We start from the raw sequence: 57,671 nt of genomic DNA, 5'->3' as shown, positions 1-57,671 counted from the left end.
CGCCTACGAGGCCGCGCGCGAATTCGCCGGCATACTCGCCGAGCATCCCGTCGACGGCATCCGGTTCGTCGCCACGTCCGCCACGCGCGACGCGGAGAACCGCGAGGAGTTCGAGGACGGCATCGAACGCATCCTCGGCGTCCGGCCCGAAGTCATCCCCGGCACCGAGGAGGCCGACCTGAGCTTCCTCGGCGCCACCAGCGTGGTGGACCGCGGCAGCCTGCCCGCCCCCTACCTCGTGGTGGACCTCGGCGGCGGCTCCACCGAACTCGTGCTCGGCGGCGACGGCGTGGACACGCCCGCCACCAAGGTGACGGCCGCATACTCCATGAACATCGGCTCCGTGCGTATGACCGAACGCCACCTCAGGCACGACCCGCCCACCGAGGAGGAGATCGCCGAGGCCGTCGCGGACATCGACGCGCACATCGACGAGGCGTTCCGCACCGTGCCCGCCGGCAGGACGCGCACCATCATCGGCGTGTCCGGCACCGTCACCACCATGACCGCCCTCGCCCTCGGCCTGACCGAATACGACCACACCGTCGTCGACGGCCACCGGCTGTCCATCGCCGAGGCCGTCGCCGTCGACGACCGGTTCCTCCGGATGACCCGCGAGGAGCGCCGCGCCTACAAGACCATCCATCCGGGCCGCATCGACGTGGTCGGCGGCGGCGCGCTCGTCTGGAACCGTGTGCTCGCCAAGGTGAGCGAAGCGGCGAAATGCACCCACGGCGGCGTCATCGACTCGTACGTGGCCAGCGAGCACGGTCTGCTCGACGGCATCGTCCTCGACTACGGCCGGCGCCTGCTCGCTGCGCGGGCCGGCGCGGAGTCCCGCGCATAGTACAATGGGACGGCCGGGCGACCGGCAGGCCCCCGTGGCGGAATCGGTAGACGCAGTCGACTTAAAATCGATCGCCAAGGCGTGCGGGTTCGAGTCCCGCCGGGGGCACTTCATCACCCGGCTTCACGAAATATCGTGGGCCGGGTTTTGTATTTTCGACGATAGGCGATGTTGCGATTGCGTTGGAATCATGCGGCTGTTGGGTGGCGGCCCGGGAGCGGCACGGGACGCGGCGCAGGAAGCGAAGACGGAGCGCATGGCTCGGGGCCGCGTTCCCACGCCGATGAAGGAGAGTATGTCGAACAGCCCCGCCTGGAGCATTCTCTCCTGAAGCGGGGTGGCGTGTTAGTGGAGTAGCCGGTGCAGTACCGCCGCGAGGCCGTTGTTGTCGACGTTTGGCGCGGTCATGTCGGCGACTGATTTGACGGCCTCGGTGCCGTTGCCCATCGCCACGCCGATGTCGGCGGTCTGGATCATCTCAAGGTCATTGTCACTGTCGCCGATGGCGATCGTGTCGGACAGTGGAACTCCGAGCCGTTGAGAGACTTTCATGAGCGCCGTGCCCTTGTCTACTCCGGGGATGAGGATCTCGCCGTTGTCGTCGCTGGAAGCGTTGATTGATCCGTGGATAATGGTCGCGTAGTCAGCGAGCTCGCGACGCACGTCTTCCACGGTAAGACTGCCGTTCTCGGGGACGTAGAACGTTCCTTTGCGGACTGGAGGTAGAGTGGCAGAATGGTCGGTGATGGTGTGCCAGGAGTCGCGCATCTGCGGATGTCGCAGCAGTTTGCGCCAGATGCCAAGCCGGTGCAGGTAGCGTTCGGTGGCGTGCATGCCGTCGGGGCAGTGCCAGGCATACGGCATGGAGTGCGCGATGAAGAACGAGGTCGCCGCGCGGACGGATTCAGCGGGCATGCGCTCGTCGATGATGGTCTCACCGTTGAGTTCGGCACATGCTCCGCCGTCGGATACGATGCCGTCGAACCCAAGTGCGAGCACCGGCGGATCGATGTCCAGCGCCGCACGGCCCGAACAGATGAACAGCCGGTGCCCGGCCTGTTGCGCTCGGCGGCACTCCTCTCGTGCGGAATCGGGAATGCGGTGGCTGCTGTCCAGCAGTGTGCCGTCGATATCTATGAACACTAGCGTGGGATTTCTCATGCGCGTACTCTCCTATGGAATGTCGACATCAGCGTCTGAACTGTAGTTGGTGTTCCTAAGAATAATTCATTCGAATGAATCATGCAATTGTGGGTGATGGATGTGTCTGTAATTCGAATGAATATGAGTCATGCGATAATATGGATTATATGTGCTGCGGCGATGTGGCGCGGCTGAATGATGCGATTTCGGAGGGCATGTCATATGAAGTACCGTGAACTGGCGAAGATTCTCAAGGTGGAGATCGACAAGGGCAAATACCGCGACACGGGAAAGCTGCCCACCGAGCCCGAGCTCATGGAGCGGTTCGGCGCGACCCGGTACTGCGTGCGTAACGCCATTGCCATGTTGGTCGAGCTTGGTGATGTGTATCCGGTGCAGGGCAGCGGCATGTTCGTCCGGGAGAACAGGCGTGAGGGCTGCCTCAATATCAACGGCACGAGAGGCATGACTTCGGAGTTTCCCGGCCATTCCGTGTCCTCCAAGCTGATCAAGCTGGAGCAGCGCGAGGCGGGCGCGGATTCCGCGCGCCTCAAGTGCGCCGTCGACGCCAAAGTCTATAGCGTCTCGCGCCTGCGTCTGTTGGATGACGAACCGTTCGCCATCGAGTACGCCCTGTATCTCAAGGAGTTCGTGCCGTATCTCAGCGAGGAGATCGCCAGTGGCTCCATTTACGCGTACATTCGCGAGGATCTGGGGCTGAGTACGGGATTTGCAGACAAGCTGATATACGCGCGAGAGCTGGATCATGGTCGGGCCGACCTTCTTGGCCTGTCGGCGGGGGATCCCGCCCTGGTGGTCGAGGACGACGCCTATCTGGCCAGCGGCCGCATGTTCAACGCCGGCACGGTCTACTACCACTATAAGAAGGCCACGTTTTTTAATTTCGCCGACCTGAAGTAGTCCCTTATATGCGTGAGGCGGCGTCGCCGGTGGTGGGAGGCGCCGCTTCACGGTATTCCCTCGGGGAGGCGACACGCCGTATCCAAAAATCATTCGAATGAATTTGACACAGACGAATGAAACTCGTATATTGTAGTCAAGTCATTCGGATTATGCCTATTCATTCGAATGACTTGATACTGAACAAGAGAAATCGGGCCGGCAACAAGGATGCCGGCCGGGGACATCAACCAGTCCAAAGGAGGACGAGAATGAAGGAGTTCGGCAACAAACTGCTCAACGGCTTCATGAAATTCGCGACGACCAAAGCGGTCACCGCTCTGAAGGACGGCTTCGTGCTCACGATGCCGGCCACCCTGGTGGGATCGCTGTTCCTGCTGCTCGCGAACCTGCCGTTCGAGGGCTACACGGACTTCATGAACAACCTGCTCACCGACAAATGGAACATCGGCCTGAACCAGGTGTCCGCCGGAACATTCAATATCCTGGCCGTCATCATCGCGGTCGGCATCGGCTACGCATACGCGCGCAACGAGAAGGAAGACGGCATCTCCTCCGGTCTGCTGGCCTTGGTCGCCTTCTTCATCCTCTCGCCGTCCTCGGTGAGCATCGACCACAGCACCGTCGACGCGATCAAGGAGGGCACCACCGCCTCCGTGTCCGGCGCGATCTCCACCTCATGGACCGGCGGCAACGGCGTGATCACCGCCATCATCGTCGGCCTGCTGTCCGGCCTGGTGTTCGTCAAGTGCATGAAGCACAACCTCAAGATCAAACTGCCCGACTCCGTGCCCGAAGGCGTGTCCAACGCGTTCTCCGCCATGATCCCCGGCTTCTTCGTGGTGCTCGGCTCCGCCGTCATCTACCACCTGTGCCAGCTGTTCGGCGGCGTGAGCTTCACCGAACTCATCTTCAAGATCCTGCAGACCCCGATGCAGAACCTCACCGACAACTGGGCCGGCGCGATCATCATCACCCTGCTCATCTCAATCCTCTTCTGGTGCGGCATCCACGGCCCGAACGTCGTCATGGGCATCATGGCCCCGCTGCTGACCGCCAACTCCGTGGCCAACCAGGCCCTCATGGATGCCGGCAAGGCCGTGACCACCGCCGACGGCGGCCACATCCTCACCCCGCAGATCGTCGACTGCTTCGTCAAGTTCGGCGGCACCGGCATCACCCTCGGCCTGCTCATCGCCGGCCTGATCGTGGCCAAGTCCAGCCAGATGAAGGAAATGTCGAAGCTGTCCGTCGTGCCCGGCCTGTTCAACATCAACGAGCCGGTTATCTTCGGCCTGCCGATCGTGTTCAACCCGTTCTTCCTGATCCCGTTCATCGTCGTCCCGCTGATCGCCATGATCATCACCTACGGCGCGATGTACATCGGCTTCCTGCCCCCGTTCGGCGCCGTCCAGGTGCCGTGGACCACCCCGGTGATCATCTCCGGCTTCCTGCTGGGCGGCTGGAAGGCCGCGCTCATCCAGCTCATCATCCTCGTGATCTCCGTGGTCGTCTACCTGCCGTTCGTCAAGAAGCAGGACCAGGCGTGGGTCGCCGAACAGGCCGCCAACGACGCCGACATCGAGACTGCCGCCGCCGCGGCCAAGGCCTGAGCCGCCGCACCGAACGGCCCGACTCTTCCGATCGGCAATGATCGGATGACATGGGAGCCCGGTACGAGCAACCACCCTTGCCGGGCTCCCTCCTTATCAACACTTAAATAACACCCATAACAACCAACCGCCCCACGATCGGTATGGGGCCCACTGAAAGGAAAACACCATGAAGATCGTACTGTGCTGCAACGCCGGAATGTCCACCAGCATGCTGGTCAAGAAGATGCGCGCCGCCGCCGAGGCCAAGGGCATCGAGGCCGAGATCGACGCCTACCCGATCTCCGAGGTCGAGGAGAAGGCCGCGAACGCCGACGCCGTGCTGCTCGGCCCGCAGGTACGCTACGAGCTCGACCACGTCAAGAAGCTACTGCCCGGCAAGCCGGTCGAGGCCATCAACCCGCAGGACTACGGCATGGTGCGCGGCGACAAGGTGCTCGACCACGCCATTGCCATCGCCTCCAAGTAACCGACACCAAACAGACAGACAACACAACCAAACGAACGAACCAAGGGTGGTAACAATGGCAGAAGACAACAAGGACTTCGACTGGGAGACCCTCTGCTTCCAGATGATCACGGCCGCGGGAAGCGCCAAATCCGACTACATCGAAGCATTGCAGGCGGCCAAGGCCGGCAAATACGACAAGGCCGATGAGCTCATCAAGAGCGGCGACCAGAGCTTCGCGACCGGCCACGACCTGCACACCAACCTCGTGCAGCGCGAGGCATCCGGCGAGAAGATCGAGGTCAGCCTGCTCATGACGCACGTCGAGGACCAGATGATGGCCGCGGAGACCGTCAAACTGCTGGTCAACGAGCTCATCGCGCTGTACAAGAAGATCAACTGACCCATACGACTATCAGGAAAAGGAACACAACATGGGTTTCCCAAGCAACTTTCTGTGGGGCGGCGCAGTGGCCGCCCACCAGCTCGAAGGTGCATGGAACGAAGACGGCAAGGGCGTGTCCATCGCCGACGTGATGACCGCGGGCGCGCACGGCGTGCCCCGACAAATCACCGATAGCGTCGAGACCGGCAAGATCTACCCGAACCACTGGGGCAACGACTACTACCACCGCTTCCGCGGCGACGACTCGTTGTTCCAGGAGATGGGCTTCAAATGCTTCCGCACCTCCATCGCCTGGTCGCGCATCTTCCCTAACGGCGAGGAGGACGAGCCCAACGAGGCCGGACTGAAGTTCTACGACGACCTGTTCGACGACCTCAAGGCCAAGGGCATGGAGCCAGTAGTGACGCTCTCCCACTTCGAGATGCCGTTGAACCTGAGCCTTAAATACGGCGGGTTCACTGATCGCAGGCTCATCGACCTGTTCGTCAAGTTCGCGCTCACCGTCATGGAACGGTACAAGAACAAGGTGAAGTACTGGCTGACCTTCAACGAGGTCAACAACCAGATGAACCTCGACAACCCGATTTTCGCCTACACCGACTCCGGTATCCGGTTCTCCGAGACGGACACAATCCATGACCGCAAACGCAAGGTCTGGCAGGCCGTGCACAACGAGTTCGTCGCCAGCGCCTTGGTCGTCAAGCGCGGCCACGAGATCAACCCCGACTTCCGGATCGGATGCATGCTGGCCATCGTGCCGATCTACCCGGCCACCTGCAACCCCGATGACGTGATGCGCGCCGAAGTCGCCATGCGCGACCGGCTCGTGTTCGGCGACGTGTACGTCAACGGCGAATACCCGAACTACGCAAGGAACATGTGGGCCCGCGAGGACATCACCCCTCACATGGAGCCGGGAGACGAGAAGGCCATCGCCGAAGGCACGGTCGACTTCATCTCCATCAGCTATTACATGTCGATGGCCTTGTCCGCCGACGACTCCACCCCCGGCGACTTCGACTCCGGCATCGCCGGCGTGGTGCGCAACACGTACATCCCCGCCACCAAATGGGGCTGGCAGATCGACCCCGTCGGCCTGCGCTACGCGCTGAGCGTCCTGTATGAACGCTACCGCAAGCCGATCTTCATCGTGGAGAACGGCTACGGCGCATACGACACCGTCAACCCGGATGGCACCATCGACGACGACGACCGCATCGACTACCTGCGCGCCCACATCGAACAGGTCGGCAAGGCCATCGACCTCGACGGCGTGGAGGTCATGGGCTACACCGTGTGGGGCTGCATCGACGTGGTCAGCTTCGGCACCGGCGAATTCAAGAAACGCTACGGATTGATCTACGTCGACGCCGACGACGAAGGCCATGGCACCTTCGAACGCCGCCGCAAGAAATCCTTCGGCTGGTACCAGAAGGTCATCGCCACCAACGGCGAACAACTATAAAACGCATAAGGAGCAATATCATGTCTCAGGAATTCACGTTTACCGTATCCGACCCCGAGGGCATGCACGCCCGCCCCGCAGGCTTGCTGGTCGCCAAGGCCCAGGAATACCAGTCGAGCATCATCGTCGCCCGTAACGGCAAGTCCGTGGACGCCAAGCGCATCTTCGGCGTCATGGGACTCGGCGTCAAGCAGGGCGACGAGGTCACCGTCAAGGTGCAGGGCAACGACGAGGTCAAGGCCGCCGCCGAATTCGAGCGGTTCCTCAAGGCGAACCTGTGATGAGAACGATACAAGGCACCGGCGTCTCCTCCGGCATCGCCATCGGCGCGATCCGCGTGCTCGACACCGTCGACCACACCGTGGAACGCCGCGTGGTCGACGACCCGAAGGTCGAAGTGGAACGCTTCCGTGCGGCCCGCGACACGGCCGTCAACCAGCTCAAGCAGCTGCGCAACAGGACCGCCGCCGAATTCGGCGAAGGCAAGGCCGAACTGTTCGACACCCACCAGCTCATGCTCCAGGACCCGGACTACGTGGAAAGCATCGAGGACCTGATCACATCAAGCAAGGTGAACGCCGAGTTCGCGGTCAACAGCACCGCCGAACAGTTCGCCGCCATGTTCGCCGCGATGGACAACTCCTACATGCAGGCGCGCGCTGCCGACGTCAAGGATGTTTCCCGCCGCGTGATCAACGTGCTCGAAGGACGTCGCGGCGGCACCGCGGCAGACACAGACGGCGATAGCCACATCATCATCGCCGAGGACCTGGCCCCCAGCGAGACCGTGCAGCTCGACCGTGCCAAGGTTTTGGGCTTCGTGACCGCCAAGGGCTCAGCGAACTCGCACACCGCGATTCTGGCCCGCACGATGGGTCTGCCCGCCATCATCGGCATCGGCGACGCCTTCGACCCGGACGACGACGGCCACACCGCCGTGATTGACGGTACCAGCGGCCTGGTGTTCATCGACCCGGACGAAGCCACGCTGACCGAATACCGAGACAAGAAAGCCAAGTACGAGGAACACCTGCGCCTCCTGCAGGAACTCAAGGGCAAGCCCACCGAAACCAAGTCCGGCCAGCGGGTTCGCCTGTACGCCAACATCGGCCGCCCCTCGGATGTGACCGCCGTATTGGCCAACGACGCCGAGGGCATCGGCCTGTTCCGCAGCGAGTTCCTGTATCTGGAGAGCGAGGACTACCCGACCGAGGAGTTCCAGTTCGAGGCGTACCGGGAAGTCGCGCAGAAGATGGGCGACCGGCTCGTCGTCATCCGCACGCTCGACATCGGCGCGGACAAGCAGGTCGGCTATTTCAACCTGGAGCACGAGGACAACCCGGCCCTCGGCTACCGCGCCATCCGCATCTGCCTGACCCGTCCGGAGATCTTCAAGGTCCAGCTGCGCGCCCTGCTGCGAGCCTCGGTGTACGGCAACATCGCCATCATGCTGCCCATGATCACCTCGGTCCAAGAAGTGCGCGACGCCAAGAAGATTCTCGCCGAGGTCAAGAGCGAGCTGCGCGGCGAGCACGTCGACTTCAACGAGCACATTCAGGTCGGCATCATGATCGAGACGCCTGCCTCGGTCATCATGGCCGACGAACTGGCCGCCGAGGTCGACTTCTTCTCCATCGGCACCAATGACCTGACCCAGTACACGCTGGCCTGCGACCGGCAGAACCCGAACCTCGGACGGTTCGCCGACCCGCACTCGCCCGCCGTGCTGCGCATGATCCGCATGGCCACCGAGGCCGCGCATCGTCACGGCATCTGGTGCGGCATCTGCGGCGAACTCGGCGCGGACCTGGAACTGACCGACACGTTCCTCGAAATCGGACTCGACGAACTGTCCGTCTCGCCCACCAGCGTCCTACCCCTGCGCAACGCCATCCGCAACTACTGAGCATCAATACTGGTCAGCATATTAGGGCCGCCAAAGGAACGCGGGACGGACGGACTATGTGCCGCCGCCCCGCGTTTTGCATATAAGGAAATTCTGACAATGCGAACAAAGACAACAGCATACGGCATCGCCGGAGCCATAGCGCTGGCGTTGCTGGCTGGAAGCACGACTTGCATCGCCCACGCCGATTCGAAGCCAGCGGATGCAGCCCCATCCACCGATTCCAACGTGGCCACCTACGCGGGCAACGACATGATCATCGGAGGAACACAGGATTCATCAGGCAAACCGGCCATGGGGTACGCCGCCGAGGCCGAAGGACTCACGGTAGTGAACAGGAACCTGTATGCCAATTCCGGCAACGCCTGGGGCTTCACCCTGGGAGAAGTGGCACTCGGCTCCGGCGTGGCACCGGAACGCAATGCCACCGTCATCGCCGTCGGCGGAGACTCCAAGGCATGGTCCACGCCGTTGCAGTCGATCGGCAATGGCCAATACGGCGGAGAAAACCCGGACATACTCGAACCGATGGAGCCTTGGTACCAGAGGCAGCCGTCATTGCGCGTCTCCCTGGACTCGGACCAGCAACCCGTCGTACCCGGCACGCAGGTCACGAAAAGCGGCGCGCCGTTGACGGTGAACGGCATCGACTACACCAATTTCAATCCTTCCGCGATGTCGGAGGATTATGCCCAGTGGAAGTCCACGGACAGCTCCACGGTGACTAAGGTTAATGGCGCGAACGTTTCCCCAGCCCCCGTCGATAACGCCTACGCGGTCTACGGCTACGACGAGCCGCGCGACGGGGACGAATCATGGACCGGCAATAATGGCGCACAGCGTCGCAAGACCACTTTGAAGCTCGACAAGGAGATGAACGTCACCCTCACCGGGGACGGCACTTCCCGCCAGCAAGTGTTCGAAATCGATTGGACGTCCATCCTCGCCGCATTCGCAAACGGCGGCTACACCGGCATCGACTTCACCTTCCGCAACATCCCGGACAGCGCCTCGGTGCTGGTGAACGCCAAGGACGCCACGGCGGCGACCATACCGGTCGGCTGGCGCGTGTGGTGGAACAACGGCACCGATCCCAAGAATGATGTGCAGGTGGCGGAACAATACTGGAACGATGATTCCGTGACTCCCAATCACGCGGCCCTACGCCACGCGGCATCAAGCGTGATGTGGAACTTCAAGGACGGTGTGACATTGTCCAACAGCGGCACCGTCAATACCGTTGAAGGAAAAGCCATCACCGGCGACGCCGCCGCCGGCTGGATCGGCAGCATCATCACGCCGGAAACCATCACCGCCCAAGTGACGACCAACGGACGCATGTACGCGGGGCGGGATATCTTCCTGTATCAGCCGGTGGCCAGTGAAACCGGCCTCGGCCTGGAACGCCACAACTACCCTTGGAACGGCGACCAGGCCACCGCTCCGAAAGGCGACGGCACCCTGACCTGGACGAAAGTAGGCTCCGATAATGAGAGCAAGCCACTCGCCGGCTCGCAATGGCAATTGACGGCGGACAACAACTACAGCCAGACCATCGACGACAACACCGGCGAGACCGGCTACCGGGGATTGGACGGCAACCCGCATCCGGGCGAGTTCACCGTGGAACATCTGGCATACGGCACCTACACGCTGAAAGAGACCAAAGCCCCCGACGGCTATGAGCTGAACGATGCAAGCTATAGCGTCACGATTACCGCGAACGCCAAGAGCCCGGTGTTCAACAATGGCGAAGCCATCGTGAACCAGCAGACGCCGCCCCCGGCCCCGCCAACGCCGGCGACCTTCACCCTCAAGGCGACGAAACGATTCGTTGACGCCGACGGCAATCCCATAGCGCTGCAGGAGGGACGGTTCTCGTTCCAGCTCAAGGACAAGGACGGCCAGGTCGTCAGCACCGCGAAAAACACCGCCGACGGGTCGGTGACCTTTGATGCGCTCACATTCGACAAGACAGGTGTTTATACCTACACGGTTTGCGAGGTCAACGATGCGCAGCAGGGCGTGGAATACGATCCCAACACCCACCATGTCATCGTGACCGTCACGGAAACCGCAGACGGACGCGAACTGAACGCGACAATCACGCTCGACGGCTCGAACTACACGGACGATTCGCTGACATTCCGCAACAAGCGGACCCCGACGGTGGCCGCCCTGCCCCTCACCGGTTCGGTGACTGGCATGAGCATGCTGGCAGCGTCGACACTGTTCGCCGTCGCCTCCGGACTCATGCTGCTGGCGACAATCCTCCGCAGCAGAAAGACGCGATGATTCGCATTCGGGATGCCGTACCGGCACGCACGAGAGACGAGAACGGGACGTCCGGGCGGCATACGCGCCCCGACCACAGTTTTCACAACCAACGAACACCACAAGGAGACAAACAACATGGAAACGCTCGGCATTGATATCGGCGGCACAAAGATCGCCGGAGGCATCTGCGACGAGGAAGGCAACATCCGCTGCCTGCAGCGCGTGCCCACACCGGAGGATGCCGCCGACATCAACGCCGTCGTGGCCGACATCTACCAACGGTGCAAAAACGAGGGCGACATCAGGTCCATCGGCATCTCGGCTGCCGGCAACGTGGCATCCGACCGACGCACCGTCAGCTTCGCGGCGAACCTGCCGGCATGGAACCAGTACCCGCTTGCTGATGCCATCGAAGATTTGATCGGAGACGGGGTCAAGGTGGTCGTCGAGAACGACGCCAACGCCGCCGGATGGGGAGAATACCGCTTCGGCGCCGGCCGTGACTCCCAGGACATGATCATGATCACCGTGGGCACCGGTGTCGGCGGCGCCATCATCGTCGACGGCCACCTAGCCAGGGGCGCGTTCGGCATGGCCGGTGAGATCGGCCACATGGTCATGGTCCCCGACGGCGAAGCCTGCGGATGCGGCCTGTTCGGTTGCGCGGAGCAATACGCCTCCGGTTCGGCGTTGGAACGGTTCGCATGGTCGGCCGCCAGGCGCCTACCTAACCAATCACAGCACCTGCTCGAAGCATGCGAATACGACCGCAGCAAACTCATCGGCCCCATGGTGCGTGATGCCGCCCAACAGGGGGACCCCACCGCCACCGAAGCGTTCGAACGCCTAGGCGACTGGCTCGGCCGGCTCATGGCCAACCTGTCTGCCGTGCTGGATCCCGACACCTTCGTCATCGGCGGAGGCGTGGCCGAAGTCGGCAGCATGCTGCTCGGCCCCGCCAGCACCGCATTCAACCGATGCCTACAGGCCAGCATGTACCGCCAGCACGCCAACATCCTGGAAGCCAAGGCCGGCGGCAAGGCAGGCATTATCGGAGCTGCCGATCTGGCGAGAGTCGACTAGATGACCAATACTCACGGGAACCGTTTTCGGCCGGTACTCTACGATAAGCGTGGAGTACCGGCCGTCTTCATATCCGCAGCCACGACGGTTGTTGTACTCGTGACCTGTATTGTCGGTGCCTGGCATTCCGCGACGCAAACGACCGCGCAACTGCAGTGCCTGCTGTGAAATATTGTCAGTCGCTTGCGTGACATCCGCCCAAATTTCATTCGAATGAATTTTGACTTTCCGGTCGCTTTGCGATAAAGTGGCACTATTCATGCGAATGTTTTAATTTCATGCGCATGAAAGGCGTGTCATAGTGAGACGACGAAACGCATCCGCACATTGGAGTGTTTCAACGGCGACGTGTTCGTGACTCGCAATGGAAAACAGGAAGTTCGAAGGAGAATGATGAAACAACGAAGGCGAATCGGCCTCGCATTGACGGGACTTGCGGTCTCGATGGCCATGCTGGTCCCAATGAATGCCGCGTTGGCGGCCGATACTGGCATCGTCATCCGTAACAGCGGAGTCCAGGTCACGATGTCCTCGACGGAACACTCGCAGGAGTCAGGCTGGTTCTGGAACCTGACGGATAAGAACGCATCCAAACCCAACTGGACAGTCAGCAATGCAGTATCGGCCAAGGATGCCATCGACCTGACCAACGTCACCGATACCACCGATGAGAACATCACCGACATCTCAGTGGACGACACGAAAACCTATCAGACCATCACCGGCATCGGTACCTCCGTGGATGGTTCCACCGTGGGCAACTGGTGGAAAATGAGCGAATCCAGGCGCGCTGAATTCATCAGGACGCTGCTCGACCCGGTCAACGGCATGGGGCTGACCTCGTTCCGACTGACTATCGGCGCCGCCGACTTTACCGACAAGAACTTCTACACCTACTACGACGCCCCGAATGCCACATTGAACGGCGCGGAACCCAATTGGGACGGCGATGGTATCACTGGATTCAGTATTCAGAAGGACCGTGACGAACACATCATCGACTTCGTGCATGCGCTCCAATCCGAAGCCAAGAACCTCGGCGTCGACATCAGCTTCTTCGCCTCACCGTGGAGCCCGCCAGGGTGGATGAAGACCCCGACCAGCTCCAGCGCATCCTATGCGGACAATGATCTGCTGCTCAAGGGTGGTGACTTCAACAGCGACTACACCGACGACTATGCCAAGTACCTGGTGCGTTACATTGAGGAATACCAGAAGGAAGGTATCCCAGTCTCTGCGCTTACATTGCAGAACGAGCCCCTGTTGGGAATCGACTACCCCAGTTGCCACATGACCGGTATGCAGGAAGCCAAGCTCGCCACCGCCATCAAAAGACAGCTCGCCGCCAGCACTGTGTTGAATGATAGTGAGAAACAGGTTCAGGTCTGGGCGTTCGACCACAACTTCGACGGCGCAGACTCCTACGTGAGCGAGATGAAGCAAAGTCCCGAGGACTGGGCCAACGTGGACGGCATAGCCTTCCATCCTTACGGCGGCAACCCCAGCACGATGGGAGCACTGAGCCAGGCCAACCCGGACAAGTCCATCCACCTGACTGAACGCTCCTGGTGGGGCACCACCGGTGCGAACTGGATGGTCGACTGGTTCCGCAACGGCTCGCAGAGCTACAACAGCTGGGTCTCCATGCTCGACAGCGAAGGTAAGACCCATCATTGGGTCGGGACTCCCGATCCCACCACATTCGTGCAGAACGCGAAGAACCCCGATGACGTGATCAACACGCCCGAAGTGAACCTTATCAGCCAGTTCGGCCGGTACATCCGCCCGGGAGACGTGCGCGTGGACAGTATGGCCGGCTCCCCGGACACGCTCACCAATGTGGCGTTCAAGAACCCCAAGACCGGTGAGGTCTCCATGGTGGTCGTCAACCGAACCGACAAGGAACAGAAATTCAAGGTCGTCAACAATGGTGCACAGTTCGTGTCCAGCGTGCCGGCCAAGAACGTCGCCACCTACCGGTGGCAGCCCATCGACCAGACCAAAGTGAAGGACGTGACCGCCGACCTGACCTTGGCCGACGCCACCCTCGACGGCGCCGGCACCAAAAACGACACCGCCATCACCGGGCTCGACAAAACCAGCACCGTGGAATACCTGGTGAACGTGCGCAGAGCCGGCACTTACAAGGTGGTGTACGCCCTCTCCGCCGCGAGCGGTTCTACACGCAACGCGCCAGTCATGCTGTCCTCTGGCGGCAACGAACTCGGCACGGCGCACTACTCGTCCGACAACGCCGCCATCTCCACCGCCCAGACCACGGTGACACTCGGCAAGGGCATCCAGATTCTACGCGTGGCCTTCCCTGAAGGCGGCGTGAACTATGCCGGCATCGCCTTCACCAAGACACAGGACACCGTAAGCATTCCCGGACGACTCGACGCGACGAACTACACCGATCGTGACGGAGTCCGCATCGCCGACGGCAAGGCCGTTGCGATAGCCGATGGCGATCATCTCGATTACGCAGTGAACGTGCAGAAGACCGACACCTATGACGTCATGGTCAGCGGCACCGGCGTGAACGTTTCAGGGAACGATGCAGAAGCCGTCCCCGATGCGGGCGATGCCGGCGCGGACTCCAAGACCGAGACAGGCGGCGATTCCACCCGGCAAGAATCCGGTGACGGAACGCCTGATGAGGATTCATCGAAGAACGGCACGAACCAGAAAGGCGGCAACGCCGCCAATCCCGCCGAGCCTTACATGGACGATGAGTCTGAAGAACCGTCGCGCGACAACGGCTCCACCGTTCACGAATCCGCATACGTCACCACAACCACGGACGTGGTCACCGGGCATGTACGTACCGTAGCCGACACCAACACGGCCGACGTGAGCCTGTACTCCGTGGACGGTAATGGCACGGAGACCAAGCTCGGCGACTACGCCTACGGGACAAAGGCCGCTGTCCAGCTCGCCAAGGGCACCGCCGCCCTGCGCATCAAGCTCGACCGCGCCGCGCAATCGTTCTCGGCGATGGTCATCGGCAACGCCATCACGGCCGAACAGGAGCAACTGACCGAAGGATCGCTCACCGGCAAAAGCGTCACCCTTACACTGGCCGACGGCCAATTCGTCCAGACGTTTGATCCCGCGAAGTGGACGTTCGACAACGCGCCCCACGGCATCGCATACACCGTCGATCGCGTAAACGATACCACGGCGCGCGTCACCTTCACCACGGAATCGGACGTCGACTTCGATAGCGACATGACCGCCATGATGAACGTGGATGCCAGCCAGTACTCCGGTAAGGCAGGCACCGCAATCAGTGTGCCGGTCACGTTCACCGCAGTGAACGATCCCGAATCGCTCTCCGCAGGCGAGATCGGCTACCAGGCCAAATCCGTGGACGTGACCATCACGGGAGGCACCTTCAACGACCACGTCGCCGACGACGGTGTGGTCTCGCTCACCGGCGATATCGCCGCATACGCGACGCTGACAAAAGCCGAACGCAAAGACGCCCACACCATCACCCTTACCCTCGACTGGACCGGGAAAACGCTGTACGGCAGCACCGCCGGCAGCTTGACGGTCGCAGCGAACGGATACGACGACAGCGACGGCCAAGGCGCTTTGTCCGCCGATCTGACCTTCAACGGCACCAACGACATGCCCTCCGGCATTACGGTCGGCGAGCAGGAGGTGACGCTTGGCGGCGAGAACGCCAAGCCATATCGCGGCGTCGAATCGCTGAGCGACAAGCAGAAGAAAGGCGACTATCAGGACTACTACCTGAACGTGACCGAGGAAGGCGACTACACCATCACCTTCGGAGTATGGGACAACGGCGCCGTACCGAACGCCATCAAACTCTCCGGAGGCACCGGTTTCGCCACCGACAACCTCGCCAGCATCTCGCTGCCGAACATGTACAACGGCACCGGCGAATACAAAACGGGCCTGCACCTCAAGGCGGGCGGACAGACGCTGCGCTTCGAGCTCAACGCCGAAGGCGCGAGCCTATGGAACATCCGCATCGCCAAAGCAAACGCGGTGAAGACGAACGCCGATTCCCCGGCTACACTGGCACCCTCAGATGTCATCAACGGTTCCACCGACAAGGCATGGGCCATCCAAGGCTCCAACCCGAGCAACATCGGATGGGGCGAGGTCGACTCCTATCAGGATTACCTGGTGAACGTCGCCAAGACCGGCACGTACGTCATCACCCTCGACGCGGCCACCGGATCCGACGGCGCCGTTGCACACATCCAAACAATCGACGGCTCCACGGCAACCGATCTAACGCAGCTCAACGTGCCGAATACCGGCTGGGACAATTACAAGACGCAGACCGCCACCGTGCAGCTGACCCAGGGCGAACACCGCATCCGCGTGCTCACCAAGGGGACCAGTCTCAACTACCGCAGCCTGAAGCTCACCCTGTCCAAGGCGATAACGCCCATCGCCGTCGGTGGTGACACCGTCTCCCTGAACGAAGACAAGACCTCTGACTCCAACGGTAGCCTCAGCAACAACCAGAAGAACGGCAACTACGCGGAATACACGCTGAACGTCGCCGAGGAAGGCGACTATACGCTGACCTACGGCTTCTGGGTGAACGCCAAAGCCGTGCCGAACGCGATCAGGATCTCCGGCTCCGGATTGGAACCGGTATCGGTGAGCTTGCCGAACACCTGGGATGTGGCGAACACCGGAGAAAGACGTACGCGGATCCGCCTCGTCGCAGGCGAGCAGACGCTGCGCGTGGCACTGACCGCCGATGACGCCAGCATCTGGGATCTGCGACTCACCAAAGTCCATGCCACGGACGTCGGCACTGCAACCGGAACCTCCGGCCAGGTGAGACTCGCCACCGATGCGATCATTGGCGGCTCCGACGACAAGGCCTGGGGTCTGCAAGGAACCGGCAGTACGCGTAACGTCGGATGGGGCGAGGAAAATTCCTACCAAGAGTTCTCCATCAACGCCAAGCAGGGTGGAACCTACCAGTTCAGCCTCAACGCCGCCACCAACGACCAGAGCGCATCGACCGTGATCGAAGAGGTCGCAGCGGACGGCACAATCACCGAACTGGCCGCGCTGGACGTGCCCCAATACGGCTGGGACAGCTACGCCACCACCGGCCTGAAGAAAATCCCACTCACCGCAGGCGAACATCTGCTTCGCATCGTGGCCAAAGGAGGCGCGGTCAACTACCGGTACGTCAATCTCACGCTCCAAAGCGCAGACCAACCCACGCCGCCGACAGTGGACAAGACCCAGCTCAACAAGCTGATCGAACAGGCTCAGAACCGTAAGCCCGCAGACGGTAAGCAGTTCACCGCCGAATCGAAGGCCGCACTGGATGAAGCACTATCCAACGCGCTCAAAGTCTCCGCCGACGGCACGGCCACCCAGCAGACCGTTGACGACGCGGCACGGGTATTGCAGTCCGCGCTCGACGGACTGAAGGAGGAGGACAAGCCCACCAAGCCGACCGTCGACAAGTCCGCGCTCGAAGCACTGGTCGAAAAGGCCGAATCGCTGAAGCCAGATGACGGCAAGCGTTTCACCGCCGCGTCAAAGACGAACCTCGATAAGGCTATTGCCGCCGCGAAGTCCATCCTTGACTCGGATAACGCCACAAAGGAACAGGTCGAGGCAGCAAAATCCGCCCTCCAACAGGCCATCGACGGGCTGGAACAGGAAGTCATTCCGTCCAGCGGCAACGGTGCGTCCTCGGATCGCAAGACGAACACAACGCTGAGCAAGACTGGCGCGGCCATCGGTGTCGCCTTGGCCGTCGCCCTCGTACTCGTTTGCGGTGGCGTGACGCTTCTGCTAGCCAAGCGCGCCCGCAGCCGCCGTCGCTGATAGGGGAACGGGCGCCCGGAGGCCTGTAAGAATGCAGGTCTCCGGGCGTTCCCTTCAGCCGCGGCCATGAGCCGCATCCAAACTCGATATGAATATCCAAACGTTCTATAGATAAGGAACAAGGGATGACCATGCACAACCGTATCCGACGCCGCAACGCAGTGGCGACCACATTGCTTTCGATGGCGATCTCAGCATCGCTGATGTTTGCCGCAGTGCCATTGGCCTCGGCAAACGACGACGGAAACCCGCATCGGAAACCCGCATCTTCACAGGCGGAACCGGCCGCCACCATGGTGACCGCCCGGAACGACCGCGTCGCACGATTACTGGCCTCGATGTCCCTGGAAGATAAAGTCGGTCAGATGATGCAGCCGGACACCCGGCACATCATGCCGCAACAAGCCGCCGAATACCATATCGGCTCCATACTGAGCGGCGGCGGTGCCGCCCCGGAATCAGGCAACAGCGCATCCGATTGGGCGAACCGCGCCGATTCCTACCAGCACGCCGTCATCAACGAGACCGGCATCCCGCTGCTGTACGGCGTGGACGCGGTACACGGCCACAACAACGTCGCCGACGCCACACTGTTCCCGCACAACGTCAACCTCGGCCAAACCGGGAACGCCGAACTCGTGAAGCAGATCGGAGCAATCACGGCAAGCGAGGTACGAGCCACCGGCTCCAACTGGGTATTCACGCCCACGCTGGGACTGCCCAAAAACGAACGATGGGGCCGCACCTATGAGGCATACGGTGAGAACGCAGATCTCTCGGCCAAACTCGGCGCCGCCTATATCGAAGGCTCGCAGGCGGGCGAAAGCGGCAGCGGGCTGGCCGGCTCGGACTCCGCCATCGCCACCGCGAAGCATTTCATCGGCGAGGGCATCACCAAAGACGGCGTCAACCAAGGTGACGTGCCTCTCGACTACGACAGCGAAGCATTCCGGAAGATTCTCGACAGCGAACTGCTGGTGCCCTACCGGGCGGCCGTCCAGGACGCGAACGTCAGATCGGTGATGGTCTCCTATAACTCCATCGGCGGTGTAAAATGCCACGGCAACGCCGACCTGCTCACCAACGTGCTGAAACGAGGACTCGGATTCACCGGCATCGTCATAACCGACTACAACGGCATCGATCAGATCGAGGGCAACCTGAACTACGCCCAGAAAGTGGCGAAGGCCGTGAACGCCGGCGTAGACATGCTCATGGTGGACGAACACGAGGGAACCCAACCCAAGTGGATCGCGGCACGCCAGGCCGTCATCGACGGCGTGAACTCCGGGGATATCGCCATGGCGCGCGTCGATGATGCGGTGACCCGTATCCTCAACGTGAAGGATGAGATGGGTCTGCTGGAGAACCCACAGCTGGCCTATTCAAATAAGGAACTGCTGTCGCAATTCGGCGGCGAGGCACATCGCGCCGTGGCCCGCGAGGCCGTCGCGCAGTCATTGACGCTACTCAAGAACAGGTCGACCGATGATGGCTCCACGTTGATGAACGACTTGCCGTCCATGAAGCGCATCGTCGTGGCGGGGTCGTCCGCCAACGACATCGGCATGCAGTCCGGCGGATGGACGATCACCTGGCAGGGGTCGGCTGGCGACATCACCAGCGGCACCACCATCTATGAGGGCCTCAAGACGGCCGGCAAAGAGAACGGACAAACCGTCGATCTCAAGGAAGACGGTTCATTCACCGGAAACTATGATGCGGCCATCGTCGTCGCCGGGGAAAGCCCATACGCGGAATACGCCGGCGACCGCACTGCGGATCAACTGACATTGCAGCAGAAGGATATCAATACGATCTCCAGCATCCGCAAAACGCATCCGAACCTGCCCATCGTCCTGGTACTGACCACGGGCCGAGCGCTGACCATCACCGACCAGCTCAAGCAGGTGGATGCGGTGGTCATGGCCGGGTTCCCCGGTTCCGAAGGAGAGGGTGTGGCCGATGTGCTGCTGTCCGCAGATCGGGACTTCAGCGGGCACCTGACGACTACCTGGCCGAAAGAAGCCAACAACATCACCAAGAAATATATCGATCCCAACACGGTACTGTTCCCGTACGGAACCGGGCTGGTCAAAAGCCAAGTGAACTAGTCCGCGAAGGAAACTGGTTGGAAGTGCCCGTGCCAAGTGGGCGGGCACTTCCGTGACACCTGGAATAGGAAGCGGGATTGTTTCTTATGCTCCGTCCTTGACCAATATGGGGAAGGCATGAGAGGATTCTGCCAGAGCCAAGGCTCTCTCCAGTTCAATCTTGGATTCTTCCAGCTTCGAAGTCTGCATGGCGATTTCCAGAATGGCCTGTTGCAACACGTAAGCATCATGCTGATCGGGAAGGAAATCGAAAGCCAACAGATCAGCAATTCGAGTTCTGTGTTCAGGGACGATCCTCTGATAATGATGGTCAGGAAACCGAATGGCAGGATGTTGCCGGTCAGTGTGAGTACATCTGTCTGGCCGCAAGTATGGAGCTTGGCGGTGTCTGTTGTCTGAAGCTCGATATGCTCGAATCCCTGCGGGGGCGCTTCCATCGTCAGCCATCGTTCGTCATCATCCGGAAACATGCCGCCGAAACATACGGCATATAGGCTTGTCCCTCGTTTCGACCACAGGAACGCGAAGGAGAGGAACGCCATGCCGTCCAGCTGGACCCACGTCGACAAGGACACCGCCACCGGAATCCCGGTCATGCTCGCGCAGAACGTCATCATCGGCACCGCCCTCACCGTCGGCGCCATCGCATGCTCCGGCTTCTACCTGTCGATGATCGGCAACGTCGCCTCCCTCCTGCCGTGGGCCCTGCTCGTCACGCTCGTGGCCGTCGCCTACACGTACGTCGTGGGATTCGCCCTGCTGTGGTGCGTGGAATCGTTCACGCTGCGCATGCGCGACAAGTTCAAGCCGTTCGCCTACGGCGTCGTCGGCGCCATCGGCTACGGCATATGGGGCCTGTTCGTCATGAGCTCCCTCATGAACTCGCTCGACCAGCCGCTCAACGGCGTGGTGCTCTCCAACGGCGACGTGCTCGCCGTCGCCGCCAACTACGCGGCGTTCGGGTTCGTGGCCTACCTCCTCGGGAAGCTGTACGCGGGCAAGGTCGCCGCGCGGAAGAGCCTCGCGTTCGGCCTGCTCGCCGCACAGCTCGTCCTCGCCGCGCTCGGCCTCGTCGTCGGCGTCATGATGTTCTCCGCCCTCGGCTGACGGGCAGGCGGGAAGCAGACGGTAAGACGGTACAGACGGAAAGGAGACCGCCAATGTTCAGCGTCCTCGACATGTTCACCATCGGCGTGGGCCCCAGCTCCTCGCACACCGTGGGGCCGATGGTCGCGGCGCACGCCTTCGTCGCCTCGATGCGCGACGCCGGCCTCGTCGAACGCACCGACCGCGTCAAGGTGACGCTCTACGGCTCCCTGTCCCTGACCGGCCTCGGACACGGCACCGACCGCGCCGTCATGGCCGGACTCGAAGGCAACCTGCCCGCCACCGTCGACACGCAGCACATGCTGCGGATCCGCGAGACGTGCGCGCTCGACGACACGCTCAACTTCGCCGGCACCAGACGCATCGGCTTCGACTACGACCGCGACATGGTCTTCGACAAATGGCGCCGCATGGCCGCCCACCCCAACGGCATGCGCTTCCAGGCGTTCGACGCGGCCGGCAGCCTCGTCGACGAACAGGTCTGGTACTCCATCGGCGGCGGATTCATCCGCAAGGGCGCACCCGACGACCTGATGATCGGCATCCACGAGCGTCCGCCGGAGGGCAGCACGTTCGCCGACGAGGACGGCGGCGACTCGGGCACCGACTTCGGTCCCGACGCGCCCTACCCGTTCTCCTCCGGCTCCGAGCTCGTGGCCCTGTGCCGCGAGCATCATCTGAGCATCGCCGAACTCGTCTGGGCCAACGAGACCGCCACCCGCTCGGCCGTGCAGGTCAGGACCGACATCGACAAGGTGTGGCGCGTCATGCGCGCATGCGTCGAACACGGCTGCACCTCCACCGAGACCGTCCTGCCAGGCGGCCTCGACGTGCCTCGCCGCGCCCCGCGCATGTACGAGCGCCTCGCCTCCAACTCCGATGTGCTCAAGCGCGGCCGTTCCCGCCGCGACGCCGTCCTCGAATCCTCCGACTCCGCGTGGGTGAACCTGTTCGCGCTCGCCGTGTCCGAGGAGAACGCCGGGGGAGGGCGCATCGTCACCGCCCCCACCAACGGCTCCGCCGGCATCATCCCCGCCGTGCTCCACTACTACTGGCACTTCATGGACGACGCCAACGAGGAGGGCGTCGTCACGTTCCTGCTCACAGCCGGCGCCATTGGCTACCTGTTCAAGCGCAACGCGTCGATCTCCGGCGCGGAGGTCGGATGCCAAGGCGAGGTCGGCTCGGCCTGCTCGATGGCTGCCGCCGGACTCGCCGCCGTGCTGGGCGGCACGCCCGAGCAGGTGGAGAACGCGGCCGAAATCGGCATCGAGCACAATCTCGGACTCACCTGCGACCCGGTCGGCGGCCTCGTGCAGATCCCGTGCATCGAACGCAACGCCATGGCCGCGAACACCGCCATCAACGCGGTACGCATGGCGATGCTCGGCGACGGATCGCACATCGTCACGCTCGACCAGGCCATCGAGACGATGCGCGAGACCGGCGAGGACATGATGGCCAAGTACAAGGAGACGTCCAAGGGCGGCCTCGCCGTCAACGTCGTCGAATGCTGAACACGGGCGCGGCGTCGCACGTCGCGCAGGGCGGACGGGCCATGCGGGCCGCGCGGTTCGGTGCTAATATGAGCGGCATTATGTCCGCAAGCAGCATGCGTCAAGGAGGCAACCATGGCTGATATGCCCATCGTGCAGGCCGAATTCGGCACCACGCCCGTCATCGAGTTCCCGACCGCCGAACCGCCGGCCGGTCTCAAGGCCGTCGAGATCGTCGAGGGCGACGGCCCGATGGTGCGCCGCGGCGACACCGTCACCGTGAACTACCACGGCGTGGTGTGGGGCGGTGACAAGCCGTTCGATTCCAGCTTCGACCGCCACCAGCCGGCCAGCTTCGGCATCGGCGTGGGCCAGGTCATCAAGGGCTGGGACCAGACCGTGCCGGGCCACAACGTCGGCTCCCGTCTCGTCGTCTCCATCCCGCCGGAGTACGGCTACGGCTCCCGCGGCGTGCCCCAGGCGGGCATCGGCGGCGGCGACACGTTGGTGTTCGTCATCGACATCATCTCCACGCGCTGACCGGACGCACACCGTCCGTCACATGACCGCCGCAGGCGCCGGAGCTCCGATCCGGCGCTTTCGCATATGGCGGCGCAAGGCCGTCCGGCGTCGTCCGACGTCGTCCGGACGGTTATGACCATCCGAACCAACGAGAGGAAAACCGATTATGAGCGAAGAGAAGACCATCCTGCTCACGCAGGAGGCATACGACAAGATGAAGGAGGAGCTCGCCTGGCGTGAGGGTGAATACCGCGACGAGATCCTCTCCAAGGTGTCCGCCGCGCGTGCGGAGGGCGATCTGAGCGAGAACGGCGGCTACCAGGCTGCCCGCGAGGCGCAGCGCGTCAACCAGGGGCGCATCGACGAGCTCACCGTCAAGCTGCGCAACGCCAAGATCCTCACCGCTCCGCCGGCCGGCAAGGTGGGCGACGGCTCCCTCGTCACGCTCGAGGTGATGGGCCGCGAACGCGTCTTCGTGCTCGGCACGCGCGACCTGTCCATCGCCACCGACCATGACATCATCAGCCCCGAATCGCCGATGGGCGCGGCCATCAACGGCGCGTCCGCCGGCGACACGGTGACCTATCAGGCCCCGAACGGCCGCGAGATCTCCGTGACCATCAAGGAGTCCAAGCCGCTGGTGTGAGCCATCGGCCGTTCCGGGCGTTCCGGGTCTCCCGGGCGTTCGGGAAGATATGACGAAGCCCTCCGCATCCCCGTGCGGAGGGCTTCGTCATATATGGGCATAGGGCCGCCGGCGGACCGTTCGCGGCCGTCATGCGGCGTTCGCGGACGCTACACCCACAGCGCCACGATCACCATGTAGATCGCCACCATGTGGCAGGCGTATCCGGCCACCGTGCCGCAGTGGAAGATCTCATGGAAGCCGAACACGCGCGGCCATGGATCCGGCTTGCGCAGCGCGTACACGATGGCGCCGAGGATGTAGCAGGCGCCGCCGGCGCACAGCAGGATCACCACGGCCGGGCCGGCGTACGGCGAGGTCCAGAACAGCGCCATGAACGCGAGGCCGTAGATGCCGAACACGATGTACACCACCGTGTATAGCCATCGCGGGGCGTTGATCCAGATCACGTGGATGACGAGCGCCACCGCGGTGCACGCCCACATCGAGATGATGATGAAGTCGCGCCAGAACGGCTGCAGGGCGAACGAGACCGGCGTGTACGTGCCGGCGATGAGCAGGAAGATGTTCACATGGTCGATGCGCCGCAGCACGTCGGTCACGCCGGGGCTCCAGTCTCCCAGATGGTAGCAGGCGGAGTTGGTGAACAGCACCAGGGAGCTCGTCATGAACACGGCGCATGCCCATTTGAGGCCCGCGCCCTGCGCCAGGCAGATGAGCACGATGCCGGCCGCCAGGGACAGCGGCGACGCCACGGCGTGGATCCAGCCACGCATGGCCGGCTTGGGACGTCCATGCACGTCCAGACGGACCTTGCGCGCCACCTTCTCCGGGGGGACGCCCTCCAGCTTCGCGGCCTTGGCCTCGCCCTTGGCGATGACGCGCTTGGCCTTGGCCTCGGCCTTGAGCCGGATCTCCTGCGCCTTGAGCTCGGCGCGGGAGCGCGCCGCGTCCGCCCTGGCCTTGAGCGCCTGTTCGCGCGCGTCGACGACCGCCTGACGCTTCCGTTTGATATCGTCGTCCGTCATCATGTCTGACATCCCCTCCGGACTCGTCCCGGCCCTCCGGCCGTCTTGACGAAAGACTAACTTACGTTACCGTAACTTACGATAGCGTAAGCATGGGCAAAGTCAAGCCCACCGTCAACGGACGCCCCGCGGCGTCGCCGGCGACGCCGTCCGGAAGGGCGGTCCGCCGGGCCACGGACGCAAGGCCCGTGCCCTGCGTATGATGGAGGCCATGGCAGATTTCTCACAGATCCTCGCGACGCGGCCCGACCTCGATGACCGGGACCGCGAATGGCTGCACCAGCTCGTCGCCGACTGGCAGGTGATCGCCGACCTGAGCTTCGCCGACCTGCTGCTCATCATGCAGAACGGCGACGGGCGCTACGTGGTGGCCGAACAATGCCGCCCCTCCACCGTCATGACGCTGCGCACCGACGACGTCGTCGGCGACGTCATGCCCGAGGCCATGACCGGCGAACTCGACGCCGCCATGGAATCCGCGGTGGTGTTCCGCTCCACCGTGCTGCGCACCGTCGGCAAATCCACCGTGTGCAACGTGTATGCGCCCGTGCGCCACCGCGGCAAGACCCTCGGCCTGGTGGTGCGCGAGACGAACATGGCCACGCGCGAATCCAACGGCCGCTACGAATCCGAAAGCATCAACGCCGGCAAGCAGCTCTATGAGATGATCCCCCGCGGGCAGTTCCCCTACTCGGACTCCGTCATGAGCCAGCGCCACATGGCGCGCGTGGCCGACGGCTTCATCGTCCTCACTCTCGACGGCATCGTGCGCTACGCCTCGCCGAACGCGATCAGCTGCTTCCGCCGGCTGGGACTGCTCACCACCATGCAGGGCCACTACCTGAGCGAGCTCGGCGCCGACCTGCTGCACGAACACGACGAGATCGTCGACGAGCAGCTGCCGCTCGTGCTCAGCGGCAAGGCGGCCGTGGACTCCGAGATCACCACGAACCGCTCCGCCGTCTCCGTGCGCTCGCTGCCCCTGTGCGACATGAACGGGCGCACGGGCGGCATCGTGCTGTGCCGTGACGTCACCGAACTGCGCCGGCGGGAGCAGGAGCTGCAGACCAAGGACGCGGCCATCTCCGAGATCCACCACCGTGTGAAGAACAACCTGCAGGCCGTCTCCGCCCTGCTGCGCCTCCAGGCGCGCAAGACCAAGTCGGAGGAGGTCAAGAAGGAGCTCAAGGAGGCGCAGCGGCGCGTGCAGACCATCGCCATGGTGCACGAGGGACTGAGCCAGACGGTCGACGAGGTGGTGGACTTCGACAACGTGATCGCCGGACTGCTCAAGATGGCCGTGGACGTGGCCTCCATGAGGGACCAGCACATCGACATCGACTTCGTCGGCAAATTCGGCATGATGCCCGCCCAGGACGCCACGCCGCTGTCCCTCGTGCTCACCGAGCTCATCACGAACTCCGTGGAGCATGGGTTCGAAGGCCGCAAGGAGGGGCGCATCACCATCTCCGTGGGCCGCTCCGGCTCCAACCTCAACGTGGTGGTCGAAGACAACGGCACCGGCCTCGACACCGAGGCGCAGGGCGGCATGGCCCGCTCCTCGGGCTCGGGACTGGGCACGCAGATCATCAACACGTTCGTCACCAACGACTTCGGCGGCACCGTGCACTGGGAGCCGCGTCGCGGCGGCGGCACCCGCGTGGTCCTCGACATGACCCTGCGCGCCGCGCAGTCGGAGTGACGCGCGGCACGGAGTGACCGCGCACCACGAGAAAAGCCTCGGCCCTGAACAGGGTCGAGGCTTTTTCCTTCCGAAAGACCGGAATGGTCAGATCTGCATCTGCATGGCCTGGGAGCGGCGCAGACGCATGGCCTTGCGCTTGAGCTGACGACGCTCATCCTCGCTCAGGCCGCCCCACACGCCGTAATCCTGGTTCGTGTCCAGAGCGCACTTGAGGCAGGCGTCGATCACCTTGCAGGTGCGGCACACGGCCTTGGCCTCCTCGATCTGCTGGTAGGCGGCGCCGGTGTTGCCCACCGGGAAGAACAATTCCGGATCCTTGTCACGGCACGCAGCCTTGGCACGCCAATCAAATGCACTGCTCATCGTCGTCATACTCCAATCCGATACCAACAATCGTGTCCTGTACTACATAAGCACGTTCGATGGTCTTTTTCAAGACTTTCGCGCAAAGAAGACGCCGGCGGTTCATGGCGCCCCCGAGCGGGCGGGCGTGCCGGACGCGCATTGCACGGCCCACGCCCTGGCGCCGTCGACCAGCACCGCGCGGCCCGGCAGCGCCATGTCGTCAGGGCCGAACGACGACCACAGGTCGCCGGGCACGCCGTTCATCATGTCGACGGCGCGGTCGCCGGTGGGGAACACCACGCGCACCGCGCAATGCTCCGGAACCCGCACATGACGGGTCGTCTCCGCCGCGAACACCACGGTGACCCGCCGGTCGGACAACGCCTCCCGCAGCTCGGCGCACAGCGGGTCGTCCCCGAACGGATCGAACAGCGGGCCGGCGTCGTCGACGATCCACACGCGACGTGGCGGAGACGGGGGCGGGCCGCCGGACGGGAACGCGCCTTGGACCGGGGCGACATGCACGTCGCGGGTGACCGGACCGCAGGGACCGCATGACGTGACCCGCACCGCGAACCCGCCGCACTCGCGCGCCAGCGCCACGATCCGGCGTTCCACATGCGACAGCAGCGTGGACTTGCCACGGCCATGCTGTCCGAACACGCCCACATTGCCGCGCAGCAGCGGCAGGAACGCCGTCGACAGCCGCACGCCGTCGTCGCGCAGCGCGAACGGCACCGCATCCCGCGCGGAAGCCGCCTCCAACGCGCGCACCACGCGGGGCAGGGGAGCGGTGAACAACGCAGGCGGCGGCACCGACCCCTCGAACACGGCGGCGGCCCGCACCGCATCCACGATGCGTCCGATGTCGTCCGCGGCGGCGCACCGCCACGCCGTCACCCGCTCGCCGTCGTTCGCATACGCCACCCCGGGCAGGGACGGCGGGATCGCCGCCGCCTTCGCCGAACCGATGAGCTCCGTCGACTGCAACGCGTCGCGCACGCGCAGACACAGCCCCAACGACATGTTCGCCTTCATATCCGCACCCACCTGGCCGGACGGATGCTGCGTGCACGCCACCACATGCATGCCCAGCGCACGCCCCAGCGAGGCGATGCGCACCAGCCGGTCCACCACGTCGGGCAACTGGTCGCGCAGCGCGTGGAACTCGTCGGCCACGACCACCATGCGCGGCGGCGCCAACCCCTCCGGCATCGACGCCACATCCGGCGCACCGCTCGACGCCACCAGACGCTCACGGCGTCGCAGCTCCTCCTCGATGGCATGCAGCGCCCGTTTCGCATGCGCCAGATCCAGATCGCACACGTTGCCCACGCAATGGGGCAGCCGCGCCAACGGCCTGAACGCCGCGCCGCCTTTGAAATCGAGGAACACGAACCGCAACGCATCCGGCGGATTGCGGCACGCCATGGCCAGGCACCAGCTCTGCAGCAGCACCGACTTGCCCGAACCGGTGGTTCCCGCCACCAGGGCGTGCGGCCCCTGCCTGCCCAGATCGAGACGGAACACGCCGTCGAGATCGACGCCCACGGGGACGTCCAATCCCGGAGGCTCCAGCCATCGCCGTACCACGGTGCGCCAAGGCAGCGGATCGCGCGCCGCGTCCAGTCCCAGCAGATCCTCCAGCACGCATGGATGCAGGAGATCCAGCCGCGTATGGTCGTCGAGGGGAGGCCCGGCACGGCCCGACGACCCTCCCGTTCCGCCCGCCGTCGCGGAATCCGGCGGTCCGGAGCCGGAGGCGGACGCGGCGCGCATCCGCTGGAGCAGCAGCATGGCGGCGCAGCCGATGATCGTGGGCGCCAGCATGGCGGCGTACAGCCACCGGCGCATGGCCAGCAGCATGACGAGCATGACCGCCTGCGCGGCCAGTGGCGCCGCGGCTGCGAGCATGGCGAGTGTGCGCTCGCGGTCGCGTGGAGTGCGTGGCGTGCGTGGCGTGCGTGTTCGGTCGCGTGGCGTGGTCCGGTCGCGTGAGGCGCGTGTCCGATTGCGTGGAGTGCGGTTCCTTGGTTCCCGTGTCATGGCGTCCACTGTGGCCGCCATGACACGGGCGGCGCAAGGCCGAACGGGTGATGTGGATAGAGCCCCCGGGAATCTTCACATCCTCGTGGGGCGGCATATGAGGGACGACATGCGAAGGGAACGCAGCGGAACGGGCCACGCACCGCCGCCGTCAGGACGACTGTTGGGATTCGGCGAGCGTGCCCACCGTCCCCGCCGCATGCGTGCCGGCGGCGAGTTCGGAGAACAGTTCGGTGTTGCGGCTGTCGTCGAGCAGCACCGAGGAGCCGACCCCGCTCACCTGATAGTCCGGGTTCGTCCAGTACACGGAGCCGGTGATGCCCTTGGACCCGGTGGCGGCCTTGAACGCCAACGCCATGTCCAGCAGCGTGAGCGGATTGGTCTTGTCATCGACGGTCAGCGCGGCCAGGCCGGCGTCCGCGGTCTTCGTGACGGTCGACGGGCTCGCCAGCACCTCCTTGGACGACGCCTTCTTCACGATGGCGGCGATGACCTGACGCTGGCGTTGGGCGCGTCCGAAGTCGCCGTTCGCGTCCGAATAGCGCATGCGGGAGAACGCCAGGGCCGTGTCGCCATCCGCGACATGGCATCCCGCGGTCCAGTCGAGACCGGATTTCGCGTCGTTGACGGTCTGGTCGTAGCACAGCTCCACGCCGCCGATCGCGTCCACCACGTGCTTGAGGCCGCCGAACTTGATCTTGGCGATGTGGTCGATGTTCTGTCCGGTGATCCGCTCCACGGTGGAGACCAGCGCCTTGCCGCCGTCCACCTGCGCCACGGCGTTGATCTTCATGTACGTGCCGTCCACCTGGACGAGGGAGTCTCGGGGTATGGAGATCAGCGAACTCGCGCCGTTGTTCGGCTTGGTGAGCACCAGGATGGTGTCGGTGCGGAAGCCCGGCGTGTCGTCCGCGCTGCCGCCCGTGGTGCCGTCGCGTTCGTCCGATCCGAGGATGAGCCATGATTCGCCGTGCGTGTTCGTGGAGCCGGTGAGCCAGCCCGACTCCTTGTTGAGGCGGGAGTCCACCCAGTTCCATGCGCCGAACACGGCCAGCGCCAGCGCGACGAGGAGCAGGGCCACTGCGACGAGCGCTGTCCGTCCCGCATGCCGCGGCCTCATCGGACGTGCCGTGCGGCGTCGGGGCAGACGGGAATCTGCATCCGTGGGTATGGAGGCGACGCTGGTGGAGCCGGCGGAGCGTCGGGTGGGGCGGGCCGGAAGCGCGTCTTCGAGGCCGGCGCCGCGCTGCGATCCCGCTACGCGCGGGTTCCGGGTCCGTGCGGAGACGGCCGCGTCGCGATGCGACGACGACGTGCGCGGTGTGAACGACGCCGGTTGCGCCGCGGCCGCCGGCTGCGACGGCTGCGGCACGCGGCGTTCGCCGGCACGACGCTGCGTGGGCGGCGTGAAGCTTGGGGGGACGGCGGTCTCGCGACGGGAGGCCACCGACGATGAGCGGGGGACGGCGACGCGGCGCATGTCGCCGTCCCCGGTATCGGCGTCGGAGGAGATTCCGACGTGGGGGACGGACGGGGCGGCGGGCGGACGTCGGCGCGATCCGGCGGGAATGAAGCTGGGCGGAGTCGCCTGCGAGCCCATCCCATCGCCTTCCAGAGTCATGCCGCCTCCCGATCAGTCACAGTCGCTTGAAAACTTCTGCAACTGTTGCACATAACCGGCCCCGTGGTGGCGGGGCGTCGCGGATTTTCTCATTTCCGGCACATGACCGGCGCAGGACCGGTGCCGGTCATGTGCCCGGGCGGGTCAGCTCGCCTTGCACGCCACGTTGTTGAGGTAGTCCTCGGAGATGCCGATCACCAGGCCGGTCGTGGCGTCCTTGATGATGCCGGTGTCCTTGTCGATGACGCCGCCGGTGCTCGCGTCGATGTAGTTGCCGGAGGCGTCCTCGGTGATGGTGGAGCTGATCTGCTTGGAGGATTCGGACTGCTGCCCGGAATTGTCCGTGGAATCCTGGGAGCCGGACGTCTGGGAGGAGGTGTCGGACTGCTGGTCGGAACCGTTGGCGTCGGACGAGTCGTTGGCGTCGGAGGAGGAACCGGAATCCCCGGAGGACGCCTGCTGCTCGACGAACGGCGTGTCGTTGCGCATCTTCGCCCACAGCGTGTCCGCGTCGGCGGTCCACACCACGCGGTTGCGGTCGCGGGCCCATGACGTGACGGGCACGGTGCGCGCATACAGGTGCGAGGTGTCGAGGCTCTTCATGCTCATGGCGAGACCGGCCAGCGTGGTGGTGTTGGCGAGGCCCTTGGAGATGTTGAGCGACTTCAGCGCGGCCTTGGCGAGCTGGTAGAGCTGGCCGGACTGGGTGAGCATGTTCTTGTTGAGCGCCTGCTGGAGCAGCTGCTTGACGAGATACTGCTGACGCGTGGTGCGCTGGATGTCGGACCCGTCGCCGGCGCCGTGCCGCAGACGGGCGTACTGGGTGGCGGCCATGCCGTCCAGGTGGTGCCATCCCTTGGCGAGGTCCACGCCGGTGTTGGGGTCGTTGACGTCGGACGGGATGCACAGGTCCACGCCGTCCACGGCGTCGATCATGGTCTTCAGACCGTTGAAGTCCACGACGATGAAGTTCTGGATGTCGAGCCCGGTCAGCGAATTCACCGCGTTCATCGTGCAGCTGGCCGCGGAGGAGAGGTTACCGGCGCGCTGGTAGGCGGTGGCGAAGATGGAGTTGAACATCACGTCGTACTGCGCGCCGATCGTGCCGTTCGTGGTGGTGCAGCTGGGGACGTCGACGATGGAGTCGCGCGGGATGGAGACCAGGTTGACGTACGAACGGTCCGCCGCGATCTGCACGACCATGGTGGTGTCCGCCTGATGGTTCGCGGCGAGGTCCGCGCCTTCGCCGCCGACCGCCGCGTTGCCCGCGCCCTCGCGCGTGTCCTGACCGAGCACGAGCACGTTGATGGGCTTGCCCGCGTTCGGGTCGACCACCGAGACGTCGGCGGTCTTGCCGTCCTGCCCGATCACATCCGTCGACCTGCTGTTGATCGTGTGCTGGATGTCCAGGAGCGTGGACGCCGAGGCGGTGCCCGCGAACGTGAGCAGAGCCGCCACCACGCACACGATGACGTTGCGCACGCGATGCTGCACGCGGTACGCGGTGCCGTGCCGGGGCGCGGCGTCCTCCCATCCGTTGAGATTGGGCACACCTGCGGCGGATCGTCTCGAGCTCACGCTGAATACCTTCCTGTAGGGGCTGGAACATGACGATTGTACGGCAGGCAAGCGAAAAGAAACCTGAACGCGGCGGACCCGGCGTCCGGACACATAGCACAAGTCGCTCCGAAGCGTGGTATTGACACGGCATGACTTGACAAAAAGGAAAACGCAAGTGTGTAATCTAGTGGCGAAGGACGGCGAAACACCGACGGCAGGAAGGAAGACGCGCATGAGGGGGATGTCGGACGATTCCGCCGACGGCTCGCTGGGGGAGCTGCTGTGGGGGCTGTTCCCGCCGGACGAGGATGTATCGTGGCAGCATAAGGCGTTGTGCTCGCAGACCGACCCCGAGGCGTTCTTCCCGGAGAAGGGCGGATCCACCAGGGACGCGAAGCGCGTATGCGCGCAGTGCGAGGTGCGCGAGCAATGCCTCCAATGGGCCATCGACCATGACGAACGCTTCGGCATCTGGGGCGGCATGAGCGAACGCGAACGGCGAAGGTACAAGAAGATGCGCAAGGAGCAGGTTTGAACCAGGAACCGGACGAGACAACCATGGAGACGGGCGGCGTGCGTCAGGTGTTGGCCGACGCATTGTCCGCCCGTCCCTATTCCCACAGCCAGGGCGTGGAACCCGGGGTGGCGGCCGTCATCTGCGTGGAGGACGACCTGAGCTTCCTGCCGGACACGCTCGCCGCGGTGCTGCGGCAGACCACGCTGCCCGGCGTCATCGTGGTGGCGGACTGCACGGGCGGCACCGCCCAGCCGGTCCAGACCTCGTTCGAGGTGATCGCCGCCTCCCATGAGCCGCTCGAGCGAGTGCCCGAGCCCATGAACGTCAGCGTGCGGCTGGTGCGCGCGCAAGGGGCGCGGTCGTTCGGCGACGCCGTGCGCCGCGCGCTCGCCTATGCGCATCTCGACGCCTCCACGCGCGCCCTGTGGGTGCTGCACGACGATTCACGCCCGGCCGACGAGCGCTGCCTCGAGCGGCTCGTCGAGGCGATGCGCAACACGCCCGGCGCCTCGCTGCTGGGCGCCAAGCAGCTCGACTGGTCCGGGGAGAACCTGCACGGCGTGGGCGCCTACGCCTCCGGACACGGCATCAACACGCTGGTGGTGGACGGCGAACCGGACCAGGAGCAGTACGACGGACGCGCCGACGTGTTCGCCGTCTCGCTGGCCGGCGCGCTGATCCCGGTGGAGACCCTCGCGGCCACGTCCGGGGTGACCGCCTGGCTGGGCACGTTCGCCGAAGGGGCCGACCTCTGCCGCAGGATCTGCCGCGGAGGCGGACGCGTGGTGGTCGTCCCCGGCGCCCGCGTGGCGCATCGCCGGGCGCGGTACGAGGGGCTGCGCACCCGGGCCGGCAGGCCGGTGGACGCCGACGACGCCGTGAATCCGGCCATGCGCGTGATGGACGCGTGGCAGCGCTACCGCTACACCGACATCCCCATGGCCATGTGGCCTCTCACATGGCTCTGGTCGCTCGTCGCCTCGTTGGCCGGCGCGCTGGCGCTGCTCGTCGGCAAGCAGCCGTACGAGGCCTGGTGCCGCCTGTGCATGCCATGGCGGGCCCTGGCCGGCATCCCCGGCTCCGGCAAGGCACGCCGCGCCGTGGCCCGCGGCAACGCCGCCTCCCGCGCGCAGATGGCCATGCTCACCGCCGGCCGTGACCAGATCGCGCGGTGGAGGGAACGCCGCCGCGCGCTCCTCGACCAGCGCGGCACCGTGCTGCTCGGCCCGCTGGTGCGCGCGCATCTGCGCGGAAGGCTGCTCAGACGTTGGCTGCTTGCCGTGCTCATGGCCGCCGTCGCCTTCGGCACCGTGGTCGCGTTGGATTGGACGCTGTTCCGTTCCGCCCTGTCCGGCGGATCGCTGGTCTCGGACCGGTGGTGGCCCACGGACGCCACGCTCGGCCAGGTCGCGCAGGCTGCCACCACGCAGTGGCTGTGGGGCGTGGGCACGGGCGTGTCCGTCCCGCCCGCCCCCTGGCTGTGGGTGCTGCTCATCGCCTCGCTGCTCACCGGCGGCCATGTCGCCGCCGCCACTTCGCTCATCCTGTTCGTCGCGGCCCCCGTCTCGGCGTTGTCGTTCTGGGCCCTGGCCGGCGTCTTCACCCGCTCCGACGCGGTCCGCGTGACCTGCGGCCTGCTGTGGGCGGCGTCCGGCATGGCCGCCGGACTGACGACGGACGTGGACCTGCCCATGCTCACCGTGATGATGTTCCTGCCGGCCGCGTTTGCGTTCACGTTCCGCGCCGTCGGCCGCTACCGCACCGAGGATCCGGTGCGGCCGCGCCCCTCGGTGCAGGCGGCCGCGGCCGCGTCCCTGTGCTTCATGCCAGTCGTGGCCGCCGAGCCGCAGCTGCTGCTGCCGCTCGTCGTGATCTTCGTCGTGTTCCTCCTGTTCGTGCCGCGGCACCGCGCCATGCTCCTGCTCATGCCCGTCCCCGCCGCGCTCCTCGTCGCCCCGACGCTCGCCAACGCCGTGCGGCGTTTCGGTTCGGGGGAGTGGCGCCAGCTGTTCGGCGACATGACCGTCCCGTCCGTCGCCTCGAACGGTGAGCCCGACTCGCTCAACCTCTACGGCGTGACGGCCCGCGCGTTCGGATTCGATACGCTTGCGCAGCCGTTCGGCATGGTCACGATGGCGGTGCTCGCCGTGATCGTCGTCCTTGCCGTCGTCGCGCTCATGCTGCCGTCCGTGTTGCGCATCTCCCGCATGATGTGGGTGGTCATCGTCGCCGGCGGCGCGTTGAGTCTCGTCTCGTCCCGCGTGGCCATCGCCGTCGGCGTGGACGGCGCCATCGCCGGATCGGTACTGCCCGGCCTGTCCCTCGCTCTGATGGGGGCCATCTCCTGCGTGTGCCTGACGGCCGGCGGGGCCGTCACGCCGTTCGCCGAGATCGCCGCCCGGGCCGGAAGGCCGGAAGCGGCCGACGGCACGGGGAAGCGGCGCAGGGGACGTCCGTCCGACAGACGGTCGCGGACGATGTTCCGCATCGGCAGGATCGCGATGTGCGTGGTCCTGCTCGCCGGCACGGTCGCATGGAGCGGCCTCGCCGCCGCCCACCATCCGGCCGGCGGCGCGTCCGTCACCTCGTCCGGTCTGCCGATGGTGGCCATGGATGCGCTCCAGCGCGACCCGGACCAGCGGGTGCTGGCCGTCTACGCCGATTCCGCCAACGAGGTGGACTACGCGGTGATGCACACCTCGCGCGGCGACCTCATCGACTCCTCGCCCGCATGGCGCGCCCGCCAGGCCTCCGGGCAGGGCAGCGAGGAGGACGCCAAGCTCGGCGACGTCGCCGCACGCCTGCTGTCCAACGAGGACGGCGAGGCCGTGGACCAGCTCGTCTCGCTGGGCTTCGGCGGCATCTACGTCGTCGCGGGCGGCAGCGGATCCGACCGTCTCATGACGAACATCACCGCCTCCGAGGGCACGCAATCCGTCGTGGCCTCCTCCGAGGGGACCTACTATCGCCTCGTCGCCGCGGAAGGCAACACCGTCTCGGTGGACACCGCATGGCAGCGGCGCATGCAGCGGAGCCCCTGGCGTACGGCATGGCTGTCCTGCCTGGGGATCGTCGTCATCCTCTACATGCTCGTGGCCGTACCCCGAAGGCACCGCACGCCGCTGCGCGAGGACGGACATGACGATGAGGAGAGGAAGGAAGCATGAGCAACACCATGGCCACGGCGAAACGCGTGATCCGCGTGATCCTCGCCGTCATCTCCAGCATCGTCCTCATCGGCGCGTTCGCCGTGCTGGCCGTCGTCGACCTGCCGCACGTCTTCGTCGACGCCCCCGGGACGTCGCTCGCCGCGGACCACGACATCGTCCAGCAGCGTCTGACCGCATACTGCCCCGCGCGCATGCGGCTGTCGGATTCCACGGACTGGGGCGACAGCGACTACCGCGCCTCCGAGGGAGACCTCGCCACCACCGCCACATACGCGGCGTTCGGTTCCGTCTACGCCTCGACGGCGTCGTCGTTCGACGTCGGCTCGGGCGACGACGTCACGCTCGAGGCGCCGGCCAACGCCGGACGCGAGGACGCCATGGTGGCCAAGGACGCCGACGGCGTCTCCCGCACGCTCTCCACGAACCTGCTCCAGGCGGGCGTCGGCTCCGGACACGCCGGCGTCATCGCCTCGCACGCCTCGGACGGAGACCTCCGGGGCATCTCCGCGGGCACCTGCACGACCCCCGCGGTCAGCCAATCGTTCCTGCTCACCGCCACCACCACCGGCGTGACGCAGCAGCTCGTCATCGCCAACCCCTCCTCCAAGGCCACCGGCGTGACCATCGCCGTGACCGGCAGCGAACGGTCCGGACGCATGGGACTCGCCACCGCCGGCTCCACGACCGTCGAGGCCAACGCCGAAACCACCATCGATCTGTCCGCCGCCGCGTCCGGCCAGAACGGCCTGTACGTCACGGTGACCAGCGACGCGACGCCCGTCGCCGCCGTGGTGCGCACGCTCGCCGCCGACGGGCTGACGCCCAAGGGCTCGGACTTCGCCATGCCGCTCGAGCAGCCGTCCGGGACCGTCGCCATCCCCTCCGTCGCGGAAGGCGACCGGACGACCCTCTACCTGCACGCCGCCAAGGCCACCCGGACACGACTGTCCTGGATGACCGACGACGGCCCCGTCGCCATCCGCACCGTCAAGACGGACGCCGACCGCGTGGACGTCATCGACCTCGGCGCCGCGCCCAAGGGCGCGCACGCCATCCTCGTCGAAGCCGGGGCGAAGGTCTCCGCCATGGCCAAGGCCGTGAGGACGGGGGCGTCCGGACAGGAGGACTTCGCGTTGCTCGGCGCGCCGGCCGCCTCCGCCTCCACCGGCACAGCCCTGCCGGACGGCTACGACGCCGACGTGGTCCTCGCCAACACCGGCGACGCGGACTCCACAGCGCACGTCACCGTCATGGACGCCGACGGCAACGCCGGAAGCGTGCAGGACGTGGCCGTCAAGGCCCACGCCGCCGTCACCATGAAGGCGTCCGGATCGGCGGTGGTCGTCGCCGACGCCGACGATACCGTCGTCTGGGGCGTACGGCTCACCGGCGCCGGACTCGACACGGCGAAGACCGCCGGTCTCGCCGCCGTCACCCCCACGGCATTGGCCGTGCGTGAGGAGAACGTGGCCTCCGTCGAGAACCACGGCATCGTCCGCTGAGCGTCACCATTCGAAGTCGGGGTCGATCTCCTCGGGCCTGCGCCCGTACAGTTCGCCCAGACGGATCACCAGTTCGTCGCGGATGGCCCACTGAAGCTCGTCACGCCCCCGCGTACGGGACTGCAGCGGCATCCGATACAGCACGATGCGCGCGGGCGCGCCGTGCGTGGCCGGGAACAGCCGTGAATTGACGTTCGGCTCGACCTCCCACGGGGCGGGATCGGACGGCGGCACATCCTCCACCGCGAACTGCACCGGGCGCACCAGCTCCGGCCAGGCGTCGGCAAGCCGACGGATATGCGAGGCGACCAGATCGTCGAACATGCCGGAACGGGTGCGGTAGCGGGGCAGACGGGTGCCGAACATCGGCGTGCGCACGCCGCGTCCATGACGGTTGCGGTAGACTCTGGCGTTCCAAGGGGCTTCAAGCATGCCTCCCACTGTAGGCCAAGGAGGCGGCATGGACCGCGCGGCGGGACCGGCCGGCGCGCCCGTGCGATAGGATACGTACCATGCGGGCTGTTCGGACCGGCGGGAGGCGACGATGATCAGAGCATGGAACGACTGGGACATGGACGTCCTGTGCCGTCGCGCGCGGCTCATCGGATTCGACCTGGACAACACGCTGGCCAACTCGAAACGGCCGATGCTGCCGGAGATGGCGGCGCGGTTCAGCGAACTCACCCGACGCATCGACGTGGCGGTGGTCACCGGAGGACGGTACGAGCTCGTCATCAGCCAGATCCTCGACGTGCTCGATCCGGACGCGGATCTCGGGCGTCTGCATCTCATGCCCACCAGCGGCACCTGCTACCGGCGCTGGGACGGCGAGGAATGGCGCACGGTGTTCGTCCACGACCTCACCGACGACCAGCGCGTCCGCGCCCGTGCCAGCCTCGAACGCCGCGCGAGGGAGCAGGGCCTGTGGTTCGAACGCGTATGGGGGGAGCGCATCGAGGACCGGGGATCGCAGATCACGTTCTCCGTGCTGGGCCAGCAGGCGCCGTTGGAGGAGAAGTGCCGATTCGACCCGTCCGGCGTGCTGAAGGCCGCCTTGGCGGAGGCGGTGGCGGGTGACCTGCCCGACCTCAAGGTGCATGCCGGCGGATACACCAGCGTGGACGTGGCCGGCAAGGGCATCGACAAGGCGTATGCGCTGCGTGAACTCTCCGCCTGCACCGGCGTGGATGTGGGCGACATCGTGTTCGTCGGCGACCGTATGAGACCCGGCGGCAACGATTATCCCGCGGCGCAGGCCGGCGCCATGGGCGTCGAGGTCACCTGCCCGGCGGACACGCTGCGGTTCATCGACGGCCTGCTCGCGAGGCTGCCGCGGATACCGCGGTCCGTGCGGGCCGCACGGACCGCGGCGCATGACGGCGACGGTGCGTGATGTCCGCGGCCGGGGCCTGGTGGCGGGACGTGGTGGGGCTCGTCCTGCCGCGCGGATGCGCCGGCTGCGATCTGCCCGATGAGGTCCTGTGCCCGTCATGCGCCGGCATGTTCCACGGAACGGTCGTCGTCGGGACCGCGGCCGGTCTGCCGTGCCGCGTTTACGCCTGCGCCGTGTACGAGGGCGTGGTCCGGCATGCGGTGCTGTCCTGGAAGGACCACGGCGACGAGGAGTGCGACCGGCCGTTCGCCCGGCTGCTGCGGGAGCCGTTGCGCCGTGCGCTCGGGGACTGCGGATACGGATCGTGCGGCGACGCCGGGCGCGGTGGAGCGGGTGATGACGGTGACGGCGGGGGAGCGGGCGGTGACGGTGACGGCGGCGGCGTGGTGGCCGGCGGACCGTACAGGCCGCTGCTCGTGCCCGCGCCCTCATCGCGCGCCTCGCTGCGGCGGCGCGGCCGACGGCACCTCGATCCGCTGGTCCGGTCGCTTTCGCGTTCCGTGGACCGTCCCGACGTCCGTCCGCAGGTCATGCGCGCGTTGGAGTACCGTCGTGCGGGCGTCCTGTCCGGGCGCAAGTCGGTGGAGACCGCGGGCGCGACCGACCGCGCCGCGCGCGTGGAGGGGCGGATCCGCGTCCGGCCGGGGGCGATGGTGCGCGGGCGCGACGTCATCGTCGTCGACGACATCATCACCACGGGCGCCACGATGCGCGCCTGCATGACGGCGTTGGAGCGGGCCGGCGCGCATGTGTCGGCGGGCCTCGTGCTGGCCGCTACGCCTCGATATGGTATTTCGGCAGGGTGATCTCGAAATCGGCGCCGCGCATGTCGTCGACCACGCGCACCGTGCCGCCGTGCAGCTGTGCGGCCCAACGCGCGATGGACAATCCCAGGCCGGTGCCGCCGGATTCGGTGCCCGGACCGGTCTTCCCCTTGACGAACCGGCGGAAGATGTCGGAGCGTGATTCCGGGGCGATCTGCGAGCCGAAGTTCACGACGTTCGTCACGACGGTGCCGTGCACCTTGTCCTCATGCACCTCGATGAGCACCGCCGTGCCGTCGGGGGAGTGCTTGAGCGCGTTGCCGATGATATTGGTGAACAGCTGGCGCAGGCGGTTCTGGTCGCCTTCGATCATGATGCCGTCGTCCACCCGCACCTGGATGTCGTGCGCGTGGCCGCCGTCGGCGATCTCCAACGGCTCGATGGTGTCGTCGAGGAATTCCGCGAAATCGAAGCGCTCGATCTCCAGACTGGCGGCGCCCGCCTCCATGCGGCTCAGGTCGAGCAGGAACGCGATGAGGTCGCTCAGCCGGTGCGTCTGGTTGAGGATGCCCTCCAGATTGGCGGGCGTGGGGTCGGTGACGCCGTCCGCCATGTTCTCCACCTGCGCCTGCAGGGCGGAGACCGGGGTGCGCAGCTCATGGCTCACGTTCGCCACCATGTCGCGGCGCATGCGGTCGGCGTGTTCGAGCTCGGCCGCCATCTCGTTGAAGGAACGGGCCAGCTGTCCCACCTCGTCATGGCTGGTGTCATCGATCGGCACGCGCACGGTGTAGTCGCCGTCCGCCATCGCCTCGGCGGCGTCACGCAGCTGACGCAGCCGGGCGGTCAGACCACGGGAGAAGCCGTAGGTGATGCCCAGGGCCACGACGAGCGTGACCGGCATGGCGACCCAGCCGCTCCATCCGAACTTGAGCAGGAACCAGCACATGGCGAACGCGATCGCCGTGGACATGACGATGAGCGCGCCAAGCTCGAGCTTGAGCGAGGAGAACATGCCGAGCGGCCGCACGCCGGTGTGGCGTGCGGCCGCTCGCTGCGGTTTCCGGGAGGACATGCCGTCGCTCACTCGGCGTCGTTCCCGGCCGGCGGTTCGAACGCGTAGCCGACGCCGTGCACGGTGCGGATCATGCTCGGGCCGAGCTTATGACGCAGCGCTTTGACATGGCTGTCGACGGTACGCGTGCCGGAGGCGTCCACCCAGTCCCAGACCTCCTCGAGAAGCTTCTCCCTGGTAAGCACGGACTTCGGCTTGCGTGCGAGGGTGGCGAGCAGGTCGAACTCCGTGGGGGTCAGGTGCACGAACTCGCCGTCGAGGCTCACCGTGCGCTGCGCGGGGTCGATGACGAGGGAGCCGAAATCGAGGATCTTCTCGTTCTCGGCGTTCTTCGCGATGACCTTGGCACGTTCCACGCGGCGCAGCAGCGCCTTGCAGCGGGCGATGAGCTCGCGCATCGAGAACGGCTTGGTCATGTAGTCGTCCGCACCGGCGCCGAGACCGATAACCTTGTCCGCCTCGTCGTCCCGGGCGGTGAGGATGAGCACCGGCACCGGGCGCGCCGCCACGATCCGCTTCGTGGCCTCGAGACCGTCCATCACCGGCAGCATGATGTCCATGATCACCAGATCGGGCTTGAGCTGCGTGGCCGCCTGGACGGCGCTGGCGCCGTCACCCGCGACGCGCGCCGTCCATCCTTCGGCGGTGATGCGCTGCGCGATGGCGGTGGCCAGCGTGGGTTCGTCCTCGACGACCAGCACCGTGCGCGGCGCGGCCTGCTGACGTGCGGTGGAGTTGAGCATGTTCTTGTTGCCGCCTTTCGACCGGGGTCACTCTTCCGGCTTCAAGAATACAGCGCCCAACGCGGGGATGGTGAGTTTCGCGGAGGCGGGGCGCGAGTGGTACTCGCCGGCGTCGGCCTCGAACGTGCCGTTGGTGATGCCCGAACCGCCGTACTTCTTCGCGTCCGTGGAGAAGACCTCGGTCCACTTGCCGCCCTGCGGCAGGGCCACCTGGTAGTCCTGCCACGCCTCGCCGGAGAAGTTGACGACCACGACGCACTCCTCGCCGTGGCTGCCGATGCGCACGAAGCTCAGGGTGTTGTGGTCGGCGTCGTCGCTGGTGAGCCACTGGAAGCCGTCCGGGGTGAAGTCCTGGCTCCAGATGGCCGGCGTCTCCTTGTAGAAGGCGTTGAGGTCCGCCACCATCTCCTGCACGCCGACATGGTCCTGCCAGTCGAGGCAATCCCAGTCGATGGAGGTGTTGTGGTTCCATTCGCCCCACTGGGCCAGCTCGTTGCCCATGAACGTGAGCTTCTTGCCCGGGTGCGCCCACTGGTAGGCGAACAGGGCGCGCACGCCGGCGTACTTCTGCCAGCCGTCGCCCGGCATCTTGCCGTACAGGGAGCCCTTGCCGTACACGACCTCGTCATGGCTCAGCGGCAGCACGTAGTGCTCCGAATACGCGTACACCATGGAGAAGGTGATCTCGTTGTGGTGCCACTTGCGGTTGATGGGCTCCTCGTGCAGGTACTCGAGGGTGTCATGCATCCAGCCCATGTTCCACTTGAGGCCGAAGCCGATGCCGCCGGCGCTCGTGGGCGCGGTGATGCCCGGGTACGCGGTGGACTCCTCGGCGATCATCATGATGCCGGGGTTGTTCTTGTACGCGGTGGCGTTGGCCTCCTTGAGGAAGTCGATGGCCTCGAGGTTCTCGCGGCCGCCGTAGATGTTCGGATGCCACTGGCCGGGCTCGCGGCTGTAGTCCAGATACAGCATGGAGCTCACCGCGTCGACGCGCAGGCCGTCGATATGGTATTCGTCCAGCCAGAAGCAGGCGTTCGCCACGAGGAAGTTGCGCACCTCGCGACGGCCGAAGTTGAAGATGTAGGTGCCCCAGTCCGGATGCTCGCCGCGCGTGGGATCCGGGTCCTCGTACAGCGGGGTGCCGTCGAAGCGGCCCAGCGCGAACGCGTCCTTCGGGAAGTGCGCGGGCACCCAGTCCATGATCACGCCGATGCCGGCCTCGTGCAGACGGTCCACGAGGTACTTGAAGTCGTCCGGGCCACCGAGGCGGGAGTCCACCGCGTAGTAGCCGGTGACCTGGTAGCCCCAGGAGCCGGTGAACGGGTACTGGGCCAGCGGCATGAACTCCACATGGGTGAAGCCAAGCTTGGAGACGTACGGCACGAGCTTGTCGGCCAGCTCGCGGTAGTTCTTGACGTCCTTGCGCCAGCTCAGCGCGTTCATCTCGTAGATGGCGACCGGCTTGGACATGGGGTCGGACTGCTCGCGGTTCTCCATCCACGCCTCGTCGCCCCATTCGTGCGTCGAGTCGACGACGATGGAGCCGGTGGCGGGCGGCACCTCGTGCGAGCGCTCCATCGGGTCGGCCTTGTCGACCCACTCGTGGTTCGCGTTGAGGATCTGGTACTTGTACACCTCGCCGGCGCCGATGCCCGGGATGAAGATCTCCCACACGCCGGACGAGCCGAGCGCGCGCATGGCGTGGCGGCGGCCGTCCCAGGAGTTGAAGTTGCCGATCACGCGCACGGCGTGCGCGTTCGGCGCCCAGACGGCGAAGGAGACGCCGACGACCTGCTCGCCGGGGGTGCCGTCCGCGCCGCCCATCGGGTCGTCATAGCGGCGCACATGCGCGCCGAGCGCCTCCCACAGACGCTCGTGGCGGCCCTCGCCGAACAGGTAGGTGTCCATCTCCCCGATGGTGGGCAGGTAGCGGTACGGGTCATCCTCCACGACGGTGGTGCCGTCGGCGTAAGTGGTGCGCACGCGGTAGTCCGGCACCGTGTAGCCGTGCTCGCCCTGCGCGGCGGGCACGACGGTGACGAACACGCCGTTGAACTCGTGGATGGCGGGGTATTCGCCGTCCTGGGTGAGGACGGTCACGCTCTCGGCCATCGGCCGCAGCACGCGGATGGTGGTCTCCCCGGCATGGTCGCCTTCGGCGAGATGCCCGCCGAGGATGCCGTGGGGGTTGTAGAACTCAGCGTTGCTGACTTGGTCGAGGTCGCCCTGATTCACAGGCACGGCGAACGTATCTTCGTTGATCTTCGTGTTTGTAGCCATGTCCATAGTGTACGGCTACAAACGTTCTCATCGGGGTTGTGGCGCGTCGCTGTGGACGTCCGGGCGGCTCCAGGAGGCCCGTCCATGGGGTATGGCATACTTTTTCAGGTTTTTTGTGTGTGTCAGCTCCAGCGGAGGTCTCATGGGTTACAAGGTCGGGGATATGGTCGTCTATCCGCGTCACGGCGCGGCGAGGGTGGAGGCTGTCACCGAACGCACGGTGAGGGGCGTCACCCGCGAATATCTCCAGCTTTCGGTGCTCTCCTCCGACGGTCTGGTGATCAACGTGCCCGTCGACAACGCCAAGAAGGTCGGCGTGCGCGACATCGTCGACGCCAACGAGGTGGCCACGGTCTTCGAGATCCTGCGCACCCCGATCGTCGAGAAGGAGATGAACTGGTCGCGCCGATACAAGCTGAACGTGGAGAAGATCGCCACCGGCGACGTCAACAAGATCGCCGAGGTGGTGCGTGACCTCGCCCAGCGCGACGTGGACGACCACGGCCTGTCCGCCGGCGAGAAGCGCATGCTCACCAAGGCGCGCTCCATCCTCACCTCCGAGATCGCCCTGTCCGAGAAGATCGACGAGACCGAGGCGCAGCGTCTGCTCGACGTGAACCTCGGATACAGCGATCCCGAGCCCGGCGACGACAAGCATCATACGCAGGCCCCCGAGGAGCCCGCGAGCAGGACCATGGAGCGTCTCGACGCCGAGAAGAAGGGCAAGAAGAAGCGCTGACCGGCGGTGTCCGGCGGCCGGCCGATGGCGGGCCGCCGGAATCGGGCCGGGCGCATGTCCGTGAATGGGCCGCATGCCATCGTCGTGCCGAAGCGATTCGGATTCCGACGGACGGGATGCGGCTTTTTCATATCCGGGAGGCGCGTGCGCCATGATGGCGCCGGCTGTGACCGATAATCGATGAAGATAATAAGGTAATGCGTCAAGGAGGCGCCATGCGCATAGGACAGGGATTCGACGCCCATCGGTTCTCGGATGATCCGGAACGGGAGCTGTGGCTTGCGGGACTGGTCTGGTCGGACGATGGCCCGGGCATCGAGGGTGACTCCGATGGCGACGTCGCCGCGCATGCACTGATCGACGCGTTGCTCGCGGCGGCGGGTCTCGGCGACATCGGATCGTTGTTCGGTGTGGGGCGGCATGCCCGCGGGGCCGGCATGCACGGCGCCGCCATGCTGCGTGAGACGGCGGACCTGCTGCGCCGGAACGGGTTCGTCCCGTCCAGCGCCTCCGTCGCCGTCATCGGCAACCGCCCGAAGATCGGTCCCCGGAGGGGCGATGCCGCCAAGGCGTTGTCCGCGGCGGTGGGATGCCCGGTCTCGGTGACCGCCACCACCACAGACCGCATGGGGTTCACCGGACGGGGCGAAGGCATCGCGGCCGTGGCCAGCGCTCTGGTGGACGAAGAAGCCTCGGAACCTCATCGGTGATTGCCGGACGAACCGGTCACCGCCGACGCAGCGAGTCGAACACCTTCGCCACGGCCCAGAACAATGTCGAAATCGTCACGATGACGAAGCTCGGGGGAGCGGGGAACATCGAGGCGAACACCAGACCTCCCCAGATGGACGCCAGACAGATCACGGACGCGATGACCATCGCCTTCAGCGGCGAGGCGGCGATGATGTTCGCGGCGGCCGCCGGCGTGATGACCAGCGCGAAGATGAGCAGCGTGCCCACGGCGGGCACGGCGATGGTGATGACGCCCGCCATGATCGCCATGAACGCGACGTTCATCCAGCCGATCGGCACGCCCTTGGCCTGGGCCACCTGCTCGTCGAGCGAGCTGAACAACAGAGGGCGGTAGATCACCGCCAACACCGCCAGCAGCAGGACGTCGAACACGGCGAATCCGGCGATCTGGGCGTCGGTGATGGTGAGGATCGACCCGAACAGGATCGACTGCATCTGCTGGGACGCGGACGAGGAGAGTCTCGCGAAGAAGAGGCCGAGGCCGGTGGCGAACGCGAGCACGGTGCCGGTGGCGATCTCGCGTTCGGAGACGCGTTTGCCGAGTGCGCCGATGACGAGCGCCCCGCCGAGGGCGAACGCGCCGAGTCCGAGCGAGACCGGAAGGCCCAGCAGCACCGCCCCGGTGGCGCCGGGCAGTCCGATGTGCGCCAGCGCGTGCGCGGCGAACGTGGAGTGGCGGGCGATGGTGAAGTAGCCCATCACGCCGGCCGCGAACGCGATGCACAGGCCGGCGAGGAACGCGTTCGTCATGAACGGCGCGGTGAGCGTGTCCAGCCAGTTGGGGTCGAAGCTGAAATCGATATGGCTCATGTCGTCTTCTCCTTGCCGTTCCCTATCGTTCCTGCGGGCCGTCCGCCGTGGGGGCTGCCGTCGTCCCGGCGTGATGCATGGACGGCGTGTGCGCATGGTGGTGCAGCTCCGCCACTTCGGATGCGGGATGCATGTCCATCGGCTGTCCTTCGGGCTCGTCGGACGACGGTGTGACGAACATGTCGCCCTGGGGCGTGGTGACGACCTGCACGTTCGTGCCGTACAGGTGGGTGAGCAGCTTGGAGTCGAGCACCTTGCGCATGTCCGCGTAGTGGGGGTGCCCGTCGAGCAGGTAGACGGCGCCGGTGAGGATGGGCAGCAGCATGTTGAGGTCGTGCGCCACCACCTGGATGGTCATGCCGAGTTCCTGGTTGAGGCGGGCGAGCAGGTGCGCCACAGCGCGCTGTGAGGCGAGGTCGAGGTTGGCGAGCGGTTCGTCGAGCATGAGCAGCTGCGGATCGGAGACGATGGCCTGCGCGATGGCGACGCGTTGGCGCAGGCCTCCGGAGAGTTCGGAGAGGCGGTAGCGCGCCTTGTCGTCGATGCCGACGAACGCCATGGCCTGCCGTGCGCGGGCCTTCTGCGCCTTGGTGACCGGATGGATGCCGAACCGCGTGCCGGTCAGCCCCAGCAGCACCGATTGCTCCGCGGTGAGGTTCGAGTCGATGTCCGAGGTGTAGCTCTGCGGCACGTATCCGATGAGCCGGTTCGCCTCGCCGGCCGGACGTCCGAGCACCGTGACCGAGCCCGAAGCGAGCGGCAGCAGTCCCAGTTCCGCCTTCATCATCGTGGTCTTGCCGGTGCCGTTCGTGCCGACGATGGCCGTGACCGAGCCGGTGGGGATGGCGAAGTCGCCATGCTGCCAGATGGTCCTGTCGCCGCGGCGTACGGCGGCGTTGCGGAAGACGATGGCGTCGCGCGTCCCGTCCATGTGCGGTCCTTCCCGAGTGATGCTGCTTGTCGCCTCGGATTATCGCAAATGATGTTGACAACCGTTCTCAATTGTGGCCCGATGGTCGCGTGGCGCCCATGCGTGCCGATGGGTCATGGGTCCAACGGGTCATGCGGCGATTGCATTGGGTTCCATCGCGGCCATGCGCTGGACCGACGTCGGTTCCGGTATGTCATGCGGTCCCGGGGGACTGTACGGGCGACTTGACTCGCCGTGCGGCGGATTTTCCGGCAAGTCGACGCACGGCGCCCCGATGTCGTAGGTCCTCGGTCCGTCACTTGCCGGGATCGGTCTGTCCGGCGTTGGAGCCGTCGTCGCCCGTGGCCGTGCAGTCTCCCGTGCCGTCCCCGTTGGAGCAGCCGGAGCCGTCGGCGTCCGCGGTCGAGCCGTCCGTGCCGTCCGATTCGGTCGATTCGTCCTGTGTCGTGCCGTCGTTCCCGCCGGTGTCGGCGTCGTCGCCGTCCTGCGCGGTGCCGTCCGGATCGTCCACGTCGTAGTCCGGGTCGACGGCGGTGAAGAGCTCCTCGACAAGCTTTCCGATCCAATCGGTGAGCGTGTCGTACTTCGCGGGCATCTGCTCGCTCACGTCCACCACTGGCACGTCGGAGCGTCCGGCCGTGCCGACGAGCATGTTCGTGGCGTCCGAGGCCTCCTGCGAGTTGTTCACCAGCACGTCCATCCCATGGTCCTCGATGAGCGACTGGAAGGTCTGCAGGTCGGCCGGCGCTATCTCGCCGCCGTTCGCCACGGCCTGGGCGTAGGCTTTCGGCGTCCGGTCCTCGAACGACATGTCGCTCATCAGGTAGTAGACCACCGCCTCGGTGGCGCCGTACGAAAGGTCCTTGTGGCGGGAACTGAAGTCGTCCATCGCCTGGTCGAGCGTCTTCTCGCGCTTCTGCCATGCCTTGAGGCGCGTCTCGAACGCCTTGCGCTTCTTCGGTCGGGCCTTGGAGAACGCGTTCGCCAGTTCCTTCGCCATGCCTTTGCGCGCGTCCTTCGAGAACCACAGGTGCGGGTTGTCGCCGTCCATGGCCCCCACGATCTGCGCGGCGGAGACCAGCGTGGAGTCCGGCCCGCGCGTCTTCGTGGCCCAGGAGTCGTATCCGGCGCCGTTCGCCACCACGACCTCCGCCTTGCTCAGCGTGGCCAGATCGGAGGTCTTTGGCTCGAAGTCATGCGCGTCCACGCCGGTGGAGGACAGTATGGAGGTCACCTTCACGTCCTTGCCGCCGATCTCCGCGGCGAGCGAGCCCCACTGGTTCACGGAGGCGACCACGTCGATCGCGCCGGTCTTCGCGGCGACGTCGTCGCCGGTATCGCCGGACGTGCCTGCTCCGCATGCGGCGACGGCGAACGCCATCACGGCGGACAGCAGCAGGGCGGCGCCCCGTCTCGCCGCGCGGCCGATCCCCGTATGCAACCGTCCGTCCATGGATCCCGCCTTTCATCGTCCGCGGCCGGCCGTTCCCGCCTCCGCGGCCCGTCCTCGTCGAAACCGATACGTTACCTCATCGTAGTACCGTCCGGACCCATCACGCACATCCGACGACCTCGTGAAGGAGAACCGCATGTCCACGAAACTCGACGGCAAAGCCGTGTCCGCACAGATCAAGGCTGACCTCAAGGAGCGGGTCGAACGGCTCAAGGCGGCCGGCATCGAACCCGGTCTGGGCACGCTGCTGGTCGGATCCGATCCCGGATCGGTCAAGTACGTGGCCGGCAAGCATGCCGACTGCGCCGAGGTGGGCATCCGCTCCATCAAGCACGAGCTGCCCGCCGACGCCACCTTCGAGGACATCGCGGCCGTGGTGAGGGACATGAACGAGGACCCGGCGTGCACCGGCTACATCGTTCAGCTGCCGCTGCCCAAGGGCATCGACGAGAACGCGATCATCGACCTCATCGACCCGGCCAAGGACGCCGACGGCATGCACCCGTACAACCTGGGCGAGCTCGTGCTGCATGTGCGCGAGGACGTGACGACCCCGCTGCCGTGCACGCCGCGCGGCTGCATCGAACTGCTCAAGGCGTACGACATCGACCTCGACGGCAAGGAGGTGTGCGTGCTCGGCCGCGGCATCACCATCGGACGCACCGTGGGACTCATGCTCACGCGTCGTGCCGTCAACGCCACCGTCACCCTGTGCCACACCGGCACGCGCGATGTGGTCGACCACATGCGCCGTGCCGACGTGATCGTCGCCGCGATGGGTTCCGCCGGGTTCGTCAAGCCGGACATGATCAAGGACGGCGCCGTCCTGCTCGACGTCGGCGTCTCCCGCGTCTTCGACGAGGAGGCCGGCCGCTGGCGCGTGAAGGGCGACATCGACAAGGCCTGCCATGAGAAGGCCTCCGCCTACTCGCCGAACCCCGGCGGCGTCGGCCCGATGACCCGTGCCATGCTGCTCGCGAACGTCGTCGAGATGGCGGAGCGGCGGCTGAAGGCCTGAGGGTGCGACACGCCTGAAATTTTGGGCATGGCTGAAGGTATGGTTAGAGCTCGTATGTCTGAAGGGGCATGCGGGCATAACTGAATATCGAGTAACTATCCATCCAACTATTAGAAACCATATATCTACATGGCAGAGAACAACACTGAGGTCACCAAGGTCGCCATCAACGACATCGGCACCGAAGAGGACTTCATCAAGGCAGTCGATTCCACCATCAAGAACTTCGATGATGGTGATCTGGTCGAGGGTACCGTCGTCAAGATCGATCACGACGAGGTCCTCCTGGATATCGGCTACAAGACCGAGGGTGTGATTCCCTCCCGCGAGCTTTCCATCAAGAAGGACGTCGATCCGGACGAGGTCGTCGAGGTCGGCGATACCGTCGAGGCCCTTGTCGTCACCAAGGAAGACAAGGAAGGCCGTCTGATCCTGTCCAAGAAGCGCGCCCAGTACGAGCGCGCCTGGGGCGACATCGAGAAGATCAAGGAAGCCGACGGCGTCGTCGAGGGCACCGTCATCGAAGCCGTCAAGGGCGGCCTCATCGTGGACATCGGCCTGCGTGGCTTCCTGCCGGCCTCCCTGGTCGAGATGCGTCGCGTGCGCGACCTGTCCCCGTACATCGGCCAGAAGATCCAGGCCAAGATCCTCGAGCTCGACAAGAACCGCAACAACGTGGTCCTGTCCCGTCGCCAGTACCTCGAGGAGACCCAGTCCGAGGTGCGCGAGACCTTCCTGTCCCAGCTCAAGAAGGGCCAGATCCGCGAAGGCGTCGTGTCCTCCATCGTCAACTTCGGCGCGTTCGTCGATCTCGGCGGTGTCGACGGCCTCATCCACGTCTCCGAGCTGTCCTGGAAGCACATCGACCACCCGTCCGAGGTCGTCAAGGTCGGCGACAAGGTCACCGTCGAGGTCCTCGACGTCGATCTGGACCGCGAGCGCATCTCCCTGTCGCTCAAGGCCACCCAGGAGGATCCGTGGCAGCGCTTCGCCCGCACCCACGTCCCCGGCCAGATCGTCAAGGGCAAGGTCACCAAGATCGTCCAGTTCGGCGTGTTCATCTCCGTCGAGGACGGCATCGAGGGCCTGGTGCACATCTCCGAGCTCGCCAACCGTCACGTCGAGAACCCGGAGACCGTGGTCAAGCCGGGCGAGATCGTGTTCGTCAAGGTGATCGACGTCGACCTCGATCGTCGCCGCATCTCCCTGTCCCTCAAGCAGGCCAACGACTCCGTCGACCCGGCCTCCGAGGACTTCGATCCGGCGCTCTACGGCATGCCGGCCGAGTACGACGACGAGGGCAACTACAAGTACCCCGAAGGCTTCGACCCGAACACCAACGAGTGGATCGCCGGCTACGAGAAGCAGCGCGAGGAGTGGGAGTCCCAGTACGCGGCCGCCCACCAGCTGTGGGAGGAGCACAAGGAGTTCGTGGCCAAGGAGCTCGAGCACGCGGAGGAGTCCGCCGCGGCCGACGGCCAGGGCCCGAAGGAGGAGAAGGTCGAGGAAGTGTCCAACTACTCCTCCGACAACACCTCCACCGGCACGCTCGCCGACTCCGATCAGCTCGCCGCCCTGCGCGACCAGCTGCTCGGCAAGTGAGTCCTTCCCCCACGGGATTGATCTCACGGCGTAACGCCTGATGCGAAGGTCCCCGGTTCCCCTGTGGAGCCGGGGACCTTCGTCGTTGTCGTACGAGGGTTCGGTTCGTAAGGGTCCATGTTTCGAGAGGGGAGGCATGCGGAAATGATCCGCATCGGATTGACGGGCGGGATCGCCGCCGGCAAGAGCACGGTGGCGGCGCGGCTTCGGGAGCTCGGCGCCGTGCACATCGACTACGACGCGATCGCGCACGCGATCACCGCGCCCGGGGGAGCGGCGTTGCCGGCGATCGTACGCGCGTTCGGCGCCGACGCCATCGCCGCGGACGGTGCGCTCGACCGCGCATGGATGGCCGCCCACGTGTTCGGCGCCGAGGCCGCCCCGGGCGCGCGCGAACGGCTCGACGCCATCGAACACCCGATCATCTACGACGAGGCGCGACGGTGGGAGGAACACGCCGTCGCGGCGGCCCGGGACGTCGCGCGGGAATCGGGGGAACGACCGATCGTCGTCGTGCACGACGTGCCGCTGCTCGCCGAAGTGATCGACGACATCCCGTTCCGCTTCGACCACATCGTCACCGTCGAGGCGCCGGAGGCAACCCGCATCGCACGCATGGAACGCACGCGCGGCATGACGCGAGGACAGGCCGAAGCGCGCATCCGCCACCAGTCGACGCGCGCCGAACGCGAGGCGATCGCCGATACCGTCATCGACTCAACGCAACCCATCGAACGGATGTTCGACGAGGTTGATAGGCTGTACGCGGCATGGAGCGCCGAACGGAAGGGGCAGTGATGGGATTCGACATCGAACGCACGAACAGGCCGTTCGTCGTCAAATCACCGTACCAGCCGAGCGGCGACCAGCCGCAGGCCATCGATGAGCTCGCCGCACGCATCGAGAACGGCGAGAACGACGTCGTGCTCATGGGCGCCACCGGCACCGGCAAGACCGCCACCACCGCGTGGCTCATCGAACGGCTCCAACGCCCCACGCTCATCATCGAACCGAACAAGACGCTGGCCGCGCAGCTGTGCGCCGAATTCCGCGAGCTCATGCCAGACAACGCCGTCAGCTACTTCGTGAGCTACTACGACTACTACCAGCCGGAAGCCTACATCCCGCAGACCGACACGTACATCGAGAAGGACTCGAACATCAACGACGACGTGGAGCGTCTGCGCCACCAGGCCACCGCCAACCTCCTTACCCGACGGGACTGCGTGGTCGTCGCCACCGTCTCCTGCATCTACGGCCTCGGCACCCCCGAGGAGTACGCCGGGCGCATGCTGCTGCTCAAGGTGGGCCAGCAGATCGACCGCGACGACCTGCTGCGCAGATTCGTCGCCATGCAGTACAAGCGCAACGACATCGCGTTCACGCGCGGTACGTTCCGCGTGCGCGGCGACACCGTCGAGATCATCCCCGTATATGAGGAGCTCGCCGTGCGCATCGAGTTCTTCGGCGACGAGATCGACCGCATCTCCACCCTCCACCCGCTCACCGGCGACGAGATCGACGAGGAGAACGAGGTCCACATCTTCCCCGCCTCGCACTACGTGGCCGGACCGGAGCGCATGGAACGCGCGCTGAAGACCATCCGCGAGGAGCTCGACGAACGCGTCGCGGAACTGAGGAAGCAGGGCAAGGAGCTCGAGGCGCAGCGTCTCACCATGCGCACCACCTACGATCTGGAGATGCTCACCCAGGTGGGCGTCTGCTCCGGCGTGGAGAACTATTCGCGGCACTTCGACGGGCGCGCGCCCGGCACGCCGCCGCACACGCTGCTCGATTTCTTCCCCGACGACTTCCTGCTCGTCATCGACGAGTCGCATGTGACCGTGCCGCAGATCGGCGCCATGTACGAGGGCGACGCCTCGCGTAAGCGCACGCTCGTCGAGCACGGGTTCCGTCTGCCCTCCGCGATGGACAACCGTCCGCTCAAATGGCCCGAGTTCCTCCAGCGCGTGGGTCAGACCGTCTACCTGTCCGCCACGCCCGGCGACTACGAGCTCGGCCTGTCCGACGGCGTGGTCGAGCAGATCATCCGTCCCACCGGCCTGCTCGACCCGAAGGTGGAGGTACGCCCCACCGAAGGGCAGATCGACGACCTGCTCGCCGAGATCAAGGACCGCGTGGCCCGGCACGAGCGCACGCTCGTCACCACGCTCACCAAGAAGATGGCCGAGGACCTCACCGACTACCTCATCGAGCAGGGCGTCAAGGTCGAATACCTCCACTCCGACGTGGACACGCTGCGCCGCGTGGAGCTGCTGCGCATGCTGCGCGAAGGCAAGATCGACGTGCTCGTCGGCATCAACCTGCTGCGCGAGGGTCTCGACCTGCCCGAGGTGTCGCTCGTGGCGATCCTCGACGCCGACAAGGAGGGCTTCCTGCGGTCCTACCGGTCCCTCATCCAGACCATCGGCCGCGCCGCCCGCAACGTGTCCGGCACCGTCATCATGTACGCGGACGACGTCACCGAGGCGATGCGCAAGGCCATCGACGAGACCGAACGTCGCCGCGCGAAGCAGATCGCGTACAACAAGGAGCATGGCATCGACCCGAAGCCGCTCATCAAGAAGATCAGCGACGTCAACGACATGCTCGCCAAGGAGGACGTGGACACCGCCACGCTGCTCGAAGGCGGCTACCGCAACGCCGGCAAGGCCGGCAACACGCATCTCGGCGTGCCCGCGTTCGACGCCGGCGAGGCGGACAGGCGGCATGAGGAGATCCTCAAGGCGGGCCTGCCCGCACAGGACCTCGCCGACCTCATCCGCCAGCTCAGCGAGCAGATGCACACCGCCGCCGAACAGCTCCAGTTCGAGCTCGCGGCGCGTCTGCGCGACGAGATCCGCGACCTCAAGAAGGAGCTGCGGCAGATGACCGAGGCGGGCAAGTAGGGGAGACGGTAGAAGTAGAGGCGTCATTTTAGGGTAGGGAACCATGGCCGAAACCCCACTTGCATTTGAAATCGCCACGTTCGTGGTGCTTGCCCTGTTCTTCATCGTCGACCTGTTCGTCATCGGGCGCCGACCGCACGTGCCCTCCACCAAGGAGTGCGTGCAGCACATCGCCTTCTTCGTGGTGATGGCGTTGATCTTCGGCGGCTGCATCTGGTACTTCGCCGGGTCGAAGCCGGCCATCGAGTTCTATTCCGGATGGCTCACCGAATACTCGCTGTCCATCGACAACCTGTTCGTGTTCGTCATCATCATGGCGAACTTCGCCGTGCCCAAGCAGATCCAGAAATACGTGCTGTCCGTGGGCATCACCATCGCGCTGATCTTCCGCGGCTGCTTCATCCTCATCGGCGCCGCGCTCGTCAGCCGGTTCACCTGGGTGTTCTTCATCTTCGGCGCCTTCCTCATCTACACCGCCGTCAAGCTCGTGCTCGGCGGGGACGATGACGAGGAGTACCAGGAGAACGGCATCATCCGGACCCTGCGCAAGGTGATCCGCATCACCGACGAATACGACGGCGAGAAGCTCAGGACCACGCGCAACGGCATGCGCTACTGGACGCCGATGCTCATCGTGTTCCTCACCATCGGCACCACCGACGTGATGTTCGCGTTCGATTCGATTCCGGCCATCTTCGGCCTGACCAAGGACCCGTTCCTGGTGTTCACCTCGAACGTGTTCGCCCTGCTGGGCCTCCAGCAGCTGTACTTCCTGCTGGGCGCGCTGCTCGACAAGCTCGTCTACCTGCCGGTGGGCCTGTCCATCGTGCTCGGCTTCATCGGCGTCAAGCTCGTCATGGAGGCGCTGCACGGCAACACCCTGCCGTTCATCAACGGCGGCCATGGCGTGCATTGGGTGCCCGAGGTGCCGACGTGGCTGTCCCTCGCGGTGATCGTCGTCGCCATCGGCGGGGCCGCGCTCGCCTCGGTCGTCAAGATGCGTGCCGTGGAGGGCTCGAAGGCCGAGTGACGCCGGCGTGCGGGCGCGTGCGGAGAACGCCGCCCCGCTTATGGTGAACGGACTGGGAACGCTCACGGAACACCCTGTGAAAAGGGTTGTTCCGTGAGCGTTCTCAGTATTGGGGGACTTGGGGTGTGAGCGCTAACAACACACCGGCGGAAAAAGTGGAACGAAACGACGAACGCGGGTACACTGATGCATGGAAATCGGAGCCAATCCGGCCCCGTCCGTTGCAAAGTTAGGAATAGGCAACATGCGCAAAGCCAAGATCGTCGATACCATCGGCCCCGCCAGCGAGTCGCTCGAAGGCATCACCAGCCTCGTCGAAGCCGGCATGGATGTGGCCCGTCTGAACCGCTCCCACGGCACGCCGGAGGACCACCTCAAGGTCTACAACAACGTGCGTCAGGCCTCCAAGGCCGCCGGCCGCAACGTGGCCGTGCTGGTCGACCTGCAGGGTCCGAAGATCCGCTGCGGCTGGTTCAAGAAGAACGCCGAGGGCGAGGACAAGGTCGAGCTCAAGGAAGGCCAGGAGTTCGTCATCACCACCGACGACGTCGAGGGCGACGAGCACATCACCTCCACCACCTTCAAGGGTCTGCCGGGCGACTGCCACCCGGGCGACCCGATCCTCATCGACGACGGCAAGGTCCGTCTCGAGGTCACCAAGGTCGAGGGCAACAACGTCCACACCAAGGTCGTCGTCGCCGGCCCCGTGTCCTCCCACAAGGGCATCAACCTGCCGGGCGTCGCCGTTTCCCTGCCGGCGCTGACCGAGAAGGATGAGGAGGACCTGCGCTGGGCCATCCGCACCGGCGCCGACATCATCGCCATGTCCTTCGTGCGTTTCGCCACCGACATCGACCGCGCCCACGAGATCATGGACGAGGAAGGCCGTCGCATCCCGATCGTCGCCAAGATCGAGAAGCCGCAGGCCCTCGAGAACCTCGAGGACATCGTCAAGACCTTCGACGGCATCATGGCCGCCCGTGGCGACATGGCCGTCGAGTGCCCGCTCGAGGAGGTCCCGCTGGCCACCAAGCGCATCATCGAGCTGTCTCGCCAGTACGCCAAGCCGGTCATCGTGGCCACCGAGGTCCTGGGCTCCATGGTCCACTCCCCGGTCCCGTCCCGCGCCGAGGCCTCCGACTGCGCCAACGCCGTCCTCGACGGCGCCGACGCCACCATGACCTCCAACGAGACCGCCGTCGGCGAGTACCCGGCCGTCACCGTGGCCACCATGTCCCGCATCTCCGGCTTCGCCACCGAGCACGGCTTCGACCGCATCCCGGACCTCAAGAACCTGGACATGTCCTCCACCGGCGCCGTCTCCTCCGCCGCCGTCGACCTGGCCGACAAGCTCAACGCCAAGGCCATCGTCGCCTACACCCAGACCGGCAACACCGTTCACCGCGTCTCCCGCGAGCGTCCGGCCGCCCCGATCTACGGCATCACCAACAACGAGCACACCTACCACTGGCTGGCCCTCTCCTGGGGCACCGAGGCGTTCCTGCTCGACGAGGACTACCACGACAAGTCCCGCAAGGACCTGATGATCTTCACCGACAAGCTGCTGCGCGACGCCGGCAAGGTCGTCAACGGCGACAAGATCGTCATCCTGAGCTCCGCCCAGGGCGAGCACCAGCCGGGCAGCACCGACTCCATCTACGTCCACACCGTGGGTGCCTGCGACTGATTCCGTCAGTCCGGTGCATGAGCCGGTGAGGGCCGGAGCCGGGTGAATCTCGGACCGGCCCTCCTATGCGAGACCCCTCTCCGCGACATGTCGCGGAGAGGGGTCTCGTCGTATGCGCGGAGCACACGGAGAGGATACGAAAAATCCCCGCAATCATTGGAATCGCGGGGATTATCAGCGTGCCCTCGGTGGGACTCGAACCCACAACGTGCCATTTTTAGAAACGGCTTGATATGGCCGTAAACCCTTATGGCAGTAGGGCTAACGCCCAATTCGTAGATATGTGTAGTTATGCCTAATCATGGTGAATTTAGGCCAGTTCTGATAAATACGTGCCCAATTTGTGCCCAAAGGAACTGCCGGGATGCCAACGATTCCAAGGGATGCGGGGTGCTGCCGTCTCCCTATCCTATCCGCCCATATGCCGCAAATCGTTGGAATTACCCAAAGGGAGCAATCAGCGCACAAAGTGTGCACAATCAGAGCAGGCCAAAACGTTGGAATTACCCAAAGGGAGCAAAGGGAGCAAGTTATCTCTCCAGAGAGAGCAACGAGAAAACACGGGTAATCGTGTGTGCTTGGGTGCTGCCGTCCGCGCCAGTTGTTGGGATAATCTCAACAGTTGCCCCGCGCCAGTTGTTCGTGTCATACGAATAACTGCCCACGCCAGTTGTTGGGGTAATCGAAACAACTGCCCACGGCTGCCAGTTGTGGTCATAATGCCCACGGCTGTTGTCGGTGTGAGGGGATTGGGTGGTTCTCGTCAGGTGATTCATCATGCATCAGGTGTTACATCATTTAACACCTGTCGGCGTGGGTGTAGTCTGGCGGTAATCGATTCTTAGGCCGTCCGTCCTTCCGTCGTCCTACAGGGCTTCGGGCTGGGTGTGCTATCGGACGGCCGCAATGCTTCGGGGGATGGGTCCGCCGGTGCTGGACACGTGAACCGTGGCGGAACCTGCCACGGTTGGCCTCGTAATCGTTGCAATTCCGCCAACATCACAATTAGTGATGTTGGGTGTATTGCGCAGGCCCTTCAGTGGTTCATACAGTCGGTAATGGCGACGGTATCGGAAGATCTATTCCATCACTATTGGTGATGGTATCCACATTGCCCGGTGACTGGCTGGTTGGGGAACTGAGTAGGAA

The 57,671-nt window shown here is 65.2% G+C and carries 43 protein-coding genes and 1 tRNA gene (1 of these 44 running past the window's edge); 31 read left to right on the top strand and 13 right to left on the bottom strand.

Features of this window, described 5'->3' with window-relative positions:
* On the top strand, positions 1–847 hold the 3' portion of the coding sequence (locus KIH78_RS03060) for a Ppx/GppA phosphatase family protein (protein ID WP_219131171.1). It extends 176 nt beyond the left edge of the window; 847 of the gene's 1,023 nt are visible here — the last part of the coding sequence; the start codon falls outside the window, past its left edge; its stop codon occupies positions 845–847.
* Between the two features lie 28 nt (positions 848–875).
* A tRNA-Leu gene (locus KIH78_RS03055) sits at positions 876–955 on the top strand.
* A gap of 237 nt (positions 956–1,192) precedes the next feature.
* Here the strand turns inward: KIH78_RS03055 and KIH78_RS03050 are convergent.
* Complete coding sequence (locus KIH78_RS03050; RefSeq protein ID WP_219131170.1) at positions 1,193–2,008, bottom strand: HAD family hydrolase; 816 nt, start codon at positions 2,006–2,008, stop codon at positions 1,193–1,195.
* A 204-nt stretch (positions 2,009–2,212) separates the two neighbouring features.
* Here KIH78_RS03050 and KIH78_RS03045 point away from each other — a divergent pair, with 204 nt between their 5' ends.
* The 15 genes from KIH78_RS03045 to KIH78_RS02975 all read left to right on the top strand — a co-directional run bounded on the left by KIH78_RS03045 (position 2,213) and on the right by KIH78_RS02975 (position 23,838).
* Positions 2,213–2,911, top strand: a complete 699-nt coding sequence (locus KIH78_RS03045) for a GntR family transcriptional regulator (protein WP_214311252.1) — start codon at positions 2,213–2,215, stop codon at positions 2,909–2,911.
* A gap of 251 nt (positions 2,912–3,162) precedes the next feature.
* Positions 3,163–4,524: a PTS sugar transporter subunit IIC gene (locus tag KIH78_RS03040; RefSeq protein ID WP_163197497.1), complete on the top strand. Its 1,362-nt coding sequence runs from the start codon at positions 3,163–3,165 to the stop codon at positions 4,522–4,524.
* Positions 4,525–4,693: 169 nt separating this feature from the next.
* Complete coding sequence (locus tag KIH78_RS03035) at positions 4,694–4,993, top strand: PTS sugar transporter subunit IIB (RefSeq protein WP_033889655.1); 300 nt, start codon at positions 4,694–4,696, stop codon at positions 4,991–4,993.
* A 55-nt stretch (positions 4,994–5,048) separates the two neighbouring features.
* A complete protein-coding gene (locus tag KIH78_RS03030; protein ID WP_033889656.1) occupies positions 5,049–5,375 on the top strand; it encodes a PTS sugar transporter subunit IIA in 327 nt (108 codons plus the stop codon).
* A gap of 31 nt (positions 5,376–5,406) precedes the next feature.
* Entirely contained in the window at positions 5,407–6,843 is a 1,437-nt protein-coding gene (locus KIH78_RS03025; RefSeq protein ID WP_219131169.1) for a 6-phospho-beta-glucosidase, read from the top strand.
* A gap of 20 nt (positions 6,844–6,863) precedes the next feature.
* Positions 6,864–7,124 (top strand): HPr family phosphocarrier protein, encoded by a 261-nt coding sequence (locus KIH78_RS03020; protein WP_214311248.1) that lies wholly within the window; start codon positions 6,864–6,866, stop codon positions 7,122–7,124.
* The gene (gene ptsP, locus KIH78_RS03015; RefSeq protein ID WP_219131168.1) at positions 7,124–8,749 is read left to right on the top strand and encodes a phosphoenolpyruvate--protein phosphotransferase; all 1,626 of its coding nucleotides are present in this window, start codon (positions 7,124–7,126) and stop codon (positions 8,747–8,749) included. Before KIH78_RS03020 ends, ptsP begins: the two co-directional genes overlap by 1 nt.
* A 99-nt stretch (positions 8,750–8,848) precedes the next feature.
* Positions 8,849–11,044 (top strand): SpaA isopeptide-forming pilin-related protein, encoded by a 2,196-nt coding sequence (locus KIH78_RS03010; protein ID WP_219131167.1) that lies wholly within the window; start codon positions 8,849–8,851, stop codon positions 11,042–11,044.
* Between the two features lie 117 nt (positions 11,045–11,161).
* Positions 11,162–12,109: an ROK family glucokinase gene (locus KIH78_RS03005; RefSeq protein WP_219131166.1), complete on the top strand. Its 948-nt coding sequence runs from the start codon at positions 11,162–11,164 to the stop codon at positions 12,107–12,109.
* A 525-nt stretch (positions 12,110–12,634) separates the two neighbouring features.
* Positions 12,635–17,953: a carbohydrate-binding protein gene (locus tag KIH78_RS03000; RefSeq protein ID WP_219131164.1), complete on the top strand. Its 5,319-nt coding sequence runs from the start codon at positions 12,635–12,637 to the stop codon at positions 17,951–17,953.
* Positions 17,954–18,078: 125 nt separating this feature from the next.
* On the top strand, positions 18,079–20,067 hold the full coding sequence (locus KIH78_RS02995; RefSeq protein WP_219131162.1) for a glycoside hydrolase family 3 protein: 1,989 nt from the start codon (positions 18,079–18,081) through the stop codon (positions 20,065–20,067).
* 540 nt (positions 20,068–20,607) lie between these two features.
* Complete coding sequence (locus KIH78_RS02990; RefSeq protein ID WP_219131161.1) at positions 20,608–21,174, top strand: cadmium transporter; 567 nt, start codon at positions 20,608–20,610, stop codon at positions 21,172–21,174.
* A gap of 53 nt (positions 21,175–21,227) precedes the next feature.
* On the top strand, positions 21,228–22,691 hold the full coding sequence (locus tag KIH78_RS02985; RefSeq protein ID WP_219131160.1) for an L-serine ammonia-lyase: 1,464 nt from the start codon (positions 21,228–21,230) through the stop codon (positions 22,689–22,691).
* Between the two features lie 114 nt (positions 22,692–22,805).
* A complete protein-coding gene (locus tag KIH78_RS02980) occupies positions 22,806–23,210 on the top strand; it encodes an FKBP-type peptidyl-prolyl cis-trans isomerase (RefSeq protein ID WP_214311228.1) in 405 nt (134 codons plus the stop codon).
* A 148-nt stretch (positions 23,211–23,358) separates the two neighbouring features.
* Positions 23,359–23,838, top strand: coding sequence for a GreA/GreB family elongation factor (locus tag KIH78_RS02975; protein ID WP_214311227.1), 480 nt, complete (start codon positions 23,359–23,361; stop codon positions 23,836–23,838).
* A 149-nt stretch (positions 23,839–23,987) separates the two neighbouring features.
* Here the strand turns inward: KIH78_RS02975 and trhA are convergent, their stop codons facing one another.
* Entirely contained in the window at positions 23,988–24,869 is an 882-nt protein-coding gene (trhA, locus tag KIH78_RS02970) for a PAQR family membrane homeostasis protein TrhA (RefSeq protein WP_420830098.1), read from the bottom strand.
* A gap of 208 nt (positions 24,870–25,077) precedes the next feature.
* Between trhA and KIH78_RS02965 the strand changes: the two genes are divergently transcribed.
* Positions 25,078–26,568 (top strand): sensor histidine kinase, encoded by a 1,491-nt coding sequence (locus KIH78_RS02965; RefSeq protein WP_219131159.1) that lies wholly within the window; start codon positions 25,078–25,080, stop codon positions 26,566–26,568.
* A gap of 87 nt (positions 26,569–26,655) precedes the next feature.
* Here the strand turns inward: KIH78_RS02965 and KIH78_RS02960 are convergent, their stop codons facing one another.
* The 4 genes from KIH78_RS02960 to KIH78_RS02945 all read right to left on the bottom strand — a co-directional run bounded on the left by KIH78_RS02960 (position 26,656) and on the right by KIH78_RS02945 (position 32,161).
* Positions 26,656–26,934 carry a WhiB family transcriptional regulator gene (locus KIH78_RS02960; protein ID WP_003826822.1) on the bottom strand — a complete coding sequence of 93 codons (279 nt, stop codon included), beginning with the start codon at positions 26,932–26,934 and terminating at the stop codon, positions 26,656–26,658.
* Positions 26,935–27,036: 102 nt separating this feature from the next.
* Positions 27,037–28,830: an FtsK/SpoIIIE domain-containing protein gene (locus tag KIH78_RS02955; protein WP_219131158.1), complete on the bottom strand. Its 1,794-nt coding sequence runs from the start codon at positions 28,828–28,830 to the stop codon at positions 27,037–27,039.
* Positions 28,831–29,113: 283 nt separating this feature from the next.
* Positions 29,114–30,583 (bottom strand): LCP family protein, encoded by a 1,470-nt coding sequence (locus tag KIH78_RS02950; protein ID WP_236034379.1) that lies wholly within the window; start codon positions 30,581–30,583, stop codon positions 29,114–29,116.
* A 144-nt stretch (positions 30,584–30,727) separates the two neighbouring features.
* Positions 30,728–32,161: an LCP family protein gene (locus tag KIH78_RS02945; RefSeq protein WP_338024107.1), complete on the bottom strand. Its 1,434-nt coding sequence runs from the start codon at positions 32,159–32,161 to the stop codon at positions 30,728–30,730.
* 214 nt (positions 32,162–32,375) lie between these two features.
* Between KIH78_RS02945 and KIH78_RS02940 the strand changes: the two genes are divergently transcribed.
* From KIH78_RS02940 to KIH78_RS02930, 3 genes are read left to right on the top strand one after another with little or no spacing between them, the layout of a single operon-like run.
* Entirely contained in the window at positions 32,376–32,678 is a 303-nt protein-coding gene (locus tag KIH78_RS02940) for a WhiB family transcriptional regulator (protein ID WP_214311221.1), read from the top strand.
* A gap of 23 nt (positions 32,679–32,701) precedes the next feature.
* Positions 32,702–35,827, top strand: coding sequence for a glycosyltransferase family 2 protein (locus KIH78_RS02935; protein ID WP_219131313.1), 3,126 nt, complete (start codon positions 32,702–32,704; stop codon positions 35,825–35,827).
* Positions 35,824–37,332, top strand: a complete 1,509-nt coding sequence (locus tag KIH78_RS02930) for a DUF5719 family protein (RefSeq protein ID WP_219131155.1) — start codon at positions 35,824–35,826, stop codon at positions 37,330–37,332. Before KIH78_RS02935 ends, KIH78_RS02930 begins: the two co-directional genes overlap by 4 nt.
* A gap of 3 nt (positions 37,333–37,335) precedes the next feature.
* Here KIH78_RS02930 and KIH78_RS02925 read toward each other — a convergent pair whose 3' ends face one another.
* Entirely contained in the window at positions 37,336–37,764 is a 429-nt protein-coding gene (locus tag KIH78_RS02925; protein WP_219131154.1) for a metallopeptidase family protein, read from the bottom strand.
* A gap of 112 nt (positions 37,765–37,876) precedes the next feature.
* Between KIH78_RS02925 and KIH78_RS02920 the strand changes: the two genes are divergently transcribed.
* Together KIH78_RS02920 and KIH78_RS02915 are read left to right on the top strand one after the other, a co-directional pair.
* Positions 37,877–38,725 (top strand): HAD-IIB family hydrolase, encoded by an 849-nt coding sequence (locus tag KIH78_RS02920; protein WP_219131152.1) that lies wholly within the window; start codon positions 37,877–37,879, stop codon positions 38,723–38,725.
* The gene (locus KIH78_RS02915) at positions 38,725–39,531 is read left to right on the top strand and encodes a ComF family protein (protein ID WP_219131151.1); all 807 of its coding nucleotides are present in this window, start codon (positions 38,725–38,727) and stop codon (positions 39,529–39,531) included. The genes KIH78_RS02920 and KIH78_RS02915 overlap by 1 nt, the downstream gene beginning before the upstream one ends.
* On the opposite strand, the gene KIH78_RS02910 is transcribed toward KIH78_RS02915, so the two are convergent.
* Genes KIH78_RS02910 through glgB form a run of 3 tightly spaced genes read right to left on the bottom strand, consistent with a single transcriptional unit; the run spans position 39,500 to position 43,590 of the window.
* On the bottom strand, positions 39,500–40,564 hold the full coding sequence (locus KIH78_RS02910; RefSeq protein WP_214311631.1) for a sensor histidine kinase: 1,065 nt from the start codon (positions 40,562–40,564) through the stop codon (positions 39,500–39,502). The two genes, KIH78_RS02915 and KIH78_RS02910, sit on opposite strands and share 32 nt — an antisense overlap.
* An 8-nt stretch (positions 40,565–40,572) precedes the next feature.
* The gene (locus KIH78_RS02905) at positions 40,573–41,307 is read right to left on the bottom strand and encodes a response regulator transcription factor (RefSeq protein WP_214311211.1); all 735 of its coding nucleotides are present in this window, start codon (positions 41,305–41,307) and stop codon (positions 40,573–40,575) included.
* A 27-nt stretch (positions 41,308–41,334) separates the two neighbouring features.
* The gene (glgB, locus tag KIH78_RS02900; protein ID WP_214311208.1) at positions 41,335–43,590 is read right to left on the bottom strand and encodes a 1,4-alpha-glucan branching protein GlgB; all 2,256 of its coding nucleotides are present in this window, start codon (positions 43,588–43,590) and stop codon (positions 41,335–41,337) included.
* Between the two features lie 142 nt (positions 43,591–43,732).
* Here glgB and KIH78_RS02895 point away from each other — a divergent pair, with 142 nt between their 5' ends.
* Positions 43,733–44,329 carry a CarD family transcriptional regulator gene (locus KIH78_RS02895; protein ID WP_214311200.1) on the top strand — a complete coding sequence of 199 codons (597 nt, stop codon included), beginning with the start codon at positions 43,733–43,735 and terminating at the stop codon, positions 44,327–44,329.
* Positions 44,330–44,544: 215 nt separating this feature from the next.
* On the top strand, positions 44,545–45,039 hold the full coding sequence (gene ispF / locus KIH78_RS02890) for a 2-C-methyl-D-erythritol 2,4-cyclodiphosphate synthase (RefSeq protein WP_420830097.1): 495 nt from the start codon (positions 44,545–44,547) through the stop codon (positions 45,037–45,039).
* Between the two features lie 16 nt (positions 45,040–45,055).
* On the opposite strand, the gene KIH78_RS02885 is transcribed toward ispF, so the two are convergent.
* From KIH78_RS02885 to KIH78_RS02875, 3 genes are all read right to left on the bottom strand, one after another.
* Positions 45,056–45,892 (bottom strand): metal ABC transporter permease, encoded by an 837-nt coding sequence (locus KIH78_RS02885; protein WP_214311188.1) that lies wholly within the window; start codon positions 45,890–45,892, stop codon positions 45,056–45,058.
* A gap of 22 nt (positions 45,893–45,914) precedes the next feature.
* On the bottom strand, positions 45,915–46,823 hold the full coding sequence (locus tag KIH78_RS02880) for an ABC transporter ATP-binding protein (protein ID WP_214311186.1): 909 nt from the start codon (positions 46,821–46,823) through the stop codon (positions 45,915–45,917).
* 295 nt (positions 46,824–47,118) lie between these two features.
* On the bottom strand, positions 47,119–48,276 hold the full coding sequence (locus tag KIH78_RS02875) for a metal ABC transporter solute-binding protein, Zn/Mn family (protein WP_236034377.1): 1,158 nt from the start codon (positions 48,274–48,276) through the stop codon (positions 47,119–47,121).
* A 136-nt stretch (positions 48,277–48,412) separates the two neighbouring features.
* Between KIH78_RS02875 and KIH78_RS02870 the strand changes: the two genes are divergently transcribed.
* From KIH78_RS02870 to pyk, 6 genes are all read left to right on the top strand, one after another.
* Positions 48,413–49,294 (top strand): bifunctional methylenetetrahydrofolate dehydrogenase/methenyltetrahydrofolate cyclohydrolase, encoded by an 882-nt coding sequence (locus KIH78_RS02870; RefSeq protein WP_214311178.1) that lies wholly within the window; start codon positions 48,413–48,415, stop codon positions 49,292–49,294.
* 129 nt (positions 49,295–49,423) lie between these two features.
* Positions 49,424–50,896: a 30S ribosomal protein S1 gene (gene rpsA, locus KIH78_RS02865; protein ID WP_214311176.1), complete on the top strand. Its 1,473-nt coding sequence runs from the start codon at positions 49,424–49,426 to the stop codon at positions 50,894–50,896.
* A gap of 144 nt (positions 50,897–51,040) precedes the next feature.
* Entirely contained in the window at positions 51,041–51,694 is a 654-nt protein-coding gene (coaE, locus tag KIH78_RS02860; RefSeq protein ID WP_236034376.1) for a dephospho-CoA kinase, read from the top strand.
* A complete protein-coding gene (uvrB, locus tag KIH78_RS02855; RefSeq protein ID WP_219131148.1) occupies positions 51,694–53,805 on the top strand; it encodes an excinuclease ABC subunit UvrB in 2,112 nt (703 codons plus the stop codon). Before coaE ends, uvrB begins: the two co-directional genes overlap by 1 nt.
* A 43-nt stretch (positions 53,806–53,848) precedes the next feature.
* A complete protein-coding gene (locus KIH78_RS02850) occupies positions 53,849–54,835 on the top strand; it encodes a TerC family protein (protein WP_219131147.1) in 987 nt (328 codons plus the stop codon).
* A gap of 244 nt (positions 54,836–55,079) precedes the next feature.
* On the top strand, positions 55,080–56,522 hold the full coding sequence (pyk, locus tag KIH78_RS02845; RefSeq protein WP_219131145.1) for a pyruvate kinase: 1,443 nt from the start codon (positions 55,080–55,082) through the stop codon (positions 56,520–56,522).
* Positions 56,523–57,671: the final 1,149 nt, after the last annotated feature.

Origin of the sequence: Bifidobacterium saguinibicoloris (assembly GCF_019331725.1) — a bacterium.
Classification (GTDB): Bacteria; Actinomycetota; Actinomycetes; order Actinomycetales; family Bifidobacteriaceae; genus Bifidobacterium; species Bifidobacterium saguinibicoloris.
This window is presented reverse-complemented; position numbering and strand designations above follow the sequence as displayed.

Coding starts and splice junctions, on each gene's coding strand:
- glgB (WP_214311208.1), bottom strand. CDS start 43,590: ATGGCTACAAACACGAAGATCAACGAAGATACGTTCGCCGTGCCTGTG.
- KIH78_RS02895 (WP_214311200.1), top strand. CDS start 43,733: ATGGGTTACAAGGTCGGGGATATGGTCGTCTATCCGCGTCACGGCGCG.
- KIH78_RS02880 (WP_214311186.1), bottom strand. CDS start 46,823: ATGGACGGGACGCGCGACGCCATCGTCTTCCGCAACGCCGCCGTACGC.
- KIH78_RS03040 (WP_163197497.1), top strand. CDS start 3,163: ATGAAGGAGTTCGGCAACAAACTGCTCAACGGCTTCATGAAATTCGCG.
- KIH78_RS02990 (WP_219131161.1), top strand. CDS start 20,608: ATGCCGTCCAGCTGGACCCACGTCGACAAGGACACCGCCACCGGAATC.
- KIH78_RS02955 (WP_219131158.1), bottom strand. CDS start 28,830: ATGCTCGCAGCCGCGGCGCCACTGGCCGCGCAGGCGGTCATGCTCGTC.
- KIH78_RS03005 (WP_219131166.1), top strand. CDS start 11,162: ATGGAAACGCTCGGCATTGATATCGGCGGCACAAAGATCGCCGGAGGC.
- KIH78_RS03035 (WP_033889655.1), top strand. CDS start 4,694: ATGAAGATCGTACTGTGCTGCAACGCCGGAATGTCCACCAGCATGCTG.
- pyk (WP_219131145.1), top strand. CDS start 55,080: ATGCGCAAAGCCAAGATCGTCGATACCATCGGCCCCGCCAGCGAGTCG.
- KIH78_RS02965 (WP_219131159.1), top strand. CDS start 25,078: ATGGCAGATTTCTCACAGATCCTCGCGACGCGGCCCGACCTCGATGAC.
- KIH78_RS03025 (WP_219131169.1), top strand. CDS start 5,407: ATGGGTTTCCCAAGCAACTTTCTGTGGGGCGGCGCAGTGGCCGCCCAC.
- KIH78_RS02960 (WP_003826822.1), bottom strand. CDS start 26,934: ATGAGCAGTGCATTTGATTGGCGTGCCAAGGCTGCGTGCCGTGACAAG.
- uvrB (WP_219131148.1), top strand. CDS start 51,694: ATGGGATTCGACATCGAACGCACGAACAGGCCGTTCGTCGTCAAATCA.
- KIH78_RS02995 (WP_219131162.1), top strand. CDS start 18,079: ATGACCATGCACAACCGTATCCGACGCCGCAACGCAGTGGCGACCACA.
- KIH78_RS02950 (WP_236034379.1), bottom strand. CDS start 30,583: ATGACTCTGGAAGGCGATGGGATGGGCTCGCAGGCGACTCCGCCCAGC.
- KIH78_RS02905 (WP_214311211.1), bottom strand. CDS start 41,307: ATGCTCAACTCCACCGCACGTCAGCAGGCCGCGCCGCGCACGGTGCTG.
- KIH78_RS02875 (WP_236034377.1), bottom strand. CDS start 48,276: ATGGACGGACGGTTGCATACGGGGATCGGCCGCGCGGCGAGACGGGGC.
- ptsP (WP_219131168.1), top strand. CDS start 7,124: ATGAGAACGATACAAGGCACCGGCGTCTCCTCCGGCATCGCCATCGGC.
- KIH78_RS02870 (WP_214311178.1), top strand. CDS start 48,413: ATGTCCACGAAACTCGACGGCAAAGCCGTGTCCGCACAGATCAAGGCT.
- KIH78_RS03045 (WP_214311252.1), top strand. CDS start 2,213: ATGAAGTACCGTGAACTGGCGAAGATTCTCAAGGTGGAGATCGACAAG.
- rpsA (WP_214311176.1), top strand. CDS start 49,424: ATGGCAGAGAACAACACTGAGGTCACCAAGGTCGCCATCAACGACATC.
- coaE (WP_236034376.1), top strand. CDS start 51,041: ATGATCCGCATCGGATTGACGGGCGGGATCGCCGCCGGCAAGAGCACG.
- KIH78_RS03050 (WP_219131170.1), bottom strand. CDS start 2,008: ATGAGAAATCCCACGCTAGTGTTCATAGATATCGACGGCACACTGCTG.
- KIH78_RS02980 (WP_214311228.1), top strand. CDS start 22,806: ATGGCTGATATGCCCATCGTGCAGGCCGAATTCGGCACCACGCCCGTC.
- KIH78_RS02935 (WP_219131313.1), top strand. CDS start 32,702: ATGGAGACGGGCGGCGTGCGTCAGGTGTTGGCCGACGCATTGTCCGCC.
- KIH78_RS02985 (WP_219131160.1), top strand. CDS start 21,228: ATGTTCAGCGTCCTCGACATGTTCACCATCGGCGTGGGCCCCAGCTCC.
- KIH78_RS02920 (WP_219131152.1), top strand. CDS start 37,877: ATGATCAGAGCATGGAACGACTGGGACATGGACGTCCTGTGCCGTCGC.
- KIH78_RS02930 (WP_219131155.1), top strand. CDS start 35,824: ATGAGCAACACCATGGCCACGGCGAAACGCGTGATCCGCGTGATCCTC.
- KIH78_RS02885 (WP_214311188.1), bottom strand. CDS start 45,892: ATGAGCCATATCGATTTCAGCTTCGACCCCAACTGGCTGGACACGCTC.
- KIH78_RS03010 (WP_219131167.1), top strand. CDS start 8,849: ATGCGAACAAAGACAACAGCATACGGCATCGCCGGAGCCATAGCGCTG.
- KIH78_RS03020 (WP_214311248.1), top strand. CDS start 6,864: ATGTCTCAGGAATTCACGTTTACCGTATCCGACCCCGAGGGCATGCAC.
- KIH78_RS02940 (WP_214311221.1), top strand. CDS start 32,376: ATGAGGGGGATGTCGGACGATTCCGCCGACGGCTCGCTGGGGGAGCTG.
- ispF (WP_420830097.1), top strand. CDS start 44,545: ATGCGCATAGGACAGGGATTCGACGCCCATCGGTTCTCGGATGATCCG.
- trhA (WP_420830098.1), bottom strand. CDS start 24,869: ATGATGACGGACGACGATATCAAACGGAAGCGTCAGGCGGTCGTCGAC.
- KIH78_RS02975 (WP_214311227.1), top strand. CDS start 23,359: ATGAGCGAAGAGAAGACCATCCTGCTCACGCAGGAGGCATACGACAAG.
- KIH78_RS03000 (WP_219131164.1), top strand. CDS start 12,635: ATGTCCTCGACGGAACACTCGCAGGAGTCAGGCTGGTTCTGGAACCTG.
- KIH78_RS02850 (WP_219131147.1), top strand. CDS start 53,849: ATGGCCGAAACCCCACTTGCATTTGAAATCGCCACGTTCGTGGTGCTT.
- KIH78_RS02910 (WP_214311631.1), bottom strand. CDS start 40,564: ATGTCCTCCCGGAAACCGCAGCGAGCGGCCGCACGCCACACCGGCGTG.
- KIH78_RS02915 (WP_219131151.1), top strand. CDS start 38,725: ATGTCCGCGGCCGGGGCCTGGTGGCGGGACGTGGTGGGGCTCGTCCTG.
- KIH78_RS03030 (WP_033889656.1), top strand. CDS start 5,049: ATGGCAGAAGACAACAAGGACTTCGACTGGGAGACCCTCTGCTTCCAG.
- KIH78_RS02925 (WP_219131154.1), bottom strand. CDS start 37,764: ATGCTTGAAGCCCCTTGGAACGCCAGAGTCTACCGCAACCGTCATGGA.